The following is a 55393-nucleotide window of genomic DNA, read 5'->3' as shown; positions in this document are numbered from 1 at the left end:
ACCTTGCCCGTTGCCACCCCCAGGCTGGTCGCCATCGACTCGAGCAACGGTTGAGCGAAATACACCGAGGCCACAGCCAGTGCACAGGTCACGGCAAGCAACAGAGTGAGTGAGCGGGAAAGTGGTGCAGGGCTGAACGCGGTCATGGCAGAAACTCGACAACTGGTTTCATATTGAAACCACTTGCTGGCTTTTTAGCAAATGTGGTTTTAATCTGCAACCAGATCAACGAGTGAGGTTGTCGCCATGCTGGACCCGATTAACGACCAATGCCCCGTGGCACGCGCGCTGCTGGTGCTCGGTGATCGCTGGGCGCTGATGATTCTGCGTGATGCGTTCGATGGCCTGCGCCGCTTCAGCGAGTTGCAGAAGAGCCTCGGCCTCGCGAAGAACATTCTCTCCTCGCGCCTCAAGCTGCTGGTAGAAACCGGCCTGCTGACCCTGCAACCCGCCTCGGATGGCAGCGCGTACAAGGAATATGCACTGACCGACAAGGGCCGCGCGGTGTTTCCCATCGTGATTGGCCTGCGCCAGTGGGGCGAGCAATTTCTATTCGAAGCCGGCGAAACCCGCTCGCAACTGCTCGACAGTGCCCACGGCCAACCTTTGCAGACACTGCAGGTGCAAGCCGGGGATGGCCGCGTGGTGGGGCCGGACGATTGCCTGCGGCAGGTGGTGCGGCATGGGGTGAAGCCAGGTCGCGGGTCAAGCTGACCCGCGCGCGATGCTTAGCCCCTGCCCAACAGCTTGGCCAAACCTTCGACCATCGGCGTTGGTTGAGGGAAGTCGAAGCGTGCCAGCAAGCGCGCGTTGTCGGCGCGGGAGTGGCGGATGTCGCCCGAGCGGGCCTCGCCGTAGCTGATTTCCGGCAGGCTGCCAATGACGTCGCGCAGCGCGGCCAGTAGCTGATTCAGCGAGGTGGCCTGGTTCAGGCCGATGTTCACTGCGCCCTCTTCCACCTGCGGTTGCTCGAGGGCCTGGACCATGACCTGGACCAGATCACCAACATAGAGGAAGTCGCGGGTCTGCTCGCCGTCGCCAAATACCTTGATCGGCAAGCCTTGGGTAGCGCGCTCGCTGAAGATGCTGATCACTCCGGAATACGGCGAGGACGGATCCTGGCGCGGGCCGAAGATGTTGAAGAAGCGGAAGATCACCGGCTCCAGGCCATGCTGGCGGCGGTAGAAATCCAGGTACTGCTCGCTGGCGAGTTTGTCCACTGCGTAAGGCGTCAGCGGCGCCTTGGGGGTGTCTTCGGCAATCGACTGGCCTTCGCCGTTGTTGCCGTACACCGCGGCGCTGGACGCAAACAGCACCCGACCCACACCATTCAGGCGCATGGCTTCGCAGACATTCAGCGTGCCGATGAAATTGCTCTGGTGGGTTTTCACCGGGTCATCCACCGAGGCCTGCACCGAGGCCACTGCAGCCAGATGCACAACGGCGCGGCAGCCAGCGGCAGCACGGGCGACCAGAGCGGCGTCGGCGACATCGCCTTCGATCAGCTCCAGACCGGGATGCTGCAACTGCAGGTTGGCGCGCTTGCCGGTGGACAGGTCGTCAAGGACACGCACCGCATAGCCTTTGCCCAGCAAGGCGTCGGACAGGTGCGAGCCGATGAAGCCCGCGCCGCCGGTGATCAGAATAGGGGCGTCAGCCATGTCGGTAGAATCGGTCCAGTAAAGGCGCCAGGCCCGAGCGCCAGGCGCGCGGCTTGATGCCGAAGGTATGAAGGATCTTCTTGCAGGCCAACACCGCGTTCTGCGGCTCTTCGCTGGCGTCCGGCCGCGCGGCGTGAGCCTGGGCGGTGGGTGCCTGCACTGCGAGCTGGCGCCATTGCTGTGCTTCGGCAAGGATCGCCTGGCCCAGCGCCAGCGGCGTGGTCGCCTCGTTGCCAGCGTAGTGATAGGTGCCCCACAGCGGCGCGGCGCAGTCGAGTTGCTTGAGCACCGAGAGGATGACCCGGGCAGCATCGTCCACTGGCGTCGGATTGCCGCGGCGATCGTCCGCCAGGAGCAATTCCTGCGGCTGCTCGGCGCGGGTCAGGAAGCGCCCGAGGGTGCCATCGATGCTCTCGTCCAGCACCCAGCCAAAGCGCAGCAGCACATGCTGCGGGCAAGTTGCGCGCACGCTCTGCTCGACCCGCCACAGCGCCTGGCCGCGGCTGCCCAGGGGCACCGGCTCGTCCTTTTCGCTGTAGGCAGTGGCCCGCGAGCCATCGAACACGCGATAGCTGGAAGGTTGCACGAGGATCATTTCGTGGTGCTGGCACAGCTCGGCCAAGCGCTCGACTGCGCGCTCTTGCTGGGCGAGGCGCTGTTCGCTGACCGCCTCGGCCTGGAACCAGTCGAAGTAATAGGCGAGGTTGATCACCACGTTGGGGCGTTGTTCGTCCAGTAGCAGGGTCAGGCTGGCCGGATCCCAGCCGTTGTCCGGCGGACGCGGCGCCAGGAATCCGATGTCTTCCTCGGCCCCGAGACGAATCAGCGCTTGCCCGAGGGCATTGCCACCACCCAACAGCATCAGGCGCATACGCATAGGGTAAAAAAGTCCGCTCAGATCGTTGGAAGAAAAAAGCATTTTGCGGTTTCCGACAGGGGAAGTCCAACGCCTGCTGGATTGCGACGTTGCTCGGCACTGCGGTAGCGCACTTTGCGAGGCTGTTATCGACCTATACTGAGCGCGCCATCCCCTGCTCAGCGTGAAGGTCTACATGCCCACCGAATCCATCGCTGCACACCGTTCGACCTGGCAGTACGACGAGGCAGCGCCCGGCGCAGAGCGGTTCATCGAACAGTCATTCGACGGCTATCGCCAGCAGGGACGCCTGCTGGTGCCCGATGTTGCACACGCCCCGCCCGCCTTTATCGTCGGTGGCGCACGCTCGGACTTCACCCGTCTCAACCCGCTGCTATATCGCCTGCAGGCGCAGGGCATCGGCTCGCTTAGCGGTAACCTGTCCGGCCACAGCCTGGCCAGCCAACCAGGCGCCGCCGCGCCGTCGCTGCACACCAACCTGCACGAGGCATTGAGCTTTCATCAGCATATCGCCGAACAGTGCCATACCCTGATCGGCCATAGCCTTGGCGCAGCCATTGCGCTGAAGATGGCCGCGCAGTTGCCAAGCATTTCCAAACTGGTGCTGATCTGCCCGGCGGTTTACCCGGACGCGGCGCACCAGGCGCCGTTTGGCCCGGCGTTCACCGCAGCGATTCGCCAGCCGTTCGCCTTTCTGCAATGTGACAGCTATGAATTCTTGCGCACCTTTACCGGCCAGGTATTGCTGGTGATCGGTGAGTATGACGGGCTTAATTCGCGTGCTTATGGCCAAGGCGCGGGGACCTCGGCGGGGACGCGCTGGGTGTCTGGGGTGCAGCGCTACAGCCCGATCCCGGAAGAAGTCACCCATACCCTGCTGCGCTCAGTGCCGGCGCCACATGTCGAGTGCCTGCTGCTGACCGACTGCGACCACGGCATCGCCGCTCACCTACGGGACAATCCGCAGGTCGCCGACCAGGTGGCAGAGGTGACCGCAGCGTTCATTCGCGGTTGAGGCGGCCTACTCGATCTCGAACAGGCCGTTGCTCAGCGGGCCGACGCTGAGGCGCTCGCGCACGTCATCGTCGATGCGCGGATCATCCGGGCGGTACAGCTTGACCTGCCGGTAGGCATTGATGCGGTTGATCTCCTCGCCAAGAAACTCCCAGACCACGCGGGTACAGGCCGGGTTGCGCCGGTCGCCGCTGGAGACTCCGGTCTTGAGCCCGTTCAAGCGGGTAATGCGGCTCTTGAAGCTGGGGATGAGGATGGTCTGGCTCATCTCGTTGAGGGTCAGTGATTCGTAGTCGATCAGGAACATGCGGTCCTGCAGCTGGAACGCCGCGCCGAGGTAGCGGCAGCGCACTTCGGCATGCAGGTCGGTGGCGCTGCTGCGCTCCTGGCGTTCCTGGCGCTCGAACAGAAAGCTGCCGCGCTCCTCTCGCAAGTGCACCAGCGACACCAGAATGGCCCCCGGCACCGACATGCAGTTGGAGTACTCGAAGTAATAGCCGCAGTAGCGCGAGAGGTTGCCCGCATGCGCGTGCAAGGGCTTGAACAGCTCGCTGATCGGGTCGTTCAGCGGCCCATTCTGCTCCGACGGAATGCGCGCGCCGATTAAACGCGCGAACTGCTCGGGCGGCAAATTCAGCTCGTAATCCTCGACACCGAAGAAATCGCCGATGCGCTTGAGGTTGTAGGCCGTCGGACGGCTCTGCCCGCTCAAATACTTGTTGAATTGGGCGCGGTTGATCGACAGCTGCCGGCAAACCTCGGAGATAGAGCGGTAGTGGCTACAGGCCAATTTCAGGTTGCTAGCGAAATGATCGCTCATGTACGAGGTCCAGCTGATGCGAGTGATGCAATCATAGCATCAAGTCGCGCCAACTGAGAGCAACCCGCGAAATTGTAACGACTCTTGTCATAGCCAACCATGCGCCCAACGAAAAGCGGCGCGTCGTTGCCGCCGCTGGTCATTCCACGCGAAGAATAAGAATCGAGGTCATTTGCCATGCTCGAAGTACTCAACGATTTCCTTTCGGGGAAGCTGCTCATCGTCCTTATCGTCGGACTTGGTAGCTACTTCACCATCCGCTCGCGGTTCGTCCAGTTCCGTCACTTCGGCCACATGTTCGGTGTGTTCAAAGAATCCCTGCGTGGCCAGGCTGGCCAGCTGAGCTCGTTCCAGGCACTGATGCTGAGCCTGGCCGGCCGCGTTGGCGCTGGTAACATCGCCGGTGTCGGCATCGCTGTGACCCTCGGCGGCCCAGGCGCTGTGTTCTGGATGTGGGTGACCGCGCTGGTTGGCATGTCCAGCAGCTTCTTCGAATGTACCCTGGCCCAGGTGTACAAGCGCGCCGATGGCGATGGCCTGTACCGTGGCGGCCCGGCGTACTACATCTTGCATGGCTTGAAATTCAAGCGCATGGCGGTGGTGTTCTCGCTGCTGTTGCTGGTGACCTACGGCTTCGCCTTCAACGGCCTGCAGTCGTACACCGTGACCCACTCGCTGCAAAATGCCTTCGGCTTCCCGCCGCAGCAGACCGGTATTGCCCTGGCAGTGCTGCTGGCGATCGTCTTCCTCGGTGGTATCAAGCGTATTGCCTCGGTGTCCGACCTGCTGGTACCGGTCAAGACTCTGGCCTACATCGGCGTCACCCTGTATGTGATCGGCAGCCAGATCGAGCACGTCCCAGCGATGCTGGAAACCATCTTCAAAAGCGCCTTCGGCCTTGACCCTGCGTTCGGCGGCCTGCTCGGCAGCGCGATCGTGATGGGCGTCAAGCGTGGCGTGTTCGCCAACGAAGCGGGCCTGGGCAGTGCGCCCAACGTTGCTGCCGTGGCTGCGGTCAAGCACCCTGGCGCACAAGGCGTGGTGCAGGCGTTCAGCGTGTTCCTCGACACCTTCGTGATCTGCACCTGCACCGCACTGCTGATCCTGCTGTCGGGCTTCTACACCCCAGGCTTCGAAGGTGACGGCATCGTCCTGACCCAGAACTCGCTGGCCGCTGTAGTCGGTGACTGGGGTCGTCTGTTCGTCAGCGTCGCGCTGTCGCTGTTCGTCTTCACCTGCATCCTCTACAACTACTACCTGGGCGAAACCAGCCTGCAGTTCCTGACCCGCAAGCGTTCGGTGCTGATGGGCTACCGCGGCCTGGTCCTGGCGCTTATCGTATGGGGTTCGGCGCAAGACCTGTCGACCGTGTTCGCCTTCGCCGACATCACCATGACCTGTCTGGCCTTCGTCAACCTGATCGCCCTGACACTGCTGTTCAACATCGGCCTGCGGGTAATGCGTGACTACGATGTGCAGCGCAAGGCTGGCATCAAGCAGCCAGTGTTCGATTCGAGCAAGTTCCCTGACCTGGACCTGGACCGCAACGCCTGGCCAGTGCCGGCAGCCGCTGAAACAACCGCTGACAACACCGTCGGTCAGGTTCAGACCCAGCGCTGATATCCTCCCCTGCCAGCCGCCCCGTTCGCGGGCGGCTGCTTCTCTCTCCGCTCATCGTTACGGAATGCGCCATGCGTGCAGTCAAGAATCTTCTCGTCCTCTATACCGGTGGCACCATCGGCATGCTCGAAACACCCCAGGGCCTGGCCCCGGCGGGCGGCTTCGACTTGCGCATGCGCGAGCATCTGGCGCAACTTGACGATGCTCCGCAGATACAGTGGACACTGCGTGAAATGAACCCGCTGCTGGACAGCGCCAACATGCAGCAAGCCAACTGGCTGGCCATGCGTGACGCGATTGTCGAAGCGGTGGAACGCGACGGCCACGACGGCGTGCTGGTGCTGCACGGTACCGATACGCTGGCCTACACCGGCGCAGCCTTGTCGTTCGTGCTTCTCGGCTTGCCGGTGCCGGTGCTGCTGACCGGTTCGATGTTGCCTGCCGGCGCGCCAGACAGCGACGCCTGGGACAACCTGATCGGCGCCCTGCGCCTGCTCGAAAGCGGCACCGAGGACGGCGTGCAGCTGTACTTCCACGAGCAGCTGCTGCACGGCTGCCGCGCCTCCAAGCTGCGCAGCGAGGCATTCGACGCCTTTGCCGCCCTGCCCCGTCATCGCGACAGCGAGCGCGCGCCAGCCATCCCGGCTGTGCTCGACTATCGTCAGGCGCGCCAGCCGGTAAAGCTGGCGGTATTGCCGGTGTTCCCCGGCCTGCAGGCAGAACACCTGCGCGGCCTGCTCGACAGCGGCGTGCAAGGGTTGGTGCTGGAGTGCTACGGCAGCGGCACCGGGCCGTCCGACGACCAGGCCCTGCTGGATGTGCTGCATGACGCCCACCAAGGCGGCGTGGTGATCGTTGCGATCAGCCAGTGCCCGGTCGGCTCGGTGGTATTTGACACCTATGCCGCCGGTAGCCGGCTGCGTGACACTGGCCTGATCAGCGGCGGCGGCATGACCCGCGAAGCGGCGCTGGGCAAGTTGTTTGGCTTGCTTGGGGCGGGGCTGGATGCGCAGGCGACGGAGCATTGGTTTGCGCTGGATCTGTGTGGTGAGCGGGCTTGAAAGCCTGTTGACCTGACCCATACATCGGCAGCTTTGAGTAGTGCCGATGTATTCCAGAGTGCGCCAGCCTCTAAAAACTCAGGACGCTTTGCTTGTAATATGGAAGTGGTCGCCATTTACATGGCGCAATTGCACGGTCACCTTGTCAGCTTCACCCTCCCAGTCCAAATCGTAGTGATCCAGCAAGAATGCGTCCTCGGAGATGCTTGCACTCGCATGCTGCCTACCTCCCATTACCAGGCACAGCCCTCCTAACACCCCTATGACGCCTACATAAGGCCGAATGCTCATCAACAGCGTCTTCTCCCCATACCAAATATGAGCAGACGGTGATGGTGCGAATGCTAACGTCGAGAACACCACCACGACAGCGATCAACCCAATGATCATCAGCAAAACTCCGCAGAACCGCCCCATTATCTTGGCCGCGACCGCCGCCTGATAGGCTTCGGAAAAACCGGGTATCACGTAGTCTTCCTTGTCGCTTCTCAACACGATCAATTGTTTAGCTTGGCTTGATTTACCTGTTTGCATGAGTCGTCCCCTTAAAAAGGAATACTAAGCAATTATGAGCGTGGAAAATCTCACGATCAAAAGATTCAGAAGCTTCCTACACGATTTTATTATTTTTCGCCTCAATCATTACTCAACCATTACCATTGCAACATCTAAAGACTGAAATCCTCGTCGACACTAGAAGAGCTGTTCCGCAGGGGCGGTGACAGCGGGTGACAAAACTGCTGACTTCGGTGACTTTATTCAGCTTGACAGGAAAACCGAACAGATGAAAACATTTGACCGCGCTGCCACTTACCGCCCGCGACGGTTGCACTACTTATTTTAGCGGAAATAGCACTAACACCATCACCCCTTCGCAGCCAACTACTTGGCCAATTGAAACAATCCTTGAAAGCCAACTTATTGTTAGCCATTAGGCTCTCCTTCACCCGACCGGAGAGATTGAACACTCCAATTGAAAGGCATCTCATATAGATTGCAGAAGTGCCATACATCATCGCATGCGCATCAGGACGGAGTATTTGATTTCCCGCTTATAGGACATTGACCATGCAACTATTACATCAGGTGATTGCAAGTAATGCGCGTCAGCAACCCTACAAATCGGCGATTATTCTGGATGGTCAAGCCACTTCATATCAGGCACTGCAAAAACAGGTAGATAAAACAGCGTCGGTCCTGCGAACGCTGGGCATCGCCCCAGGCGACCGTGTAGGCCTATACGCGCCGATCTCAATTGACGTGATCGGCAGCTATCTGGGCCTACTGCAAATCGGAGCGATCACCGCTGCGACGCATCACACCCTCGGTCGCACCAAGCTGATTCATCAACTCAGACATTCTGGCGCCAGGGTGCTCATCACTGACTGTACTGATGACCTGCCTAGCTTGATCGATGATGCTGGCCTTGAGCTCGTTTTGCTCACCGCCCCACTTCGGGGGACGATACCTGGTGTGGTTCAACTCGCCGATGCCATTGCAGCGCACTGCGATGAGTCGAGTACGATGTTCTCACAACAGACTAATGACCCTGAATGCCCCACGTCGATATTCTTCACCTCGGGCTCAACCCTTAACCCGAAAGGTGTGCTCGTCAATCACCGCATCATGCTGGCAGCCTGCAGCAGAGTCACCGCATATCTGCGGAACACCCCTGACGACCGTATCCTTAGTTACTCGACATTGGCCTCAGACTACGGCGTCTACAATGTGTTAATGCCGCTATATGCTGGAGCCACCAGTGTCATCGAGAGTCGGCCTGCTGCCAGCGCAGAAGACGTACTTTCGCTAGTCGAGCGTAAGGCGGTCACCGCAATGCACATATTTCCGCCTGTGCTCTTCCTACTTGCTAATGCAAGTCCGAGATGGCAGGCGCGGGTATCCAGCTTGCGGTATATCTCTAGCAGCGGGCAGGCTCTACATAGCCGCCACATCCAGCGGATTCGCCAAGCGCTGCCTCAGGTGCAAATATTTTCCAATTACGGGCTCACTGAGTGTAAGCGCGTGAGTTATCTGTCTCCCGATGAAATTGACCTTCGCCCAACTTCCGTTGGCAAGCCTCTGCCCGGTGTCAGCATCTACCTGGTGGACGAGCAGGACCGTGTTATCGATCATGCCGGCCAGGTTGGTGAGCTGCTGGTGACAAGCGACTACCTGATGCTTGAGTACTGGAACATGCCTGAAGCGAATGCCAAAGCCTTTGTCCACAATGCCTTCGGTCACTCACGCCTGTTCCGAACTGGTGACCTGTTCAAGAAGGACACCGAGGGCAACCTCTACTACATCGCTCGGAAGGACGATGTATTTGCGCGCAATATTTGGAGTGTAAATCCAAGAGAGGTTGAGCAATGCCTGGCCTCGCACCCTGCAGTCACAGCAGTGTTGGTGGTACCAATCACTGACGAATCGGCCGGGCATGTGCCAAAGGCATATATCGTGCTTGATATTGATCATCAGCAAACGAACGGGCAGGAGCTAATCGATTACTGCAAGGAGCACCTGGACTGGCACATGGTCCCGACCCAGTGCGTATTTCTCGAGGCTCTCCCAAAAACAGATTCTGGCAAGTTTAACGCCAGAGGACTGATCTGACAGTAGGGGCCATGCCATGAAAACGACACTCCAGCCAATAGATGCCAACACTCTCGACCGTGACCTGCAACACAGCGCGATGATCAAGCTCGAAGGGCACTTCCACAGTCTAGCCACAGGTGCGAGTCAAGTGCCTCTCCAGTCCCTGGACAGTCACCTGCGCTCCGAGATCCAAGACGCTCAGGTCCTTGACTACCATGACCGCTTAATCGCTGGTGCGGGACCATTATTCTCTCATTTCCTAGCGAGCGTGCCATACATCCTCGAGGAACTCGCCAGAGTTGGCGTGGCTCTGACCCGCTTGGCTCACGCTAATAGGAATGACACCTGCCAGACCTTTAGTCTGTTTGAAGTGGACGCCTTTGATGGGAGCAATGGCCGTGCTCTTACCGGCCATTCGCACGGACTGATCCGCAGTTTGACGTGCTCTCCAAACCAGGCCAATCAATTCGCCTTTGACCAGTATGCGGACCCAGCGCTTTCGCTGTTCCTCCCACAGTCAGTGTTCAAGCTTACACCCGCTCTTCTGCAGTCCCCCGAACTTGAACAATTCAGAGAGGGGTTCGACTTCATTTACGAGATGGCCGCATTCCAGTTCTACACCCGCGACCGAGCCCGGCAGATCTCCCATATCAAGCAGTTTTTGAAGCCGGGCGGGCTGGTGTTTTTCCTAGAAAAGCTTAATCACCCCGATCCAAGTGAATACCTGCGGAGGGAACGGATCAAAGATGAGGAATTCAAGACTCGATACTTTAGCGAAGAGGAGATCCACTGGAAACGTCAACAGATGCTCGAGCACATGCAGAACGGGCAGGTCACATTAGACGAGCTGGTAGGCGCACTTTCCTCTCGTTTTAAAACCGTGCAGCTTCTCTGGAGCAGCAGTAATTTCTGCGAACTTGTTGCTTCGGACGATCCAGAGCAGATCAAGCAGTTTGTGGATCTACTGGGCCCTGTAGTTCAGCCCTCGGAGTTTTGCTTTGAAGCTACACGTATTGGCTCCATGGCTCCGTCATCAAGCGGTGGCAAGGAGCCAAGCGATGCTTGATCCTGCCGAGCACGATTTGCAGCTCAACCAACTATCTTCGCTAGGTCATCGAGCAGCCCACTATCTGCCTATGTGGCGCGATCGGGCCGCCGTAGCGGAAAAAAAACGCCGACTGAGTCGCGACACGTTCAACGATTTATTCACCGAAGGCTGGCTAGATCTACTATCGCCACGCGCGCCGTTCACATCTACCGGTAACTGGCCGATTTTGGTAGAAAACGCGCGTACTGCTGCTCGGGCGTGTCCGTCCACAGGCTGGATGCTGGCGTTAGTGGGAGGTCATAGCTCCATTGCACGACGGCTCTCCTCTGCCTGCATAAATCAGCTGTACCACGATGGTCCACGGCAGCTGTTCGCTTCGGCCTCGACCAGTGTCGATAGTCTGCTGTCTTTTGAACCCGAAGGTGTGCGGGTTGACGGCCGATGGCGCTTCAGTTCAGGCATCGAGGATGCTACCTGGTTAATGCTCAACGCCCCTTGTCCTACGCACCCGGGCAATGCCGACACCCCGCGTTTTCTAGTACTGATCGCTGTCAGCGAAGTTGAAACAATTACGAGTTGGGATAGTTGCGGTATGGCGGCAACGGGATCTCACGATGTGCTCCCTCGCGGGTTGCTGGTGCCTCATGATCGCGTCTTCGCGCTGCATGAGATGCTCGCCCAGAATCCAAATGCGCTTGCCTGCGACTACATCGATAGAGTGCCCCTAACTCCCTACCTCACAACCTCAATCATTGGCCCGATACTGGGTTGTGCCGAGGGCGCCCTTGCCGAGTTCGTAAGTGCTTTCGGCGGCTCGTTACCGGCAAATGATTCTCGGGTAGCCGAACAGGCCGCCCACTCAGCGGCGCAGCTACATAGCGCGCAGCTTTTGTACGATTCGTTAATCACTCGGCTGCACGAGGCGGGTGCCAATGACCGGGCCCTAGACACGCAACAACTATCACAGCTCAAGCGCGATCGCGCCTATTTGGCAAGCCAGTGCGTGCAGGCTGTACATCGTCTAGTGGAAAAGCTCGGTGCGTCGTTCTTGGTGGCAAGCAACCCGCTTCAGCGCCACTGGCGTGATATCCAAGCGATGGCCGCGCACCGAGACGTGGCCTGGAGCGAAGCGATGCAAGTAAGCGGCGAAGCCCTTCTCCAGCCCTCCACTAACGATGCCCCCTAAGAACTGTTTTTTCAAATCAGCTATCTCAAAAAGGTTTCACATGTTCGTTCGAAACAAATCCGATGTAGAGAAAACCCCTTACTACGTTGAATGGGGGGCCGGGACCAGTCACCGTCTACTCACTGAACGCGACGCCATGGGCTTTACTTTGTGCCACACCGTTGTCCGCGCGGGCACAGAGTCACTCTTGCATTATCGAAATCACCTAGAGGCATGCTACTGCATCGCGGGAGAAGGTGAAGTCGAAGACATGCATGGCAACGTATTTCCGATCCGACCTGGTGACATCTATGTGCTCGACCAACATGATCGGCATTTTCTGCGCGGAGGCAAGGAACAGGACCTGATTCTAGTCAGTGTCTTCAACCCTCCTCTGCGTGGTGATGAGCGACATAATCTCAATGACAGCTTGGGATCCGCTTACTGATGTTTTTTCTGACCGCTATACCACGTCGCCTCCTCAAGGGAGTCACTTGTGCGTAAAGAGTACCTCGCGTTTTTTTTCTCTCTTTTTCTATCGAGGCTGGCGGATCAAATCCTGTTGTTTATCGTGCCGCTGGTGGTGTTCCAGACCACCAACAGCGCCTCTTGGGCAGGATTAGCGTTTTTCGTCGAATCGCTGCCACGATTCCTCGCTTTCCCGTTGTGCGGCGCCCTGTGTGACAAATACTTGCCGATTAAGATCCTACGTATCAGCCAGGCCTGTCGGGCATTGCTCTGTGTACTAGCTATGGCGCTATACGGAGTCTTTGGAGGCATCGGCTGGGTCGTAGTGCTTTCTGCACTGTGCGGCGTGCTAACCACGCAAGGCATCATGGCACGCGAAGTGCTGATGCCGAATATCTTCCAGCATTACAGCTACACCAAGACTTTGTCCTACTCCCAGATCGCCGATCAAACAGGACTGGTACTCGGGCCTCTGGCAGCGGCGCTGATGCTCGAAGTATGGCCTTGGCATTGGGTAGTAATTTGGATAGCCGGATTATTCCTATTGGCTGACCTGAGCACGCTGGCTTGGCAGCGTCTTAGCCGCAGTAGCCCAAAGGTGTTCGAGCAGGATCAAGATATCTTGCTGCAGCCTTTAAAGATCGCTTTTGGCCATATCTGTAGCCTGCCGGAATTGCAAAAGATCATCACACTGGCGATAGGAGTAAACCTGATTGTCGGCGTGACATTGGCTACCTCGGCAGCCATGGTCATTGGCCAGTACAGTGCTGGCAAGGATAACTATGCTGCATTGCAAGCGGCCGGGGCGGTGACAACAATCGCGATTCTGTTCCTTCTTGCTCGTACAGCATTGCCTCTAAGAATCTTAGGAGGTGTCGGATATTCAATGATCGCAACTGGGGCGTTCATTAGCGCCCTTAGCCCAAACCTGCTCTGCTATGTGCTGGGTTTTTTGTTGATCGTCGGCTTCGACAAAATGTTCAACGTCTACATGCGCAGCATCCGGCAGCGGGTGATACCGCCTAAAGACTTCGGGAAGACGGTAGGCATGATCACGCTGCTGAATAACATTTCCCAGCCTCTAGCAGGTTTAGTTGTGGCTTTGTTCGCTTCGTCCCTTGGCGTACAGAAGGTGGTCCTGATTCTGGCCGTGGTAACTTCTCTTCTTGGGGCATTTGCTATGTGGAGGTTCGCAAAGGCGGCCCGCCCTTTACCGCCCCCCCATTCTTAATGGCTGACCAAGAAAGCGGAACATAAAAACGTGCCTTAGCGTTTAATTGTTTGGCATAAAAAACCCCGAAGCCGCTAAGCCCGGGGTTTCTAAGAAAATCTACACTAAGTGCTGAACCGAATTAAAACGGAATATCGTCATCAAAGCTGTCGAAGTCAGCAGCCGGCTGTGGCGCAGGCTGTTGCGGCGCCGGGCGCTGCTGGGACTGCTGCGGGCGTGGTGCCTGCTGACGCGGTGCCTGCTGCTGTGGCTGCTGCTGATTGTACTGCTGTGGCTGACCACCGCCCTGGTTGTAGTTGTTACCACCACCCTGGTTGTACTGATCACCGCCGCCTTGTTGGTTCTGCGGACGGCCGCCGAGCAGCTGCATGGTGCCTTGCATGTCGACGATGATTTCAGTGGTGTAGCGCTTGATGCCGTCTTTTTCCCACTCGCGGGTCTGCAGCTTGCCCTCGATGTAAACCTGGGAACCCTTGCGCAGGTATTCACCGGCGATTTCGGCAACCTTGCCGAACATCGACACACGGTGCCACTCGGTACGCTCGACCTTCTGACCGGACTGCTTGTCGGTCCACTGCTCGCTGGTGGCCAGGCTCAGGTTGGTCACGGCGTTACCGTTGGGCAGGTAGCGGACTTCGGGATCCTGACCACAGGTACCGACCAGAATGACTTTGTTAACCCCACGGGCCATAACGTTCTCCTAGGCTTCGCACGCCGATGAGGCTGGATTTACCAGACGCTCGAGGGTCGCACGGTCCAAAATTTTCGTATCCAGTTTGATATAGATGGCGGCTTCTTCTGCCACCACCACGGCGTCGGTCACACCCGGCACGGCCATCAGGCGTTCGGTCAACCCGGATTCCCGGACCGCCTCAGGCGTCAGTGGCATGCGCAGGCTGGTCACATAGGGCGGCTCGTTCATGCTCAAGGCGACGACCAACCACACAGCACACAGCAGCGCACAACCGACGAACACCATGCCCAGACCACCATGCTGGAACAACCAGCCACCGATGATTCCTCCCAGCGCGGCACCGAGGAACTGGCTGGTGGAATAAACCCCCATGGCCGTTCCCTTGCCGCCGGCGGGCGACACCTTGCTGACCAGCGAAGGCAAGGATGCCTCCAGCAGGTTGAAGGCAGTAAAGAATATCACGGTGCCGATCACCAGTCCGTGCAAGTTGTCAGCCCACTGCCAGAAGAACACCTCGACCAGCAGCAGAACGCTCACCGCGCCGAGCAACACACGCTTCATCTTGCGCTTTTTTTCGCCGTAGATAATGAACGGCACCATTGCAAAAAATGAGACGAACAACGCGGTCAGGTATACCCACCAGTGTTCTTCCTTGGGCAGGCCGCCGCGCTCGACAAAGGCCAAGGGCAGCGCAATGAAGCTGGCCATGAGGATCGCATGCAGGACGAAAATACCCACGTCCAGGCGCAGAAGGTCCGGATGGCGCAGGGTTGGGCCGATGGCCTTGCGCGCCACCCCCGACTCGCGGTGCTGCAGAGTGCTGTGCGCACGCGGCACGAGGAAGGCCACCAGCAGGATGCCGACCAGGGCAAGTCCTGCAGTCGCGAGGAACAATCCCGACAAACCAAAGGCCCGCGTCAACAATGGCCCCACAACCATTGCCACGGCAAACGACAAACCGATGCTCATGCCGATCATGGCCATGGCCTTGGTCCGGTGCTGTTCTCGGGTCAGGTCGGAGAGCAGCGCCATGACCGCTGCCGAGATCGCCCCGGCGCCCTGCAGAATGCGCCCGGCGATAACACCCCAGATCGAGTCGGCCTGGGCTGCCAGCACACTGCCGAGGGCGAAAATGATCAGCCCAAGGTAGATCACCGGGCGCCGGCCGATGCGGTCGGAGATCATCCCGAACGGGATCTGCAGCACCGCCTGAGTCAGGCCGTAGGCACCGATGGCAAGGCCGATCAGCGCAGGCGTGGCGCCGGCCAGGTCCATGCCGTAGGTGGCAAGTACCGGCAGCACCATGAACATGCCCAGCATACGAAAGGCAAAGACCAGGGCCAGGCCACCGGCGGCGCGAGTCTCGCTACCACTCATGCGCTCGTTGTGGGTGTCGTGCATGGATAAACCTCGTGTGAACCGGCGGCGATTCTATCAGTCCCACGCCTTGACGGCATATACGCGACGCTTTGCCGCGTAATGGCAGCGCGCCGTATACTTCTATGTTTATGCCCGCCAAGCGAGGCCGCAGTGGACAAGATTCTGATTCGTGGGGCACGTACCCATAACCTGAAGAACATCGACCTGACCCTGCCCCGGGACAAGTTGATCGTGATCACCGGTTTGTCCGGTTCCGGCAAGTCATCGCTGGCTTTCGACACCCTCTACGCTGAGGGTCAACGCCGTTATGTCGAGTCGTTGTCGGCTTACGCCCGGCAATTCCTGTCGATGATGGAAAAGCCCGACGTCGACACCATCGAGGGGCTTTCTCCGGCAATCTCGATCGAGCAGAAATCGACCTCGCACAACCCGCGCTCGACGGTCGGCACTATTACCGAAATCTACGACTACCTGCGTCTGCTGTATGCACGGGTAGGTACCCCGCGCTGCCCGGACCATGACATCCCGCTGGAAGCGCAAACGGTCAGCCAGATGGTCGACCTGGTGCTCGATCAACCTGAAGGCAGCAAGCTGATGCTGCTGGCGCCGGTCATCCGCGAGCGCAAGGGCGAGCACCTGGCGGTGTTCGACGAGCTGCGCGCGCAGGGCTTTGTGCGTGTGCGGGTCAACGGCAAGCTGTACGAGATGGACGAGCTGCCGACCCTCGAGAAACAGAAAAAACACAGCATCGATGTCGTGGTCGACCGCTTCAAGGTCCGTAGCGACCTGCAGCAGCGCCTGGCCGAGTCGTTCGAGACCGCGCTGAAACTGGCTGACGGGATTGCCCTGGTAGCGCCGATGGACGACGAGCCAGGCGAAGAAATCATCTTCTCTGCGCGCTTCGCCTGCCCGGTCTGCGGCCATGCGATCAGCGAGCTGGAACCCAAGTTGTTCTCCTTCAACAACCCGGCTGGCGCGTGCCCGACCTGCGATGGCCTGGGCGTGAAGCAGTACTTCGACACCAAGCGCCTGGTCAACACCGAGCTGACCCTGGCCGAGGGCGCGATCCGTGGCTGGGACCGGCGCAACGTGTACTACTTCCAGATGCTTGGCTCGCTTGCCGCGCATTTTGGCTTCAGCCTGGAACAACCGTTCGCTGAACTGGCAGCAGAGGATCAAAAGATCATTCTGCAGGGCAGCGGTAAGCAGAACGTCGACTTCAAATACCTGAATGACCGTGGCGATATCGTCAAGCGCTCGCACCCGTTTGAAGGCATCGTGCCGAATCTGGAGCGACGTTACCGCGAGACCGAGTCGGCCACGGTACGTGAAGAGCTGGCCAAGTTCCTCGGTACGCAGCCATGCCCGGACTGTCGTGGCACCCGCCTGCGCCGTGAGTCGCGGCATGTATGGGTTGGCGAGAAAACCCTGCCGGCGGTGACCAACCTGCCGATTGGCGATGCCAGTACCTACTTCAGCGAGCTGACCCTGACCGGTCGCCGCGGCGAGATCGCTTCGAAGATTCTCAAGGAGATTTGCGAGCGTCTGCAGTTTCTGGTCAACGTCGGCCTTGATTACCTGACCCTGGATCGCAGTGCCGACACCCTCTCTGGCGGCGAGGCGCAGCGTATTCGCCTGGCCAGCCAAATTGGCGCGGGCCTGGTCGGCGTCATGTATATCCTCGACGAGCCTTCGATTGGCTTGCATCAGCGCGATAACGACCGCTTGCTCGGCACGCTCAATCACTTGCGCGATCTGGGCAACACGGTGATCGTGGTGGAGCACGACGAGGACGCCATTCGCCTGGCTGACTACGTTGTCGACATCGGCCCGGGCGCTGGTGTACACGGTGGCCAGATCGTTGCCGAAGGCACGCCACAGGAGGTCATGGACCACCCTGATTCACTGACCGGTGCCTACTTGTCCGGGCGCAAGAAGATCGCTGTGCCGGCCAAGCGCACCCCCCGTGACAAGAAGCTGTCGCTCAAGCTCAAAGGCGCGCGTGGCAACAACCTGCAGAACGTCGATCTGGAAATCCCGATCGGCTTGCTGACTTGCGTGACCGGTGTCTCCGGGTCGGGCAAGTCGACGTTGATCAACAACACGCTATTCCCACTGGCGGCGACTGCGCTGAACGGCGCTACCAGCCATGAGGCCGCCGCACACAGCAGCATGGACGGCCTGCAGCATCTGGACAAAGTGGTCGACATCGACCAGAGCCCGATTGGCCGCACCCCACGCTCCAACCCGGCGACCTATACCGGCATCTTCACGCCGGTGCGCGAGCTGTTTGCAGGGGTGCCCGAGTCGCGTGCGCGCGGTTATGGTCCGGGACGGTTCTCGTTCAACGTCAAGGGCGGCCGCTGCGAAGCGTGTCAGGGCGATGGCCTGATCAAGGTCGAGATGCACTTCCTGCCGGACATCTACGTGCCCTGCGACGTGTGCAAGAGCAAGCGCTACAACCGCGAGACGCTGGAGATCAAGTACAAAGGAAAGAACATCCACGAGGTGCTGGAAATGACCATCGAGGATGCCCGCGCATTCTTCGATGCAGTGCCGGCGCTGGCGCGCAAGCTGCAGACGCTGGTGGATGTCGGCCTGTCGTACATCAAGCTTGGTCAGTCGGCCACGACCCTCTCCGGGGGCGAGGCGCAGCGGGTCAAGCTGTCACGCGAGCTGTCCAAGCGCGATACCGGCAAGACGCTGTACATCCTCGATGAACCGACTACCGGCCTGCACTTCGCCGATATCCAGCAGTTGCTCGATGTACTGCACCGCTTGCGCGATCACGGCAACACCGTAGTGGTGATCGAGCACAATCTGGACGTGATCAAGACCGCCGACTGGCTGGTCGACCTCGGCCCGGAGGGCGGCTCCAAGGGCGGCCAGATCATCGCGGTGGGTACGCCTGAAGAGGTGACCAAGATGAAGCAGTCGTATACCGGCCACTACCTCAAGCCGTTGCTGGAGCGTGACCGGGCGTAAGCCTACAAAAAAAGCCCCCGGTAGCGCGCTACCGGGGGCTTTTTTACAACCGTGCAGCCCTTACGGCAAGCTGATTACATCTGCGATTGCAGGTAGTTCTGCAGGCCGATGACCTTGATCAGACCCTGCTGCTTTTCCAGCCAATAAGTGTGATCTTCTTCGGTATCTGCCAACTGCTGACGCAGGATGTCGCGGCTGATGTAATCCTTGTGCGTTTCGCACAACTCAATGCCTTTGCACAACGCTGCGCGCACCTTGTACTCGAGGCGCAAGTCGGCTGCGAGCATTTCCGGCACAGTGGTGCCCACGTCCAGATCATCCGGACGCATGCGCGGGGTGCCTTCCAGCATGAGAATGCGGCGCATCAGGGCGTCGGCGTGTTGCGCCTCTTCTTCCATTTCATGGTTGATGCGCTCGTAGAGCTTGGACAAGCCCCAGTCTTCGTACATGCGCGAATGAATGAAATACTGATCACGTGCTGCCAGCTCGCCGGTGAGCAACGTGTTGAGGTAATCGATTACGTCCGGGTGACCTTGCATCGCCCTGGTTCTCCATGTGAAAGCGCTATGTGCATAGTGTGAACCAGGACTGCTGCAAGGTCACTGAAAAACGCGCAATAACATGCAAAAAAACGCCTAAACAGTAGTGATATTCATTGAAAAACCGCCCAAATGAGGGCGGTTCTACTTATCATTCCGAGTCAGGCGAGATTCAGCCCCAACGCCTTCGCAACTCCTTCGCCGTAGGCTGGATCTGCCTTGGAGAAGTGCTGCAACTGGCGCATCACCACAACTGCGCTGACACCCGCCATGGTGCCGGCAATGTTGTTGATCAGCAGTGTTTGCTGCTCAGGGCTCATCAAGCGGAACAAGGCGCCGGCGTGGCTGTAGTAATCGCCGTCCTCACGGTGGTCGTGACGATCGGCTGCGCCGTTCAGGGCAAGCGCCGGCTCGGCATGCTGCGGCGACTGCTTGGGCGCGTCGCTGTAGCTGTTCGGCTCGTAGTTGGGCGCACTGCCATAGCTACCGAAAGCCATCGCGCCATCGCGCTGATAGCTGTTCACCGGGCTGCGAGCGGCGTTGACCGGCAGATGCTGGTGATTGGTGCCTACGCGGTAGCGGTGCGCATCGGCGTAGGCAAACACACGCCCCTGCAGCATCCGGTCTGGCGACAGGCCGACACCTGGAACCATGTTGCTCGGGCCGAAGGTGGCTTGCTCGACTTCGGCAAAGTAGTTGAGCGGGTTGCGGTTGAGCTCAAGTACGCCAACCTCGATCAACGGGAATTCCTTCTGCGACCAGGTCTTGGTCACATCGAAAGGATTCTCCGCCCGATTGGCTGCCTGCTCCCCGCTCATGACCTGAATGCACACAGTCCAGCGAGGATAGTCACCGCGTTCAATCGCCTCGAACAGGTCACGCTGGGCGTAATCAGGGTCAGTACCCGCCAGACGCGCTGCTTCGGCCGGTGCCAGGTTCTTGATGCCCTGCTGAGTCTTGTAGTGCCATTTGACCCAGGTGCGCTCACCGCTCGCGCTGATCAGGCTGTAGGTATGGCTGCCGAAGCCGTGCATGTGACGGTAGCCGTCCGGGATACCCCGATCAGAGAACAGGATCGTGACCTGGTGCAGCGCCTCAGGCGAATGCGACCAGAAGTCCCACATCATCTGGGCGTTCTTCAGGTTGCTCTGCGGATGGCGCTTCTGCGTGTGGATGAAGTCAGGAAACTTCAGCGGGTCGCGGATGAAAAACACCGGGGTGTTGTTGCCCACGATGTCCCAATTGCCTTCCTCGGTGTAGAACTTGAGCGCGAAGCCACGCGGGTCACGCTCGGTGTCAGCCGAGCCGCGCTCGCCACCTACGGTGGAGAACCGCAAAAAGGTCTCGGTTTGCTTGCCAACCTTGTCGAACAGTTTGGCGCAGGTGTAGCGGGTGATATCGCGGGATACGGTGAAGGTACCGTAGGCGCCAGAGCCCTTGGCGTGCACACGGCGCTCAGGGATGTTCTCGCGGTTGAAGTGGGCGAGTTTTTCCAGCAGGTGGAAGTCGTCGAGCAGCAGCGGGCCGCGAGGGCCGGCCGAACGGGAATTCTGGTTGTCAGCTACAGGTGCACCGCTGGCGGTGGTAAGAATCTTGCTCATGGGCTCTCCTTGACGGTCTTGATCTGCCGTTTGTCGGCTTGCGGACAGTATCGGGGAGCGGCATGACAAGAGCTAATTCATTGATCGAGTAGCGGCGATAGGAATTAACAATAATTACAGACACAAAAAACCGGGCACTAGGCCCGGTTTTTTGTAGCAGACAGAACGTCTTACTCGGCAGCTTCTACAGCACCACCGACTGGACGATCAACCAGCTCGACGTACGCCATAGGCGCGTTGTCGCCAGCGCGGAAACCGCACTTCAGGATACGCAGGTAGCCGCCCTGACGGGTGGCGTAGCGCTTGCCCAGATCGTTGAAGAGCTTGCCAACAGCGGATTTCGAACGGGTACGGTCGAAAGCCAGACGACGGTTGGCTACGCTATCTTCCTTGGCCAGGGTGATCAGCGGCTCGGCAACGCGGCGCAGTTCCTTGGCTTTTGGCAGAGTAGTTTTGATCAGCTCGTGCTCGATCAACGACACTGCCATGTTCTGGAACATAGCCTTGCGGTGAGAGCTGGTACGGCTCAGGTGACGTCCACTTTTACGATGACGCATGATTCATTCCTTACCAAACACTACGTTCGGTGATTACGACGATCAGGCAGTCGCCTTGTCGTCCTTCTTAAGACTTGCAGGCGGCCAGTTGTCGAGGCGCATGCCGAGGGACAGACCACGGGAAGCCAAAACGTCCTTGATTTCAGTCAGGGACTTCTTGCCCAGGTTAGGAGTTTTCAACAGCTCTACTTCGGTGCGCTGAATCAGGTCGCCGATGTAGTAGATGTTCTCCGCCTTGAGGCAGTTGGCAGACCGTACGGTCAGTTCCAGGTCGTCAACCGGACGCAGCAGGATCGGATCGATCTCGTCTTCCTGCTCGACCACTACCGGCTCACTGTCACCTTTGAGATCCACGAACGCGGCCAGCTGCTGTTGCAGGATGGTCGCGGCACGACGGATTGCCTCTTCTGGGTCCAGAGTACCGTTGGTTTCCAGATCAATGACCAGCTTGTCCAGGTTGGTACGCTGCTCAACACGGGCGTTTTCGACCACATAGGCGATACGACGCACCGGGCTGAACGAAGCGTCCAGCTGAAGACGGCCAATGCTGCGGCTTTCATCTTCGTCAGTCTGACGAGAGTCGGCCGGCTCGTAACCGCGACCACGAGCTACAGTGAGCTTCATGTTCAGGGCGCCGTTGGACGCCAGGTTCGCGATTACGTGATCGGGGTTGACGATCTCGACATCGTGATCCAGCTGAATATCGGCAGCGGTAACCACCCCCGAACCCTTTTTCGACAAGGTCAGCGTAACTTCGTCACGACCGTGCAGTTTGATAGCCAGGCCTTTCAGGTTCAACAGGATTTCAATTACGTCTTCCTGTACACCTTCGATCGCGGAGTACTCATGGAGTACGCCATCGATCTCGGCCTCGACTACTGCACAGCCAGGCATGGAGGACAACAGGATGCGGCGCAGCGCGTTGCCCAGGGTATGGCCGAAACCACGCTCGAGAGGCTCGAGCGTAATCTTGGCGCGGGTCGGACTGACTACCTGCACATCAATGTGGCGGGGAGTCAGGAACTCATTTACCGAAATCTGCATGGATGCACCTATTTTCTAGCCCTTACTTGGAGTAGAGCTCGACAATCAGGTTTTCGTTGATGTCGGCAGACAGGTCGCTGCGAGCAGGAACGTTCTTGAAAACGCCCGACTTTTTAGCAGCATCCACGTCTACCCACTCAACGCGGCCGCGCTGAGAGCACAGTTCAAGGGCTTGAACAATGCGCAGCTGGTTCAGCGATTTCTCACGAACCGAGACCACGTCACCCGGACGAACTTGGTAAGATGGAATGTTTACAGTCTTACCGTTGACGCTGATCGCTTTGTGCGAAACCAGCTGACGCGACTCGGAACGAGTCGAGCCGAAGCCCATACGGTAAACGACGTTATCCAGACGGCACTCGAGCAGTTGCAGCAGGTTCTCACCAGTTGCGCCTTTTTTCGAGGCTGCAGCTTGGTAGTAACCGCGGAACTGACGCTCCAGAACACCGTAGATACGACGGACTTTTTGTTTCTCGCGCAGCTGGGTACCGTAGTCGGACTGACGGCCACGGCGCTGGCCGTGGATACCTGGGGCTGCTTCGATGTTGCACTTCGATTCCAGAGCGCGAACGCCGCTCTTCAGGAAAAGGTCAGTGCCTTCACGGCGAGACAGTTTGCATTTTGGACCAATGTAACGTGCCATTTATCTGTCTCCTGATTACACGCGACGCTTCTTCGGCGGACGGCACCCGTTATGCGGGATTGGCGTCACGTCGGTGATGCTGGCGATCTTGTAGCCGCAGCTGTTCAAAGCACGAACGGCGGACTCACGACCTGGACCTGGACCCTTGACGTTTACGTCGAGGTTTTTCAGACCGTATTCCAGCGCAGCTTGACCAGCTCGTTCAGCAGCAATCTGAGCTGCAAACGGGGTGGATTTGCGCGAACCACGGAAACCCGAACCACCGGACGTTGCCCAGGACAAAGCATTGCCCTGACGGTCGGTGATGGTCACGATGGTGTTGTTGAAAGACGCGTGGATGTGGGCGATGCCATCAACCACTGTCTTTTTGATTTTTTTACGAGGACGAGCAGCAGGTTTTGCCATGTCTATTTTCCTGTCGATTCGCTGGTGCGATTACTTGCGGATCGGCTTACGCGGGCCCTTACGGGTGCGTGCATTGGTCTTGGTGCGCTGACCGCGAACCGGCAGACCTTTACGATGGCGCAGACCGCGGTAGCAGCCCAGGTCCATCAAGCGTTTGATCTTCATGTTGATGTCACGGCGCAGATCACCTTCAGTGGTGAACTTGGCGACTTCGCTACGCAGCGTTTCAATCTGCTCGTCGCTCAGATCCTTGATCTTTGCGGCTGGGTTAACCCCAGTGTCTGCACAAATCTTCTGTGCAGTTGTGCGACCGACACCATAGATGTAGGTCAGCGAGATAACAGTGTGCTTGTTATCTGGAATGTTGACGCCTGCAATACGGGCCATTCAGTGGGACTCCAATTGACAGCTACCTACGCCCCGGAAGCCAAGAAATAGGGCGCGAGATAATATCGCTGTAGAAACAATTAATCAACCCAGCAGCGCACTAGCTGCTGGGCTTGTAGCGCGGATCACACTCAGCCTTGGCGCTGCTTGTGACGCGGTTCCGCGCTGCAAATTACTCGCACGATACCTTCGCGGCGAATAATCTTGCAGTTACGGCACAGCTTTTTCACCGATGCACGAACTTTCATGACCAACTCCTCGAACCTTAGGGGCCTGTCAGCGCAGCAAGCTGCTGCCGCCATAGCCTTTCAGGTTGGCTTTCTTCATCAGGGATTCGTACTGGTGCGAAACGAGGTGGGATTGTACTTGGGACATGAAGTCCATCACAACCACTACCACGATCAACAACGACGTCCCGCCGAGATAGAACGGCACGTTTGCAGCCACCACAAGGAACTGGGGCAGAAGGCATACGGCCATCATGTAAAGAGCACCGAACATGGTCAGACGAGTCAGAACGCCATCAATGTAGCGCGCCGACTGCTCACCAGGACGGATACCCGGAATAAAGGCACCGGACTTCTTCAGGTTTTCCGCTACGTCTTTCGGGTTGAACATCAACGCTGTGTAGAAGAAGCAGAAGAAAATGATCCCTGCACTAAACAGCAAAATGTTCAACGGCTGACCAGGAGCGATCGACTGCGAGATGTCTTGCAGCCAGCCCATACCTTCAGACTGACCGAACCAGGCACCCAGCGAAGCCGGGAACAGCAGAATGCTGCTGGCGAAAATAGCCGGGATTACCCCTGCCATGTTCACCTTGAGCGGCAAGTGGCTGGTCTGCGCAGCAAAGACCTTGCGGCCCTGCTGACGCTTGGCGTAGTGAACGGCGATTCGACGCTGACCACGCTCAATGAACACCACAAAACCGATAATCGCTACTGCCAGCAAACCGATAGCGACCAGGGCGAAAATGTTGATATCGCCTGTGCGCGCAGACTCGAAAGACTGCCCGATTGCTCTCGGAAGACCGGCAACGATACCCGCGAAAATCAACATCGAGATACCGTTGCCCACACCGCGCTCGGTAATCTGCTCACCCAGCCACATCATGAACATTGCGCCTGCCACGAAGGTGGAGACGGCAACCACATGGAAGCCAAGGCTTGCAGAGAACGCCACGCCCTGGTTGGCCAAGCCAATGGACATGCCAATCGCTTGAACCAATGCCAGGATTACAGTGAGGTAGCGGGTGTACTGGCTGATCTTGCGACGGCCAGCTTCACCTTCCTTCTTCAACTGCTCCAGCTGTGGGCTGACAGCGGTCATGAGCTGCATGATGATCGATGCCGAGATGTACGGCATGATCCCCAGTGCAAAGATGCTCATGCGCTCAAGCGCACCACCGGAAAACATGTTGAACAAGCTAAGAATGGTCCCCTCATTCTGTCGAAACAGATCCGCCAGACGGTCCGGGTTGATGCCAGGCACCGGGATATGCGCACCTATTCGATAGACGATGATCGCCATGAACAGAAAGCGCAGACGAGCCCAGAGTTCCGACATCCCGCCCTTACCGAGCGAAGAGAGAGCACCTTGCTTAGCCATTTATTCCTCGAATTTGCCGCCAGCTGCTTCGATAGCCGCACGCGCACCTTTGGTGGCTGCGATGCCCTTGATGGTAACTGCGCGAGTGACTTCGCCAGACAGCATGATTTTCACACGCTGTACGTTCTGGTTGATCACGTTGGCATCCTTCAAGGATTGCACGGTGACAACATCGCCTTCCACTTTGGCCAGCTCGGACAGACGCACTTCTGCGCGGTCCATGGCTTTCAGCGAAACGAAGCCGAATTTCGGCAGACGACGGTGCAGCGGCTGTTGACCGCCTTCGAAGCCCGGAGCGATGGTGCCACCGGAACGGGAGGTCTGACCTTTGTGGCCGCGGCCACCAGTCTTACCCAAACCGCTACCGATACCACGACCCGGACGATGCTTCTCGCGACGGGAACCCGGCGCTGGACTCAGATCATTGAGTTTCATCGATTAACCCTCGACGCGCAGCATGTAGTAAGCCTTGTTGATCATCCCGCGATTCTCGGGAGTATCAAGTACTTCTACGGTGTGACCAATGCGACGCAGACCCAGGCCTTTAACACACAGTTTGTGGTTAGGCAGACGGCCGGCGGTGCTTTTGATCAGCGTGACTTTAACGGTGGCAGCCATTAGAAGATCTCCTCAACGCTCTTGCCGCGCTTGGCAGCAATGGATTCAGGAGATTGCATGGCCTTCAGACCCTTGAAGGTGGCGTAAACCACGTTCACTGGGTTGGTCGAACCGTAGCACTTGGCCAGAACGTTCTGGACACCAGCAACTTCCAGGACAGCACGCATAGCGCCGCCAGCGATGATACCGGTACCTTCGGAGGCAGGCTGCATGTAAACCTTCGAGGCGCCGTGGGCGGCCTTGGTGGCGTACTGCAGAGTGGTGCCTTTCAGGTCAACCTGAATCATGTTGCGACGGGCAGCTTCCATGGCTTTCTGGATCGCGGCTGGTACTTCGCGCGATTTGCCACGGCCGAAGCCTACACGGCCCTTACCATCACCAACCACGGTCAACGCGGTGAAGGTGAAGATACGGCCGCCTTTGACGGTCTTGGCTACGCGGTTAACTTGAACCAGCTTCTCGATGTAGCCTTCGTCGCGCTTTTGATCGTTATTTGCCATAACTTAGAACTCCAGCCCGCCTTCACGAGCAGCATCAGCCAGCGCTTTGACGCGGCCATGGTACTTGAAGCCGGAACGGTCAAAGGCAACTTGAGATACACCGGCGGCTTTCGCGCGCTCAGCTACCAGCTTGCCAACCTTAGTGGCCGCGTCGATGTTGCCGGTGGCGCCATCACGCAGGTCTTTGTCCAAGGTAGAGGCGCTTGCCAGAACCTTGCTGCCGTCGGCCGAGATGACTTGGGCATAAATGTGCTGCGAGGAGCGGAACACGCACAAACGCACGGCTTCGAGCTCGTGCATTTTCAGGCGTGCTTTGCGAGCGCGACGCAGTCGAGTAACTTTTTTGTCGGTCATTTGCTAGGCCCTACTTCTTCTTGGCTTCTTTACGACGGACGACTTCGTCCGCGTAACGCACACCTTTGCCTTTGTACGGCTCTGGTGGACGGAAGTCGCGGATTTCAGCGGCCACCTGACCTACCAGCTGCTTGTCGATGCCCTTGATCAGGATATCGGTCTGGCTAGGCGTTTCAGCGGTGATGCCGGCTGGAAGCTCGTAGTCTACTGGGTGAGAGAAGCCCAGAGCCAGGTTCAGGACGGTGCCTTTGGCCTGAGCCTTGTAACCAACACCGACCAGCTGGAGCTTGCGCTCGAAGCCTTGGCTTACGCCTTGGACCATGTTGTTCACCAGAGCGCGGGTAGTACCGGCCATGGCGCGAGCTTGCTGGTCACCATTGCGAGCGACAAAACGCAGCTCACCAGACTCTTCGGTAACTTCAACAGACGAATGAACGTTCAGTTCGAGAGTGCCCTTGGCACCCTTCACCGAAAGCTGTTGGCCGGCGAATTTGACTTCGACACCGGACGGCAGCTTTACGGGGTTCTTAGCGACGCGAGACATGCTTATCCCCCCTTAGAACACTGTGCACAGAACTTCGCCACCAACACCGGCGGCACGTGCAGCACGATCCGTCATCACACCTTTGTTGGTGGAGACGATAGACACGCCCAGACCGCCACGAACTTTCGGCAGATCTGTAACGGCCTTGTACTGACGCAGGCCTGGTCGGCTGGCGCGCTTCAGCTCTTCGATGACCGGACGGCCTTCGAAGTACTTCAGCTCGATCGACAGGGAGGGTTTGACTTCGCTGCTTACCTGGTAACCAGCGATGTAACCTTCGTCCTTCAGAACTTGGGCAACCGCAACCTTCAGAGTCGAAGAAGGCATGCTTACGACGGACTTTTCAGCCATCTGGGCATTACGGATGCGAGTTAGCATGTCCGCTAACGGGTCCTGCATACTCATGGGCTAGATGCTCCTGATACAAGAATTATTAGCCTCTCGGCTATCACAACCACCCAAGCACCCAGGACAAAAGACCCGGGCTCGGGTGAGCCGATCATTCTAGACACAACCTAGAAACGAAACAAGCCCCATATAGGGGCTTGTTTAGAAGCGAGGTCACCGGCGGTCGGAAGATTGCTCCCCTTCCGCCAGAACCCTGGTGCTTACCAGCTGGCTTTAACCAGACCTGGTACGTCACCACGCATTGCAGCTTGACGCAGCATGTTACGGCCCAGACCAAACTTACGGTATACACCGTGAGGACGGCCGGTCAGGCGGCAACGGTTGCGCAGACGAGCGGCGCTGGCGTCACGCGGCTGCTTTTGCAGTGCGACGACGGCGGCATAACGCTCTTCTGGCGATGCGTTCAGGTTGACGATGGTCGCTTTCAGCTCGGCACGCTTTTTGGCGTACTTGGCTACCGTGAGCTGACGCTTCAGCTCGCGGTTTTTCATGCTCTTCTTGGCCATTTTCCTACTCCAATCAGTTGCGGAACGGGAATTTGAATGCACGCAGCAGAGCGCGGCCTTCGTCATCCGAACGAGCAGTGGTGGTCAGGGTAATGTCCAGACCGCGCAGAGCATCGATCTTGTCGTAGTCGATTTCCGGGAAGATGATCTGCTCTTTCACGCCCATGCTGTAGTTGCCACGACCATCGAAGGACTTGGCATTCAGGCCGCGGAAGTCGCGAACCCGAGGCAGGGAGATCGCCAGCAGGCGGTCCAGGAACTCGTACATACGGTCACGGCGCAGAGTAACTTTAACGCCGATCGGCCAACCTTCACGAACCTTGAAACCCGCAATCGACTTGCGAGCGAAAGTCACGACCGGCTTTTGACCGGTGATCTTTTCCAGGTCGGCTACAGCGTTTTCGATGACTTTTTTGTCACCGACAGCTTCGCCCAGACCCATGTTCAGGGTGATCTTGGTTACGCGTGGAACTTCCATCACGTTCGCGAGCTTAAGTTCTTCCTTAAGCTTGGGAGCGATTTCGTTCCGGTAAATCTCTTTGAGTCGTGCCATTGTCTTCTACCTAGCAGTGTTCAAGCATCAACCGCTTTCTGGGTCGACTTGAAGACACGAATTTTCTTGCCGTCTTCAACCTTGAAGCCAACGCGGTCAGCCTTGTTGGTTTCACCATTGAAAATGGCAACGTTGGAAGCGTGCAGAGGCGCTTCTTTCTCGACGATACCGCCCTGTACGCCCGCCATCGGGTTAGGCTTGGTATGGCGCTTGACCAGGTTTACACCACCGATGACCAGACGGTCGTCAGCGAGAACCTTCAGCACCTTACCGCGCTTACCTTTGTCTTTGCCGGCGATCACGATGATCTCGTCGTCACGACGAATCTTTTGCATGTCGGATCTCCTTAGAGCACTTCAGGGGCGAGCGAGACGATCTTCATGAACTTCTCGTTGCGAAGTTCACGGGTCACTGGCCCGAAGATGCGAGTGCCGATCGGCTCTTGCTTGTTGTTCAGCAGAACAGCAGCGTTACCGTCGAAACGAATGATGGAACCGTCAGCGCGACGTACACCATGACGGGTACGTACGACTACGGCGGTCATCACCTGGCCTTTTTTGACCTTACCGCGCGGAATTGCTTCCTTGACGGTTACTTTGATGATGTCACCGATGCCGGCGTAACGACGGTGGGAACCGCCGAGCACCTTGATGCACATGACGCGACGAGCGCCGCTGTTATCGGCCACATCGAGCATGGATTGAGTCTGAATCATAAAATTTCTCCGACCCCTAGCCCTTAGACTTCAACAGCGCGTTCGAGGACTTCAACCAGTGCCCAAGACTTGGTCTTGGCCAGCGGACGAGTTTCGCTAATGGAAACTTTGTCGCCGATTTTGCACTGATTGGTTTCGTCGTGCGCGTGCAGCTTAGTCGAACGCTTAACGTATTTACCGTAGATCGGGTGCTTTACGCGACGCTCGATCAGAACGGTGATGGTCTTGTCCATTTTGTCGCTGACGACACGGCCAGTCAGCGTACGGACGGTTTTTTCAGCTTCAGCCATGATCACTTACCTGCCTGCTGGTTGAGCACAGTTTTCACGCGAGCGATGTCACGCTTAACTTGCGAGAGCAGGTGCGACTGCCCCAACTGGCCAGTTGCTTTCTGCATACGCAGATTGAACTGGTCGCGCAGCAGGCCGAGCAGTTGCTCGTTCAGCTGCTGTGCCGATTTTTCACGAAGTTCATTCGCTTTCATCACATCACCGTCCGCTTAACAAAGGAGGTGGCGAGTGGCAGCTTTGCAGCAGCCAAGGCGAATGCTTCGCGCGCCAGCTCTTCAGAAACACCCTCGATCTCATACAGGACTTTGCCTGGCTGGATCTGGGCAACCCAGTATTCCACGGAACCCTTACCTTTACCCATCCGCACTTCAAGAGGCTTCTTGGTAACCGGCTTGTCCGGGAACACACGGATCCAGATCTTGCCGCCACGCTTAACGTGACGAGTCAAAGCACGACGTGCAGACTCGATCTGGCGAGCGGTGAGGCGACCGCGGGCGACAGCTTTCAAGGCGAATTCGCCGAAGCTGACCTTGCTACCGCGCAGTGCCAGACCACGGTTGTGGCCGGTCATCTGCTTGCGGAATTTTGTACGCTTAGGTTGCAACATTTGGCGTACCCCTTACTTAGCAGCTTTTTTACGAGGCGCTGGTGCTTGTGGTTTCAGCTCTTCTTGGCGACCACCAATTACTTCGCCTTTGAAGATCCAAACCTTCACACCGATCACACCATAAGTGGTGTGAGCTTCGTAGGTGTTGTAGTCGATATCAGCACGCAGGGTGTGCAACGGCACACGACCTTCGCGATACCACTCGGTACGAGCAATCTCGGCACCGCCGAGACGACCGCTCACCTGGATCTTGATGCCCTTGGCACCAATACGCATGGCGTTCTGCACGGCGCGCTTCATAGCACGACGGAACATTACGCGGCGCTCCAGCTGCTGAGCTACGCTTTGCGCAACCAGCATGGCGTCGAGTTCCGGCTTGCGGATCTCTTCGATGTTGATGTGCACAGGCACACCCATCTGCTTGGTCAGGTCCTGACGCAGCTTCTCAACATCTTCACCTTTCTTCCCGATAACGATACCTGGACGAGCGGTGTGGATGGTGATGCGTGCAGTTTGGGCCGGACGATGGATATCGATACGGCTTACGGACGCGCTTTTTAATTTGTCTTGGAGGTACTCACGAGTTTTCAGATCCTTCAACAGGTAATCTGCGTAAGTCGCGCCATCTGCATACCAGACGGACGTGTGCTCCTTGACGATTCCCAGGCGAATGCCAGTGGGATGTACTTTCTGACCCATCTGATCGACTCCGTTACTTGTCCGCAACCTTGACAGTGATATGGCAAGACCGCTTGACGATGCGATCAGCGCGGCCTTTGGCACGCGGCATGATGCGCTTCAGCGAACGCCCTTCGTTGACGAAAACGGTGGAGACCTTCAGGTCATCAACGTCTGCGCCTTCGTTGTGTTCGGCGTTGGCAACGGCCGACTCGAGGACTTTCTTCATGATTTCAGCGGCTTTTTTGCTGCTGAAGGCCAACAGGTTGAGCGCTTCGCCCACCTTCTTCCCGCGGATCTGGTCGGCGACCAAGCGGGCTTTCTGGGCGGAGATTCGAGCGCCCGACAACTTAGCGGCTACTTCCATTTCCTACCCCTTAACGCTTGGCTTTCTTGTCAGCCACGTGCCCACGATAAGTGCGGGTACCGGCAAACTCGCCCAGTTTATGACCGACCATGTCTTCGTTCACGAGAACTGGGACATGTTGACGACCGTTATGAACCGCGATGGTCAGACCGACCATTTGTGGCAGGATCATCGAACGACGCGACCAGGTTTTCACCGGTTTGCGATCATTCTTTTCCGCCGCCACTTCGATCTTCTTCAGTAGGTGAAGATCGATAAAAGGACCTTTTTTCAGAGAACGTGGCACTGTCGTATCCCTCTATTTACTTGCGACGACGGACGATCATTTTGTCGGTACGCTTATTACCACGAGTCTTCGCACCCTTGGTTGGGAAGCCCCATGGCGATACCGGATGACGACCACCGGAGGTACGACCTTCACCACCACCATGCGGGTGGTCAACCGGGTTCATGGCAACACCACGAACGGTTGGGCGAACGCCACGCCAGCGTTTGGCACCAGCTTTACCCAGCGAACGCAGGCTGTGCTCGGAGTTCGAGACTTCGCCCAGGGTCGCACGGCACTCAGCCAGGACTTTACGCATTTCACCAGAGCGCAGACGCAGGGTCACGTAGACACCTTCGCGAGCGATCAGCTGAGCCGAAGCACCAGCGGAACGAGCGATCTGTGCACCTTTACCCGGCTTCAGTTCGATGCCGTGAATGGTGCTACCTACTGGGATGTTGCGCAGCTGCAGGGAGTTACCGGCCTTGATTGGGGCCAGCGAACCTGCGATCAGCTGATCGCCAGCACTCACGCCTTTAGGGGCGATGATGTAGCGACGCTCACCGTCTGCGTAGCACAGCAGGGCGATGTGAGCAGTACGGTTTGGATCGTATTCGATACGCTCGACAGTGGCTGGAATGCCATCTTTGTCATTGCGACGGAAGTCGACCATACGGTAATGCTGCTTATGACCACCACCAATGTGACGCGTGGTAATACGGCCATTGTTGTTACGACCACCAGACTTCGATTTCTTCTCGAGCAGCGGTGCGTGAGGAGCGCCTTTATGCAGCTCCTTGTTGACCACCTTGACCACGAAACGGCGGCCAGGGGAAGTCGGTTTGCATTTAACGATTGCCATGATGCACCCCTTCCTTACTCAGCACTGCTGCTGAAATCGAGATCTTGGCCTGGCTGAAGGGAGACGATCGCCTTCTTCCAGTCATTACGCTTGCCCAGACCACGTGCGGTACGCTTGGTTTTACCCAATACGTTAACAGTCGACACGTTTTCGACTTTTACGCCGAACAGGCCTTCGACAGCTTTCTTGATTTCCAGCTTGGTTGCATCGGTAGCAACCTTGAATACGAACTGGCCTTTCTTCTCAGCCAGAACGGTAGCCTTCTCGGAAACGTGCGGGCCAAGGAGGACTTTAAATACGCGTTCCTGGTTCATCCCAGCAGCTCCTCGAATTTCTTCACGGCCGACACAGTGATCAACACTTTGTCATAGGCGATCAGACTGACCGGATCGGAACCCTGTACGTCACGAACGTCGACGTGCGGCAGGTTGCGAGCAGCCAGGTACAGGTTCTGATCAACGGCGTCCGATACGATCAGGACGTCAGTCAGGCCCATGCCATTCAGCTTGTTCAGCAGATCTTTGGTCTTTGGCGCTTCAACAGCGAAGTCCTGGACAACGACCAGACGGTCGGTACGCACCAGCTCAGCGAGGATGGAACGCATTGCTGCGCGGTACATCTTCTTGTTGAGCTTCTGCGAGTGGTCCTGTGGACGAGCTGCGAAGGTGGTGCCACCGCCGCGCCAGATCGGGCTACGAATGGTACCAGCACGAGCACGACCAGTGCCCTTCTGACGCCATGGGCGCTTACCGCCACCGGATACGTCGGAACGGGTCTTCTGCTGCTTGGTGCCCTGACGGCCGCCGGCCATGTAGGCCACGACTGCTTGGTGAACCAGCGTCTCGTTGAATTCGCCACCGAAGGTCAGTTCGGAAACTTCGATCGCCTGAGCGTCATTTACGTTAAGTTGCATGTCAGTTTCCCCTTAACCGCGAGCCTTGACAGCTGGACGTACAACCACGTCGCCGCCAGTAGCGCCAGGAACGGCACCCTTGATCAGCAGCAGGTTGCGTTCAGCGTCGACGCGAACTACTTCCAGGGACTGCACAGTAACGCGCTCGGCGCCCATGTGACCGGACATTTTCTTGCCCTTGAACACACGACCAGGAGTCTGGCACTGGCCGATGGAACCCGGAACACGGTGCGATACGGAGTTACCGTGGGTGTTATCTTGGCCACGGAAATTCCAGCGCTTGATGGTACCGGCGAAGCCTTTACCTTTCGACTGACCGGTGACGTCTACCAGCTGGCCTGCAGTAAAGAGTTCAGCTTTGATCAGATCGCCAGCCTGGAAATCGCCTTCTTCAAGACGGAACTCCCAAACACCGCGACCAGCGGCAACGTTCGCCTTTGCGAAGTGACCTGCTTGAGCAGCAGTCACACGCGAAGCACGACGCTCGCCTACAGTGATTTGCACTGCACGGTAGCCATCAGTTTCTTCGGTTTTGAACTGGGTGACGCGATTCGGCTCGATCTCAACGACCGTGACCGGAATGGAGACACCTTCTTCGGTGAAAATACGGGTCATACCGCATTTACGACCGACTACACCAATAGTCATGTTGTGAACCTCATGAGTGTACGGGGCTTTCACCCGCTATGGCCGCCCATTTCAGAGCGTTACACGGTTAAGACCGAAGTCTTAGCCGAGGCTGATCTGTACTTCCACACCTGCCGCAAGGTCCAGCTTCATCAGCGCATCAACGGTTTTATCCGTTGGCTGGACGATGTCCAGAACGCGCTTATGAGTGCGGATCTCGTACTGGTCACGCGCGTCTTTGTTGACGTGCGGGGAGACCAGAACGGTGAAACGCTCTTTGCGAGTAGGCAGTGGAATCGGACCACGCACTTGTGCACCAGTACGTTTCGCGGTTTCCACGATTTCCTGGGTGGATTGGTCGATCAGGCGATGGTCGAAAGCCTTCAACCTGATACGGATTTGCTGATTTTGCATTGGATTTCAGACTCCAGGCTGTTCCCAACGGACGCACTACGCCCGCTAAAAGGAGGCGTGATTCTATAGACGGCCTCATTTTGTGTCAACCCAATAAAAAAGGCCCCCGCTGAGCGGAGGCCTTTTTCAACCGATCGAGTGATTACTCGATGATTTTGGCTACGACGCCGGCGCCGACGGTACGACCGCCTTCACGGATAGCGAAGCGCAGACCGTCTTCCATTGCGATGGTCTTGATCAGAGTGACTTCCATCTGGATGTTGTCACCTGGCATTACCATCTCAACGCCTTCCGGCAGCTGGCAGTTACCGGTCACGTCAGTAGTACGGAAGTAGAACTGAGGACGGTAGCCTTTGAAGAACGGAGTGTGACGACCGCCTTCTTCTTTCGACAGAACGTAAACTTCTGCAGTGAACTTGGTGTGCGGCTTGACCGAACCTGGCTTGACCAGAACCTGGCCACGCTCAACGTCGTCACGCTTGGTACCACGCAGCAGAACGCCACAGTTCTCGCCAGCACGACCTTCGTCGAGCAGTTTGCGGAACATTTCAACACCGGTGCAGGTGGTGGTGGTGGTGTCACGCAGACCAACGATTTCCAGTGCGTCTTGAACACGGACGATGCCACGCTCGATACGACCGGTAACAACGGTACCACGACCCGAGATCGAGAATACGTCTTCGATTGGCATCAGGAACGGCTTGTCGATAGCGCGCTCTGGCTCTGGGATGTAGCTGTCCAGAGTTTCTACCAGTTTCTTGACGGCAGTGGTGCCCATCTCGTTGTCGTCTTTGCCTTCCAGAGCCATACGAGCCGAACCGATGATGATCGGAGTGTCGTCGCCTGGGAAGTCATAGGTGGACAGCAGGTCGCGAACTTCCATCTCGACCAGTTCCAGCAGCTCAGCGTCGTCTACCAGGTCAGCCTTGTTCAGGAAGACCACGATGTACGGAACGCCAACCTGACGGGACAGCAGGATGTGCTCACGGGTTTGTGGCATCGGACCATCGGCGGCCGAGCAAACCAGGATAGCGCCGTCCATCTGCGCAGCACCGGTGATCATGTTCTTCACATAGTCAGCGTGACCTGGGCAGTCGACGTGAGCGTAGTGACGGATCTTCGAGTTGTACTCGACGTGCGCGGTGTTGATGGTGATACCACGCGCTTTCTCTTCTGGAGCCGAGTCGATCTTGTCGAAGTCAACAACAGCCGAACCGAAAACTTCGGAGCAGACGCGAGTCAGAGCAGCAGTCAGAGTGGTTTTACCGTGGTCGACGTGACCGATGGTGCCAACGTTGACGTGCGGAAGGGAACGATCAAATTTTTCTTTAGCCACGACAGTGAACTCCTAGCCTAAAGGGGCTGAATCAGCCTTGTTTTTTAACGAGAGCTTCGACGATGTTCGACGGAGCTTCGGCGTATTTGGAGAATTCCATGGAGTAGCTCGCGCGACCCTGAGACATGGAACGAACGTCGGTCGCATAACCGAACATTTCCCCGAGCGGCACTTCAGCACGGATAACCCTGCCGGAGACCGAATCATCCATACCCTGGATAAGACCACGACGACGGTTCAGGTCACCCATCACGTCACCCATGTAGTCCTCAGGGGTTACAACCTCAACCTTCATGATCGGCTCGAGAACCTGACCACCGCCCTTTTGGGCCAGCTGTTTGGTTGCCATCGAAGCTGCAACCTTGAACGCCATCTCGTTGGAGTCGACGTCATGGTACGAACCGTCGAATACCGTGGCCTTGAGGCCGATCAGAGGATAACCGGCAACAACGCCGTTCTTCATCTGCTCTTCGATACCCTTCTGGATCGGAGCGATGAATTCCTTAGGAATTACACCACCAACCACTTCGTTGCTGAACACCAGACCCTCGGTGATGTTGCCTTTGTCGTCCACGTCCGGCTCCGAGAAACGGATCCAGCAGTGACCGAACTGACCACGACCACCCGACTGACGAACGAATTTGCCTTCGATTTCGACGTTGGACTTGGTGATACGCTCGCGATACGAAACCTGCGGCTTACCGATGTTGGCTTCGACGTTGAACTCGCGCTTCATGCGGTCAACGAGGATGTCCAGGTGAAGCTCACCCATACCCGAGATGATGGTCTGGCCGGTTTCTTCATCGGTCTTGACGCGGAACGACGGGTCTTCCTGAGCGAGCTTGCCCAGTGCGATACCCATCTTTTCCTGGTCCTGCTTGGTTTTCGGCTCAACAGCAACCGAAATTACAGGCTCCGGGAAGTCCATACGCTCGAGGATGATCGGCTTGTCGGCGTTGCACAGGGTGTCACCAGTGGTGACGTCCTTCATGCCGATCAGAGCAGCGATGTCGCCTGCGCGTACTTCTTTGATCTCTTCACGCTGGTTGGCGTGCATCTGCACCATACGACCAACGCGCTCTTTCTTGCCCTTGACCGAGTTGATCACGGAGTCGCCCGAGGTCAGGAAGCCCGAGTAGACGCGCACGAAAGTCAGAGTACCAACGAACGGGTCGGTGGCAATCTTGAACGCCAGAGCCGAGAACGGTTCTTCGTCGGAAGCGTGACGCTCGTCGTAGTCGGCGTCGACCAGCTCTTCTTTCGACTTCTCGATCAGATCAGGGTGAATACCTTTGATCGCCGGGATTTCGGTAGGAGCAGGCAGGAAGTCGATCACGGCGTCGAGAACCAGGGGAACACCCTTGTTCTTGAACGACGAACCGCAGACCGCCGGGACGATTTCGCTGGCCAGGGTGCGCGCGCGCAGACCGGCTTTGATTTCGTCGATGGTCAGCTCTTCGCCTTCCAGGTACTTGTTCATCAGCTCTTCGCTGGACTCGGCAGCCGCTTCAACCATGTTGGAGCGCCACTCTTGAGCCAACTCGAGCATGTCCGCAGGAATTTCTTCCTCGCGCGGCGAAGTACCCTTGTCGTCGTCGTTCCAGTAGACAGCTTTCATCTTGATCAGATCGATCTGACCCTGGAAGTTGTCTTCCGAACCGATTGCCAGCTGGATCGGAACCGGGGTGTGACCCAGGCGGTTCTTGATCTGGCCGATAACGCGCAGGAAGTCAGCGCCTGCACGGTCCATCTTGTTCACGTAGACAACACGTGGAACGCCGTACTTGTTGGCTTGACGCCATACGGTTTCGGACTGTGGCTCAACGCCGGAAGTACCGCAGAACACAACGACCGCGCCGTCGAGTACACGCAGCGAACGCTCAACTTCAATGGTGAAGTCAACGTGGCCAGGGGTATCGATGACGTTTACGCGGTAGTTGTCGTACTGACCGGTAGAACCCTTCCAGAAGGTGGTAACGGCAGCGGAGGTAATGGTAATACCCCGCTCCTGCTCCTGCACCATCCAGTCGGTGGTCGCGGCGCCGTCATGCACCTCGCCCATCTTGTGGCTCAGGCCTGTGTAGAACAGGATCCGCTCGGTAGTGGTAGTTTTGCCCGCATCGACGTGCGCGCAAATACCAATGTTGCGGTAGCGGTTAATTGCTGTAGTACGAGCCATAAAGCCCTCGCAAAATGATTGATGCTTGAATTAGAAGCGGTAGTGCGAGAATGCTTTGTTGGCTTCAGCCATACGGTGCACGTCTTCACGCTTCTTGACTGCAGCACCTTTGCCTTCAGCAGCATCCAGCAGCTCGCCAGCCAAGCGCAGAGCCATGGACTTCTCGCCGCGCTTGCGGGCGTAGTCTACGAGCCAGCGCATTGCCAGAGCGTTACGACGGGATGGACGAACTTCGACCGGAACCTGGTAAGTGGCACCGCCGACACGGCGGGACTTTACTTCGACCAGCGGAGCGATGGCGTCGAGAGCTTTCTCGAAGATTTCCAGGGGATCGCTGTTCTTGCGTTCTTTGACCTTGTCCAGCGCACCGTAAACGATACGCTCGGCAACGGCCTTCTTGCCGCTTTCCATCACGTGGTTCATGAACTTCGCGAGGATTTGCGATCCGTATTTTGGATCGTCCAGAATCTCACGTTTTGCTGCTACACGACGTCTTGGCATGATAAGCCCTCAAACGGTCTTCAGGTTAGCCCGGGACCTGGGTCTACGACCCCCGCCCGACCTTACTCTTATCGACTGAAAAAATTGATTATGTGCAAACGGCCGATTACTTCGGACGCTTGGTACCGTACTTCGAACGACCTTGGTTACGACCTTTGACGCCGGAGGTATCCAGGGAGCCGCGAACGGTGTGGTAACGAACACCTGGCAAGTCTTTTACACGGCCGCCACGGATCAGGACGACGCTGTGCTCTTGCAGGTTGTGGCCTTCACCGCCGATGTACGAGGAAACCTCGAAACCGTTGGTCAGACGCACACGGCATACTTTACGCAGTGCCGAGTTAGGTTTTTTCGGCGTGGTGGTGTACACACGGGTGCACACGCCACGACGTTGCGGGCAGTTCTGCAGCGCAGGTACGTCGGATTTCTCGACGGTACGCTTACGCGGCTGACGTACCAGCTGGTTGATAGTTGCCATCTACTAGCTCCACTGATTGTCTTGCGACGCTATTGTCTTGCAAGAAAGCCTAAAATTGACGAGACGGAGCCTCACCAAATTTAAGGGTACAAAAGTCTAAAGAGGTTCTTGCACCCAGTCAAGACAAGGCCCCGACCCTCCCCGCCCGGTGATCGGTAACATTGCATGTCACCAAGCACCGCGGAGAGGGGCCGGGGCCCCGCCCTGTTACTTAATTACCGCTGGAATTCAACGCTTCGGTCAGTGCGGCTTCCACCTCACTGGCACTTACGCGCAGCGGTTTGTCGGCATCACGGCGACGCTTGCGCTCGCTGTGGTAAGCCAGACCGGTACCGGCCGGGATCAGGCGGCCGACGACCACGTTCTCTTTCAGGCCGCGCAGGTAATCGCGCTTGCCGGTTACCGCCGCTTCGGTCAGTACACGGGTGGTTTCCTGGAAGGAAGCCGCCGAGATGAACGATTCGGTGGACAGCGAGGCCTTGGTGATACCCAGCAGCACACGGGTGAACTTGGAGATGAACTTGTCATCGGCTGCGAGACGCTCGTTCTCGACCAGCACGTGAGTCAGTTCCATCTGGTCGCCCTTGATGAAGCTGGAATCGCCCGACTCGGCAATCTCGACCTTACGCAGCATCTGACGCAGGATGGTCTCGATGTGCTTGTCGTTGATCTTAACGCCTTGCAGACGGTAAACGTCCTGGATCTCGTTGACGATGTACTTCGCCAGCGCGCTGACACCCAGCAGACGCAGGATATCATGCGGATCGCTTGGACCGTCGGAGATAACTTCGCCGCGGTTAACCTGTTCGCCTTCGAAGACGTTCAGGTGGCGCCACTTCGGAATCAGCTCTTCGTATGGATCGCTACCGTCGGTCGGAGTGATGACCAGACGACGCTTGCCTTTGGTCTCTTTACCGAACGCGATGGTACCGCTGACTTCCGCCAGGATCGACGCTTCTTTCGGACGACGTGCTTCGAACAAGTCGGCAACACGTGGCAGACCACCGGTGATGTCACGGGTCTTCGACGTTTCTTGCGGGATCCGCGCGATAACGTCACCAACACCGATCTGGGCACCGTCAGCTACACCTACCAAGGCGTTGGCCGGCAGGAAGTACTGAGCAGGTACGTCGGTACCTGGCAGCATCAAATCCTTGCCATTGGCGTCGACCATCTTGATGGCCGGACGGATTTCCTTGCCAGCGGCAGGGCGATCCTTGGCGTCCAGGACTTCAATGTTGGTCAAACCAGTCAACTCGTCAGTCTGACGCTTGATGGTGATGTTTTCTTCCATGCCCACGAAGGTCACGGTACCTTTCAGCTCGGTAACGATCGGGTGGGTGTGCGGGTCCCACTTGGCGACGATTGCGCCTGCGTCGACCTTGTCACCTTCCTTGACCGAAATCACGGCGCCGTAAGGCAGCTTGTAGCGCTCACGCTCACGACCGAATTCGTCGGCAATGGCCAGCTCGCCGGAACGCGATACAGCAACCAGGTTGCCGTCAGCACGCTCTACCTGCTTGAGGTTATGCAGACGAACCATACCGCCGTTCTTCACTTGGACGCTGTCGGCAGCCGAGGTCCGGCTGGCAGCACCACCGATGTGGAACGTACGCATGGTCAGCTGGGTACCCGGCTCACCGATGGACTGGGCAGCGATTACGCCGACCGCTTCACCGATGTTCACCTGGTGACCGCGAGCCAGGTCACGACCGTAGCACTTGGCGCAGATACCGAAGCGAGTTTCACAGCTGATCGGCGAACGCACGATAACTTCGTCGATGCTGTTGAGCTCGATGAACTCGACCCACTTCTCGTCGACCAGGGTACCGGCCGGAACGATGACATCGTCGGTGCCAGGCTTGAACACGTCACGGGCGATTACTCGACCCAGTACGCGCTCACCCAATGGCTCAACCACGTCACCGCCTTCGATGTGCGGAGTCATCAGCAAGCCGTGATCAGTGCCGCAATCGATCTCGGTAACCACCAGATCTTGCGCCACGTCGACCAATCGACGAGTCAGGTAACCCGAGTTCGCAGTCTTCAAGGCGGTATCCGCAAGACCCTTACGAGCACCGTGCGTCGAGATGAAGTACTGCAGAACGCTCAGGCCTTCACGGAAGTTCGCGGTGATCGGCGTCTCGATGATCGAGCCGTCCGGCTTGGCCATCAGACCACGCATACCGGCCAACTGACGAATCTGAGCTGCCGAACCCCGAGCACCGGAGTCAGCCATCATGTACATCGAGTTGAAGGACTCTTGGTCGACTTCGTCGCCATTGCGGTCGATGACTTTCTCTTTCGAGAGGTTGGCCATCATCGCCTTGGAGACTTCGTCGTTCGCCTTGGACCACAAGTCGATGACCTTGTTGTACTTCTCGCCCTGGGTTACCAGGCCGGAGGCGTACTGGCTCTCGATTTCCTTCACTTCTTCGGTGGCAGCACCGATGATGCGGGCTTTTTCGTCCGGGATAACGAAGTCGTTAACACCGATCGAAACGCCGGAAATGGTCGAGTAGGCAAAGCCGGTGTACATCAGCTGGTCAGCGAAGATAACGGTCTCTTTCAGACCAACCACGCGGTAGCACTGGTTGATCAGCTTGGAGATCGCCTTTTTCTTCATTGGCTGGTTGACCACGTCGTACGACAGACCTGGTGGCACAACCTGGAACAGCAGTGCACGGCCGACAGTGGTGTCGACGATACGGGTGTTCTTGACGCTGCCGCCATCACGGTCGTTCACGGTTTCGTTGATACGAACCTTGATCTTGGCGTGCAGGGCAGCTTCGCCGGCGCGGAATACCCGGTCGACTTCCTGCAGGTCAGCGAAGATGCGACCTTCGCCCTTGGCGTTGATGGCTTCACGGGTCATGTAGTACAGACCCAGTACGACGTCCTGCGACGGAACGATGATTGGCTCACCGTTGGCTGGCGACAGAATGTTGTTGGTGGACATCATCAGCGCGCGCGCTTCGAGCTGGGCTTCCAGCGTCAGCGGCACGTGCACGGCCATCTGGTCACCGTCGAAGTCGGCGTTGTACGCAGCGCAGACCAGCGGGTGCAGCTGGATAGCCTTACCTTCGATCAGTACCGGTTCAAACGCCTGGATGCCGAGACGGTGAAGGGTCGGTGCACGGTTGAGCAGTACGGGGTGTTCGCGGATCACCTCGGCGAGCACGTCCCAGACCTCTGGCAGCTCGCGCTCGACCATCTTCTTGGCAGCCTTGATGGTGGTCGCCAGACCACGCATTTCCAGCTTGCCGAAAATGAACGGTTTGAACAGCTCGAGAGCCATCTTCTTCGGCAGACCGCACTGGTGCAGACGCAGGGTCGGGCCTACGGTAATTACCGAACGGCCAGAGTAGTCCACGCGCTTGCCGAGCAAGTTCTGACGGAAGCGACCTTGCTTACCTTTGATCATGTCAGCCAGCGACTTCAGCGGACGCTTGTTCGAGCCAGTGATGGCGCGACCGCGACGGCCGTTGTCGAGCAGGGCGTCGACCGCTTCCTGCAGCATGCGCTTTTCGTTGCGCACGATGATATCCGGAGCCGACAGATCAAGCAGACGCTTGAGACGGTTGTTCCGGTTGATCACGCGGCGGTACAGGTCGTTCAGGTCGGAGGTCGCGAAGCGGCCACCATCCAGTGGTACCAGCGGACGCAGGTCCGGCGGCAATACTGGCAGAACGGTCAGGACCATCCACTCAGGCAGGTTGCCCGAGCCCTGGAAAGCTTCCATCAGCTTCAGGCGCTTGGACAGCTTCTTGATCTTGGTTTCCGAGTTGGTTTGCGGAATTTCTTCGCGCAGGCGGCCAATCTCGTGCTCCAGGTCGATAGCGTGCAGCAGCTCGCGAACAGCCTCGGCACCCATGCGGGCGTCGAAGTCATCACCGAACTCTTCCAGCGCTTCGAAGTACTGCTCGTCGTTGAGCAGCTGACCCTTCTCCAGGGTGGTCATGCCCGGGTCGATAACGACGTAGCTCTCGAAGTAGAGAACGCGCTCGATATCACGCAGGGTCATGTCCATCAGCAGGCCGATACGGGACGGCAGCGACTTCAGGAACCAGATGTGGGCGACCGGCGAGGCCAGTTCGATGTGCGCCATGCGCTCACGACGAACCTTGGCCAGGGCGACTTCAACGCCGCACTTCTCGCAGATCACACCACGGTGTTTCAGGCGCTTGTACTTACCGCACAGGCACTCGTAGTCCTTGACTGGGCCAAAGATCTTGGCGCAGAACAGGCCGTCACGCTCAGGTTTGAACGTACGGTAGTTGATGGTTTCCGGTTTTTTAACTTCACCGAACGACCACGAACGGATCATCTCAGGCGACGCGAGGCCGATGCGAATGGCATCGAACTCTTCGACTTGACCCTGGTTTTTCAGCAAATTCAGTAGGTCTTTCAAGGCCTTTCCTCCTGGCGGAGCAAGGAGCGGGCTGTTACAGCCCCGCTCCCATTCGCGTCACGTGTTATTCGGTTTCCAGATCGATATCGATACCGAGCGAACGGATCTCTTTGATCAACACGTTGAAGGACTCGGGCATGCCCGGCTCCATACGGTGATCGCCATCCACGATGTTTTTGTACATCTTGGTACGGCCGTTCACGTCGTCCGACTTCACTGTGAGCATTTCTTGCAGAGTGTACGCCGCGCCGTATGCTTCCAGCGCCCAGACTTCCATCTCCCCGAAACGCTGACCACCGAACTGCGCCTTACCACCCAGCGGCTGCTGGGTAACCAGGCTGTACGAACCAGTGGAACGCGCGTGCATCTTGTCGTCCACCAAGTGGTTCAGCTTGAGCATGTACATGTAACCAACGGTCACCGGGCGCTCGAACTTGTTGCCGGTACGGCCGTCGAACAGCACCATCTGGCCGCTTTCTGGCATGTCAGCCAGTTTCAGCATGGCCTTGATTTCGCTTTCCTTGGCACCGTCGAAGACCGGAGTAGCCATAGGCACGCCTTTCTTCAGGTTGTGCGCCAGAGCAAGGATCTCAGCGTCGGTGAAGTCTTCCAGGCTTTCCTGACGACCGCCGATCTCGTTGTAGATCTCGGTGAGGAAGCTGCGCAGCTCAGTGGCTTTGCGCTGCTCTTCGATCATCCGGTCGATCTTCTCGCCCAGACCTTTGGCCGCGAGGCCGAGGTGGGTTTCGAGGATCTGCCCGACGTTCATACGCGATGGTACGCCCAGCGGGTTCAGTACGACGTCTACCGGAGTACCGTTGGCGTCGTGCGGCATGTCTTCGACCGGCATGATCACCGAGACCACACCTTTGTTACCGTGACGGCCGGCCATCTTGTCGCCCGGCTGAATGCGGCGGCGGATAGCCAGGTAGACCTTGACGATCTTCAGTACGCCCGGTGCCAGGTCATCGCCCTGCTGCAGCTTGCGCTTCTTGTCTTCGAACTTGTCGTCGAGCAGACGGCGACGATCGACGATGTAGGCCTGGGCCTTCTCGAGCTGATCGTTCAGCGCGTCTTCAGCCATGCGCAGTTTGAACCACTGGCCGTGCTCCAGACCGTCGAGGACTTCATCGCTGACCACGGTGCCTTTTTTCAGGCCCGCGCCACCGTCGACAACCTGGCCGTTCAGCGCCGAACGCAGACGCTCGAAGGTTGCGCCTTCAACGATGCGGAACTCTTCGTTCAGATCCTTGCGGATCTCGTCCAGCTGGGTCTTCTCGATGGACAGGGCGCGGCTATCGCGCTCAACGCCGTCACGAGTGAAGACCTGCACGTCGATGACAGTACCTTTGGTGCCGGTTGGCACGCGCAGGGAGGTGTCTTTAACGTCGCTGGCTTTTTCACCGAAGATTGCACGCAGCAGTTTTTCTTCCGGAGTCAGTTGGGTCTCGCCTTTCGGAGTGACCTTGCCGACCAGGATATCGCCAGCGCCGACCTCAGCACCCACGTAAACGATACCGGCTTCGTCCAGTTTGTTCAGTGCAGCTTCACCCACGTTCGGGATGTCTGCAGTGATTTCCTCAGGCCCAAGCTTGGTGTCACGCGCCACACAGGTCAGTTCCTGAATGTGGATAGTGGTGAAGCGATCTTCCTGAACCACGCGCTCCGACAGACAGATGGAGTCTTCGAAGTTGAAGCCGTTCCACGCCATGAACGCGATGCGCATGTTCTGACCCAGAGCCAGCTCACCCATATCGGTGGACGGACCGTCAGCCATGATGTCATGACGCTTGACCACATCACCCTTGCTGACCAGCGGACGCTGGTTAATGCAGGTGTTCTGGTTCGAGCGGGTGTACTTGGTCAGGTTGTAGATGTCGACACCGGCTTCACCGGTTTCAACTTCGTCATCTGCAACGCGAACCACGATACGGCTGGCATCGACCGAGTCGATAACGCCGCCACGGCGAGCCACGACGCAGACGCCGGAGTCACGGGCAACGTTGCGCTCCATGCCGGTACCTACCAGCGGCTTGTCGGCGCGCAGGGTTGGTACAGCCTGACGCTGCATGTTCGAACCCATCAACGCACGGTTGGCGTCGTCGTGCTCGAGGAACGGAATCAGCGACGCTGCAACCGAAACTACCTGCTTCGGCGAAACATCCATCAGGGTGACGTCTTCCGGCGCCTTGACGGTGAATTCGTTCAGGTGACGTACTGCTACCAGTTCGTCGATCAGACGCTTGTCTTCGCTCATGGTGGCCGAAGCCTGGGCGATGACGTGGTCAGCTTCTTCGATCGCCGACAGGAACACGATGTCGTCGGAAACCACACCCTCTTTCACCACGCGGTACGGGCTCTCGAGGAAGCCGTACTGGTTGGTGCGGGCATACGCCGCCAGGGAGTTGATCAGACCGATGTTCGGACCTTCAGGGGTCTCGATCGGGCACACACGGCCGTAGTGGGTCGGGTGTACGTCACGGACTTCAAAGCCAGCGCGCTCACGGGTCAGACCGCCAGGGCCGAGTGCAGAGACACGACGCTTGTGGGTAATTTCCGAGAGCGGGTTGTTCTGGTCCATGAACTGCGAGAGCTGGCTGGAACCGAAGAACTCTTTCACCGCCGCCGCAACCGGCTTGGCGTTGATCAGGTCTTGCGGCATCAGGCCTTCGCTTTCTGCCATCGACAGACGCTCTTTGACCGCACGCTCAACGCGCACCAGGCCAACCCGGAACTGGTTCTCGGCCATCTCGCCAACACAACGCACACGGCGGTTGCCGAGGTGGTCGATGTCGTCGACGATGCCTTTACCGTTACGGATGTCGACCAGCGTCTTCAGTACGTCAACGATGTCTTCCTTGCTCAACACGCCCGAACCTTCGATCTCGGAGCGACCGATACGACGGTTGAACTTCATACGGCCAACAGCGGACAGATCGTACCGCTCGGCGCTGAAGAACAGGTTGTTGAACAGGGTCTCGGCGGCATCCTTGGTTGGCGGCTCGCCTGGACGCATCATCCGGTAGATCTCGACCAGCGCTTCCAGTTGGTTGCTGGTGGTGTCGATCTTCAGGGTGTCCGAAATGAACGGACCGCAGTCGATGTCGTTGGTGTACAGCGTCTCGAGGCGAACAACCTGAGCCTTGGCGATCTTGATCAGCAGCTCGGTGGTCAGCTCGGTGTTGCACTCAGCCAGGATCTCGCCGGTAGCCGGATGCACGATTGCCTTGGCAGTGGTGCGACCCAGTACGTACTCCATCGGCACGTCCAGCTGCTTGACGCCAGCCTTCTCGAGCTGATTGATGTGGCGTGCAGTGATACGACGGCCTTGCTCGACGATGACTTTGCCATTTTCGTCATGGATGTCCATGACCGCAACTTCACCGCGCAGGCGCTGAGGTACCAGCTCCAGGCTCAGGCTTTCACCGGTAACGTGGAACACGTTGGTGCTGTAGAAGGCGTTCAGAACCTCTTCGGTGCTGTAGCCCAGCGCGCGCAGCAGTACCGAGGCCGGCAGTTTGCGGCGACGGTCGATACGCACGAACACGCAGTCTTTCGGGTCGAACTCGAAGTCCAACCAGGAGCCGCGGTAAGGAATGATACGAGCCGAGTACAGCAGTTTGCCCGAGCTGTGCGTCTTGCCACGGTCGTGGTCGAAGAACACACCCGGCGAACGGTGCAGCTGGGAAACGATCACACGCTCGGTACCGTTGATAACGAAGGTACCGTTCTCAGTCATCAGGGGAATTTCACCCATGTAGACTTCTTGCTCTTTGATGTCCTTGATCGCTTTGTTCGACGACTCTTTGTCGAAGATGATCAGACGGACCTTGACCCGCAGCGGTACGGCGAAGGTCACTCCGCGCAGGACGCATTCCTTGACGTCGAAAGCCGGTTCGCCCAGACGATAGCCAACGTACTCCAGGGCAGCGTTGCCGGAGTAGCTGATGATCGGGAAGACCGACTTGAAGGCAGCATGCAGACCGACGTCGCGGAACTGATCCTTGGATGCTCCCGCTTGCAGGAATTCGCGATACGAATCCAGCTGGATGGCCAGGAGGTAAGGCACATCCATCACGTCCGGCAACTTGCTAAAGTCCTTGCGGATACGTTTTTTCTCAGTGTATGAGTAAGCCATCAGCGTTCCCCAGCTTGGTCACCTGCTTGTTTGGCGTCTCCCGGCGGGAGCAACCAGAAAATCGTGCAAACCCCATGGTTTGCTCCACCCTCTAGGTGGCTACAGCACGTTATCGGGGCCGACCTGGTCGGCCGCCAATAACGGAAAAAGGCCGGTGGCAAAAGCCACCAGCCGTCAGCCTTAGCTCAACGCTCCGGCTGGAGTCGCAAAGTCGAAATTACTTCAGTTCGACTTTAGCGCCTGCTTCTTCCAGCTTCTTCTTAGCGTCTTCAGCGGCTTCTTTCGAAACGCCTTCAGCTACAACCTGAGGAGCGCCATCGACTTTCTCTTTGGCTTCTTTCAGGCCGAGACCGGTCAGTTCACGAACTGCCTTGATCACGTTTACTTTCTTCTCGCCAGCTTCCAGCAGAACGACGTTGAATTCGGTCTGCTCTTCAACAACGGCGGCAGCAGCAGCTGGGCCAGCAGCGGCAACAGCGGCGGTCACGCCGAAGGTTTCTTCCATTGCTTTGATCAGTTCAACAACTTCCAGAACGGTTTTCTGGCCGATTGCTTCGATGATTTGTTCGTTAGTCAGGGACATTGACTTAAATCCTGTATTGGGGTGAAGGCCTACGCAGCCATCAAATTAAACGTATGATTTTGAAAGCGCTTCGTTGCCTTAGGCAGCGGTAGCTTCTTTCTGGTCGCGAATGGCTGCCAGGGTACGAGCCAGCTTGCTGGTAGCGCCTTGGATAACGCTCATCAGCCTTGCGATGGCTTCGTCGCGGGTCGGCAGGGTAGCCAACACGTCGATTTCGTTCGCTGCAATGAACTTGCCGTCAAACGCAGCTGCCTTGATCTCGAACTTGTCCTGACCCTTGGCGAACTCTTTGAACAGACGAGCAGCAGCGCCCGGGTGTTCGTTGGAGAAAGCGATCAGGGTCGGGCCTGTGAAGGCGTCGTTGAGGACACTGAAGTCAGTATCAGCAACAGCGCGCTTGAGCAGGGTGTTACGTACAACACGTACGTATACGCCAGCTTCACGAGCCTCTTTACGGAGTCCGGTCATTGCGCCTACAGTCACACCACGGGCATCAGCCACGACAGCGGACAGAGCGACTTTGGCAGCCTCGTTGACTTCAGCGACGATGGCCTTCTTGTCTTCGAGTTTAATTGCCACGGGTAAAACTCCTGCTTGTTACCGTTTCATCTGGCCGAAGCCGGATGTCGTTTTGGTGTCTGATTCGGTAAGGAACCGGGAGCACCATCTGCGTAGGCTGGGTGTTTAAGGCTTGCGCCGCCTACGGTCTTGGATAGCCCCCGCCAGGCAGGGACCCCAATTTTTGCAGCTGGCGTGCCTGAGCACGCCGGCTTTGTCTTACGCGTCCAGCGAGCTCTGGTCGATGACCAGACCTGGGCCCATAGTGGTGCTCAGGGTAACGCGCTTGACGTAGATACCTTTCGAGGAAGCCGGCTTGATACGCTTCAGATCAGCGATCAGGGCTTCAACGTTTTCCTTCAGCTTGCCGGCTTCGAAGCCAACCTTGCCAACGGAGGTGTGGATGATACCGTTTTTGTCGGTGCGGTAGCGAACCTGACCAGCTTTGGCGTTTTTAACCGCGGTAGCTACGTCTGGAGTCACGGTACCAACCTTCGGGTTAGGCATCAGGCCACGAGGACCGAGAACCTGGCCGAGTTGACCAACAACGCGCATGGCATCCGGGGATGCGATGACTACGTCGTAGTTCAGATCGCCGGCTTTCATTTCGGCAGCCAGATCGTCCATGCCTACACGGTCAGCGCCGGCAGCCAGAGCGGCTTCAGCAGCAGGACCCTGGGTGAACACGGCAACGCGTACGGTCTTGCCAGTGCCGTGCGGCAGCACAGTAGCGCTACGAACGACCTGGTCGGATTTACGCGGGTCAACACCGAGGTTGACGGCAACGTCGAAGGATTCGCTGAACTTCACGGTGGAGAGTTCGGCCAGCAGCACTGCTGCGTCTTCGAAGTTGTAGACTTTGCCAGCTTCGATTTTCGAAGCAATAGCCTTTTGGCGCTTGGTCAGCTTAGCCATTACACACCCTCCACGTTGAGGCCCATGCTGCGAGCAGAACCGGCGATGGTACGCACGGCTGCATCCAGGTCAGCGGCAGTCAGATCAGCCTCTTTGGTCTTGGCGATCTCTTCCAGCTGAGCACGGGTCACAGTACCCACCTTGACGGTGTTAGGACGCGCGGAGCCGCTGGTCAGGCCAGCTGCTTTTTTCAGCAGAACCGAAGCAGGGGTGCTTTTGGTTTCGAAGGTGAAGCTACGGTCACTGTAAACAGTGATGATCACAGGAGTCGGCAGGCCGGCTTCTTGACCCTGAGTACGGGCGTTGAAGGCCTTGCAGAATTCCATGATGTTCACACCGTGTTGACCCAGTGCTGGACCAACGGGTGGGCTAGGGTTGGCCTGGCCGGCCTTTACTTGCAGCTTGATGTAAGCCTGAATCTTCTTAGCCATGAGCTACTCCAATATCGGGTACGAACGCCTGAAGGCTCCCCGGATTACGTGCGTTTTATCCCAGTGACGACAAAACCCCGCAGCACATAGGGCTGCGGGGTATGGGATGCGTCGTTCGCCTAGACCTTCTCGACCTGGCCGAACTCGAGCTCCACCGGAGTGGAACGACCGAAAATGAGCACCGCCACCTGGAGCCGGCTCTTCTCGTAGTTAACTTCTTCAACGGTACCGTTGAAATCAGCAAAGGGACCGTCAACAACACGAACCACTTCACCTGGCTCAAAGAGCGTTTTTGGCTTCGGCTTGTCGCTGCCGTCGGCAACGCGACGCAGAATAGCCTCAGCTTCTTTATCGGTGATCGGTGCAGGCTTGTCTGCAGTACCACCAATGAAGCCCATTACACGAGGGGTATCCTTGACAAGGTGCCAAGTACCTTCGTTCATTTCCATCTGGACCAATACATAGCCAGGGAAGAACTTACGCTCGCTCTTGCGCTTCTGGCCATTACGCATTTCGACGACTTCTTCGGTCGGAACCAGAATTTCGCCGAAACCGTCTTCCATGCCAGCCAGCTTGACACGCTCAGTCAAAGAGCGCATCACATGCTTCTCGTAACCCGAGTAAGCATGCACAACGTACCAACGCTTAGCCACGGGACACCCTTAGCCAACAATCAAGGAAACCGCCCAGCCGAGCAGGGAGTCGAGACCCCACAGCAGCAGCGCCATAACCAATACAACGACCACAACGATAAGCGTGGTTTGCATGGTTTCTTGGCGGGTCGGCCACACGACTTTACGGATCTCGGTACGAGCTTCCTTCGCCAACGCAAAGAACGACTTGCCCTTTGCAGTCTGCAAGGCAACGAAGCCAGCAGCAGCAGCCAGAGCTAGAAGTGCGAGTACGCGGTACAGAATCGGAGAGGCGGAGTAATACTGATTACCCACGACACCAACGACTACCAGTGCAACAACAGCGAGCCACTTGAAAAGATCAAAACGCGAATCTTGGGCTTCAGTTTTGGGAGTCATCGAGGAGGATCCTGTGAGAAGAAAGCCAATCACACCGAGGTGAATGGCAGGTCAGGAGGGAATCGAACCCCCAACCTACGGTTTTGGAGACCGTCGCTCTGCCAATTGAGCTACTGACCTTTAACACTGTACCAGGCCGGCCATTATGCCGACCTGATCTTATGAAATCAACTACTTATTCAATAATTTTTGCTACGACGCCGGCACCGACGGTACGACCGCCTTCACGGATAGCGAAGCGCAGACCGTCTTCCATTGCGATGGTCTTGATCAGAGTGACTTCCATCTGGATGTTGTCACCTGGCATTACCATCTCAACGCCTTCCGGCAGCTGGCAGTTACCGGTCACATCAGTAGTACGGAAGTAGAACTGAGGACGGTAGCCTTTGAAGAACGGAGTGTGACGACCGCCTTCTTCTTTCGACAGAACGTAAACTTCTGCAGTGAACTTGGTGTGCGGCTTGACCGAACCTGGCTTGACCAGAACCTGGCCACGCTCAACGTCGTCACGCTTGGTACCACGCAGCAGAACGCCACAGTTCTCGCCAGCACGACCTTCGTCGAGCAGTTTGCGGAACATTTCAACACCGGTGCAGGTGGTGGTGGTGGTGTCACGCAGACCAACGATTTCCAGTGCGTCTTGAACACGGACGATGCCACGCTCGATACGACCGGTAACAACGGTACCACGACCCGAGATCGAGAATACGTCTTCGATTGGCATCAGGAACGGCTTGTCGATAGCGCGCTCTGGCTCTGGGATGTAGCTGTCCAGAGTTTCTACCAGTTTCTTGACGGCAGTGGTGCCCATCTCGTTGTCGTCTTTGCCTTCCAGAGCCATACGAGCCGAACCGATGATGATCGGAGTGTCGTCGCCTGGGAAGTCATAGGTGGACAGCAGGTCGCGAACTTCCATCTCGACCAGTTCCAGCAGCTCAGCGTCGTCTACCAGGTCAGCCTTGTTCAGGAAGACCACGATGTACGGAACGCCAACCTGACGGGACAGCAGGATGTGCTCACGGGTTTGTGGCATCGGACCATCGGCGGCCGAGCAAACCAGGATAGCGCCGTCCATCTGCGCAGCACCGGTGATCATGTTCTTCACATAGTCAGCGTGACCTGGGCAGTCGACGTGAGCATAGTGACGGATCTTCGAGTTGTACTCGACGTGCGCGGTGTTGATGGTGATACCACGCGCTTTCTCTTCTGGAGCACTGTCGATCTTATCGAAGTCGACGACCGCCGAACCGAAAACCTCGGAGCAGACGCGAGTCAGAGCTGCGGTCAGAGTGGTTTTACCATGGTCAACGTGGCCGATAGTGCCAACGTTTACGTGTGGTAGGGAACGATCAAACTTTTCCTTAGCCATCGAACAGTCCTCCGCAGAAGAAAATAGTCACTACTACCGATAAAACAAAGGCAGATATTTTCATATCTGCCTTGTTATATGGAGCTCTTGAGCGGACTTGAACCGCTGACCTCACCCTTACCAAGGGTGTGCTCTACCAACTGAGCTACAAGAGCGAAACAATGTGCAATAACAGCAAACTTGGAGCGGGTAGCGGGAATCGAACCCGCATCATCAGCTTGGAAGGCTGAGGTTCTACCACTAAACTATACCCGCGGAGCTTGCGGCTCTCGCTAAAATGGTGGAGGGGGAAGGATTCGAACCTTCGAAGTCGAAGACGGCAGATTTACAGTCTGCTCCCTTTGGCCGCTCGGGAACCCCTCCTGAGCGTGGGCGGCATTTTCAGCTTTTGCCGTCCTGCTGTCAAGCTTTTTTTCAATTAAATCTTGAAGTTAGCTGCTTTGACAACAGCTTCCGGTCCTACCACCTGAGTGGTGTTCCCTGCGAAGCGGGCGCCATTCTATCAAGCTATTCAGCAGTTGCAATACCCCCGCAGAAAATAATTTTACGTTTTAAGTCTTTGAAATCCTTGGAAAGACTCTCGACCATTGATTGGTCCAGCAAACGCTCGCTTTCAACTGCAACCTTTAGCCACTGGCCGTCAGCTCCCGGCAGTTGGCCAGCCACGAGCTGCGTGTCAATGTCCAAGCTCAGCAGCCGCTGGCGCAGCGTATCGATCTGCTCCTTGCTGGGCAGGCCACCCACTACCAGGCATTCATCGCGGCGGCGCGCCGGCGCCGCGGCACCTGTTTCGCGCAGCAAGCGGATCTCCTGCTGATTACCTTTATAAAGAGAGAGCGGCGCGACCTCTTTGACTCTCAACGGCGCCTCCTGCTGATGCCACACGTAAAAAACGACGTTAAGCACCAACAGCAACAGAAACAACCAACGCATAGGCACCTCAATCCAGTGGACAAGCCATGGCCAAGCCGACAAATACCAGATCCGGCACGATTCGCGCCTGCGGAGCCGCATCGCGAACAAGCGGCGCATCACCACCCGTGAGGAATACGGTAAAGCTGTCGCCCCACAACGCCCGCGCCTGCTCGATCTGGGTTCGAGCAAACCCTTGCAGCATGAGCACGCAACCGCGTTCGACCGCTTCGACCGTAGAACGGCCGGGGGCGAGCGTGTTCAGCGCCCGCTCCGCCGAGGCATCGTCATAACGAATGCGCCGGGTATGCGTGCGCAACTGGCTACGCATCAGCGGCATCCCTGGGCAGATGTAGCCACCAAGATGCTCGCCATCTGCAGCAACGAAGTCAGCCTTCGCTGCGGTCCCGAGATCGATCACTAGGCATGCGCCTTTGGCCAGATGATAAGCACCCAACACGGCCAACCAGCGATCCATGCCCAGCCGCTGGTAATCTTCATAGCCATTGCGCACACCGGCCATGGCCTGCGCTGGCAAGGCTACCTGGGCATCTATGGCAAACTCGGCAAACAGAACGGCGCGCAACGCCGCGGTTTCTTCCTCACTGCGCACGCTGACGATTCGGCAGCCTTGCAGGTGCAACGAAGGTAAGCCCAGAACAGCGAAAAGCAGGGCCTGATCCGAGTCGACAATCCCACCGCCAACAATAGTGGCGTCACTGGCATGAATGACGCGCCACTTGATAAAGCTGTTACCGCAATCGAGCTCAAGAATCATCACGCAACCTCAGGCTGAGCTCACCACCGCTGAAGCTCTTTTCCACACCGTCAACCTCAAGCCGCAATCCACCCTGCCCATCTACCCCACGGACGATGCCATGGGTATGGCTCGTACCAGCGATCAGCGCGACTTTGCGCCCCTGCCAGACATGCGCCTGCTCCCATTCTTCCTGGAACGCGGCAAAGCCATAACGACGATGGCGAGCCAACTCATGCTGCAGCTGCACATTGAGTCGCGCAACAAGCAGATTGCGATCGATCGGCGCGCCGGCTTCACGCTTCATTGACGTCCATTGCTGATCGACCTGGTCGTTGGTCTGCATGTTGACGTTGATCCCGACACCTATCACCACATGGCAGACATCGGCCGGGTCGCCCACCAGCTCAAGCAGGATGCCAGCGATCTTTTGCTCGGCAACCAGCACGTCATTGGGCCATTTCAGGCCAGCCTGCTCTACACCAAACCCGTGCAAGGTGCGCATGACAGCCAACCCTACGACCAGGCTCAGGCCTTCGAGCTGACGCATGCCGCCTTCGATCCGGAGCACCAGGCTGTAATACAGGTTTTCGGCAAATGGGCTCACCCACTGCCGGCCGCGCCTGCCCCGACCAGCACTTTGCCGCTCGGCCAGCACCACAAAGGGGGCGGCCTGGCCCTGCCCTACTGCTCTAAGGGCCTCGGCATTGGTCGAGTCGATAGCGTCATGGATGTACAGCGGCCACAGTTCACCTTCGGATTGCGCAGCGATGACGCCGGCATCAAGCAGTGCCAACGGCGCTGCCAACTGGTAGCCGCGACCGCGCACCTTGTGGATAGACAGATTCAATTCGGATTCCAGATGCTGCAGCTGCTTCCAGACGGCGCTGCGGCTCACTCCGAGAGCTTCCCCTAGAGCCTGCCCGGAATGAAACCGGCCATCCTTGAGGAGATTCAACAACTTCAGCATGCCAGTCTCGACTTTGAATAAGGCTGGAATGATAGCCATGGCCTGCTGGCTTGCATAGGAAAACGCGACCCAGGGCCTAGCTATAGAGCGAAATGTTCGCGGCGCCCTGAGAGTGCCAGGCAGTCAGATGGAGAGCTAGTGCCGCTTTGCGACCCCAGATATCCGGCTCCCGGAAAAGACAAAACCCCTACCTGCTCGCGCAA

Annotated in this window: 63 protein-coding genes and 4 tRNA genes (1 of these 67 cut by a window edge); 10 read left to right on the top strand and 57 right to left on the bottom strand. The window is 57.6% G+C overall.

The window, feature by feature from the left end; genetic code table 11:
* Positions 1-146, bottom strand: the 5' end (the start) of a protein-coding gene (locus FW789_RS20700; protein ID WP_186701609.1) for an MFS transporter. It extends 1048 nt beyond the left edge of the window; the window shows 146 of its 1194 coding nt (coding positions 1-146); the start codon lies at positions 144-146; the stop codon falls past the left edge of the window.
* Positions 147-246: 100 nt separating this feature from the next.
* Here FW789_RS20700 and FW789_RS20695 point away from each other — a divergent pair, with 100 nt between their 5' ends.
* Positions 247-714, top strand: coding sequence for a winged helix-turn-helix transcriptional regulator (locus FW789_RS20695; protein WP_103435148.1), 468 nt, complete (start codon positions 247-249; stop codon positions 712-714).
* 14 nt (positions 715-728) lie between these two features.
* Here FW789_RS20695 and FW789_RS20690 read toward each other — a convergent pair whose 3' ends face one another.
* Both FW789_RS20690 and FW789_RS20685 read right to left on the bottom strand, forming a co-directional pair.
* On the bottom strand, positions 729-1661 hold the full coding sequence (locus FW789_RS20690; protein ID WP_186701608.1) for an NAD-dependent epimerase/dehydratase family protein: 933 nt from the start codon (positions 1659-1661) through the stop codon (positions 729-731).
* The gene (locus FW789_RS20685) at positions 1654-2538 is read right to left on the bottom strand and encodes a sugar nucleotide-binding protein (RefSeq protein WP_186701607.1); all 885 of its coding nucleotides are present in this window, start codon (positions 2536-2538) and stop codon (positions 1654-1656) included. Before FW789_RS20685 ends, FW789_RS20690 begins: the two co-directional genes overlap by 8 nt.
* 175 nt (positions 2539-2713) lie before the next feature.
* Here FW789_RS20685 and FW789_RS20680 point away from each other — a divergent pair, with 175 nt between their 5' ends.
* Positions 2714-3553, top strand: coding sequence for an alpha/beta hydrolase (locus FW789_RS20680; RefSeq protein WP_186701606.1), 840 nt, complete (start codon positions 2714-2716; stop codon positions 3551-3553).
* Positions 3554-3559: 6 nt separating this feature from the next.
* On the opposite strand, the gene FW789_RS20675 is transcribed toward FW789_RS20680, so the two are convergent.
* Complete coding sequence (locus FW789_RS20675; protein WP_103435151.1) at positions 3560-4372, bottom strand: helix-turn-helix domain-containing protein; 813 nt, start codon at positions 4370-4372, stop codon at positions 3560-3562.
* A gap of 177 nt (positions 4373-4549) precedes the next feature.
* On the opposite strand from FW789_RS20675, the gene FW789_RS20670 reads away from it, so the two are divergent.
* Positions 4550-5992 (top strand): alanine/glycine:cation symporter family protein, encoded by a 1443-nt coding sequence (locus FW789_RS20670; protein WP_181089829.1) that lies wholly within the window; start codon positions 4550-4552, stop codon positions 5990-5992.
* 71 nt (positions 5993-6063) lie between these two features.
* Complete coding sequence (locus FW789_RS20665; protein ID WP_186701605.1) at positions 6064-7053, top strand: asparaginase; 990 nt, start codon at positions 6064-6066, stop codon at positions 7051-7053.
* Between the two features lie 78 nt (positions 7054-7131).
* Here the strand turns inward: FW789_RS20665 and FW789_RS20660 are convergent, their stop codons facing one another.
* Complete coding sequence (locus FW789_RS20660; RefSeq protein WP_186701604.1) at positions 7132-7587, bottom strand: hypothetical protein; 456 nt, start codon at positions 7585-7587, stop codon at positions 7132-7134.
* 534 nt (positions 7588-8121) lie between these two features.
* On the opposite strand from FW789_RS20660, the gene FW789_RS20655 reads away from it, so the two are divergent.
* Genes FW789_RS20655 through FW789_RS20635 form a run of 5 tightly spaced genes read left to right on the top strand, consistent with a single transcriptional unit; the run spans position 8122 to position 13557 of the window.
* Positions 8122-9663 carry a class I adenylate-forming enzyme family protein gene (locus tag FW789_RS20655; RefSeq protein WP_446431960.1) on the top strand — a complete coding sequence of 514 codons (1542 nt, stop codon included), beginning with the start codon at positions 8122-8124 and terminating at the stop codon, positions 9661-9663.
* 16 nt (positions 9664-9679) lie between these two features.
* Complete coding sequence (locus FW789_RS20650) at positions 9680-10711, top strand: class I SAM-dependent methyltransferase (RefSeq protein ID WP_186701602.1); 1032 nt, start codon at positions 9680-9682, stop codon at positions 10709-10711.
* Entirely contained in the window at positions 10704-11879 is a 1176-nt protein-coding gene (locus FW789_RS20645) for a hypothetical protein (protein WP_186701601.1), read from the top strand. Before FW789_RS20650 ends, FW789_RS20645 begins: the two co-directional genes overlap by 8 nt.
* Positions 11880-11919: 40 nt before the next feature.
* A complete protein-coding gene (locus FW789_RS20640) occupies positions 11920-12306 on the top strand; it encodes an ectoine synthase (protein ID WP_186701600.1) in 387 nt (128 codons plus the stop codon).
* A gap of 48 nt (positions 12307-12354) precedes the next feature.
* Entirely contained in the window at positions 12355-13557 is a 1203-nt protein-coding gene (locus FW789_RS20635; protein ID WP_186701599.1) for an MFS transporter, read from the top strand.
* A gap of 121 nt (positions 13558-13678) precedes the next feature.
* Here FW789_RS20635 and FW789_RS20630 read toward each other — a convergent pair whose 3' ends face one another.
* Both FW789_RS20630 and FW789_RS20625 read right to left on the bottom strand, forming a co-directional pair.
* Positions 13679-14248, bottom strand: a complete 570-nt coding sequence (locus tag FW789_RS20630) for a single-stranded DNA-binding protein (RefSeq protein WP_103435158.1) — start codon at positions 14246-14248, stop codon at positions 13679-13681.
* A 9-nt stretch (positions 14249-14257) separates the two neighbouring features.
* Positions 14258-15652, bottom strand: coding sequence for an MFS transporter (locus FW789_RS20625; protein ID WP_446431959.1), 1395 nt, complete (start codon positions 15650-15652; stop codon positions 14258-14260).
* A gap of 129 nt (positions 15653-15781) precedes the next feature.
* Here FW789_RS20625 and uvrA point away from each other — a divergent pair, with 129 nt between their 5' ends.
* Positions 15782-18616 (top strand): excinuclease ABC subunit UvrA, encoded by a 2835-nt coding sequence (uvrA, locus tag FW789_RS20620; RefSeq protein ID WP_181003753.1) that lies wholly within the window; start codon positions 15782-15784, stop codon positions 18614-18616.
* A gap of 74 nt (positions 18617-18690) precedes the next feature.
* On the opposite strand, the gene bfr is transcribed toward uvrA, so the two are convergent.
* The 50 genes from bfr to birA all read right to left on the bottom strand — a co-directional run bounded on the left by bfr (position 18691) and on the right by birA (position 55190).
* A complete protein-coding gene (bfr, locus tag FW789_RS20615; protein ID WP_101322333.1) occupies positions 18691-19155 on the bottom strand; it encodes a bacterioferritin in 465 nt (154 codons plus the stop codon).
* Between the two features lie 161 nt (positions 19156-19316).
* The gene (locus tag FW789_RS20610; protein WP_446431958.1) at positions 19317-20756 is read right to left on the bottom strand and encodes a catalase; all 1440 of its coding nucleotides are present in this window, start codon (positions 20754-20756) and stop codon (positions 19317-19319) included.
* Positions 20757-20926: 170 nt separating this feature from the next.
* Positions 20927-21313 (bottom strand): 50S ribosomal protein L17, encoded by a 387-nt coding sequence (gene rplQ, locus FW789_RS20605; RefSeq protein WP_003255451.1) that lies wholly within the window; start codon positions 21311-21313, stop codon positions 20927-20929.
* Positions 21314-21355: 42 nt separating this feature from the next.
* Positions 21356-22357: a DNA-directed RNA polymerase subunit alpha gene (locus tag FW789_RS20600; RefSeq protein ID WP_003255452.1), complete on the bottom strand. Its 1002-nt coding sequence runs from the start codon at positions 22355-22357 to the stop codon at positions 21356-21358.
* 22 nt (positions 22358-22379) lie between these two features.
* Positions 22380-23000, bottom strand: coding sequence for a 30S ribosomal protein S4 (gene rpsD, locus FW789_RS20595; protein WP_101322335.1), 621 nt, complete (start codon positions 22998-23000; stop codon positions 22380-22382).
* A 15-nt stretch (positions 23001-23015) separates the two neighbouring features.
* Positions 23016-23405, bottom strand: a complete 390-nt coding sequence (gene rpsK / locus FW789_RS20590) for a 30S ribosomal protein S11 (RefSeq protein ID WP_012270237.1) — start codon at positions 23403-23405, stop codon at positions 23016-23018.
* Between the two features lie 30 nt (positions 23406-23435).
* The gene (rpsM, locus tag FW789_RS20585; RefSeq protein ID WP_101322336.1) at positions 23436-23792 is read right to left on the bottom strand and encodes a 30S ribosomal protein S13; all 357 of its coding nucleotides are present in this window, start codon (positions 23790-23792) and stop codon (positions 23436-23438) included.
* Between the two features lie 131 nt (positions 23793-23923).
* On the bottom strand, positions 23924-24040 hold the full coding sequence (gene rpmJ / locus FW789_RS20580) for a 50S ribosomal protein L36 (RefSeq protein ID WP_011531897.1): 117 nt from the start codon (positions 24038-24040) through the stop codon (positions 23924-23926).
* Positions 24041-24068: 28 nt separating this feature from the next.
* The gene (gene secY, locus FW789_RS20575) at positions 24069-25400 is read right to left on the bottom strand and encodes a preprotein translocase subunit SecY (RefSeq protein ID WP_101322337.1); all 1332 of its coding nucleotides are present in this window, start codon (positions 25398-25400) and stop codon (positions 24069-24071) included.
* A complete protein-coding gene (gene rplO / locus FW789_RS20570) occupies positions 25401-25835 on the bottom strand; it encodes a 50S ribosomal protein L15 (RefSeq protein ID WP_010220318.1) in 435 nt (144 codons plus the stop codon).
* Between the two features lie 3 nt (positions 25836-25838).
* Positions 25839-26018: a 50S ribosomal protein L30 gene (rpmD, locus tag FW789_RS20565; protein WP_101322338.1), complete on the bottom strand. Its 180-nt coding sequence runs from the start codon at positions 26016-26018 to the stop codon at positions 25839-25841.
* The gene (gene rpsE / locus FW789_RS20560; RefSeq protein WP_003255465.1) at positions 26018-26518 is read right to left on the bottom strand and encodes a 30S ribosomal protein S5; all 501 of its coding nucleotides are present in this window, start codon (positions 26516-26518) and stop codon (positions 26018-26020) included. The genes rpmD and rpsE overlap by 1 nt, the downstream gene beginning before the upstream one ends.
* Before the next feature lie 3 nt (positions 26519-26521).
* The gene (gene rplR / locus FW789_RS20555; RefSeq protein ID WP_029614571.1) at positions 26522-26872 is read right to left on the bottom strand and encodes a 50S ribosomal protein L18; all 351 of its coding nucleotides are present in this window, start codon (positions 26870-26872) and stop codon (positions 26522-26524) included.
* A gap of 10 nt (positions 26873-26882) precedes the next feature.
* Positions 26883-27416 carry a 50S ribosomal protein L6 gene (rplF, locus tag FW789_RS20550; RefSeq protein ID WP_003255469.1) on the bottom strand — a complete coding sequence of 178 codons (534 nt, stop codon included), beginning with the start codon at positions 27414-27416 and terminating at the stop codon, positions 26883-26885.
* 12 nt (positions 27417-27428) lie between these two features.
* Positions 27429-27821 carry a 30S ribosomal protein S8 gene (gene rpsH / locus FW789_RS20545; protein ID WP_101322339.1) on the bottom strand — a complete coding sequence of 131 codons (393 nt, stop codon included), beginning with the start codon at positions 27819-27821 and terminating at the stop codon, positions 27429-27431.
* 203 nt (positions 27822-28024) lie between these two features.
* Positions 28025-28330, bottom strand: a complete 306-nt coding sequence (gene rpsN / locus FW789_RS20540) for a 30S ribosomal protein S14 (protein WP_101322340.1) — start codon at positions 28328-28330, stop codon at positions 28025-28027.
* 13 nt (positions 28331-28343) lie between these two features.
* Positions 28344-28883, bottom strand: a complete 540-nt coding sequence (gene rplE / locus FW789_RS20535; RefSeq protein WP_101322341.1) for a 50S ribosomal protein L5 — start codon at positions 28881-28883, stop codon at positions 28344-28346.
* A 20-nt stretch (positions 28884-28903) separates the two neighbouring features.
* Positions 28904-29218: a 50S ribosomal protein L24 gene (gene rplX, locus FW789_RS20530; RefSeq protein ID WP_003255476.1), complete on the bottom strand. Its 315-nt coding sequence runs from the start codon at positions 29216-29218 to the stop codon at positions 28904-28906.
* A gap of 11 nt (positions 29219-29229) precedes the next feature.
* Positions 29230-29598, bottom strand: coding sequence for a 50S ribosomal protein L14 (gene rplN, locus FW789_RS20525; protein ID WP_011063774.1), 369 nt, complete (start codon positions 29596-29598; stop codon positions 29230-29232).
* A gap of 23 nt (positions 29599-29621) precedes the next feature.
* Positions 29622-29888, bottom strand: coding sequence for a 30S ribosomal protein S17 (rpsQ, locus tag FW789_RS20520; RefSeq protein ID WP_101322342.1), 267 nt, complete (start codon positions 29886-29888; stop codon positions 29622-29624).
* 2 nt (positions 29889-29890) lie between these two features.
* The gene (gene rpmC / locus FW789_RS20515; RefSeq protein ID WP_002555481.1) at positions 29891-30082 is read right to left on the bottom strand and encodes a 50S ribosomal protein L29; all 192 of its coding nucleotides are present in this window, start codon (positions 30080-30082) and stop codon (positions 29891-29893) included.
* Positions 30082-30495 carry a 50S ribosomal protein L16 gene (rplP, locus tag FW789_RS20510; RefSeq protein ID WP_009397508.1) on the bottom strand — a complete coding sequence of 138 codons (414 nt, stop codon included), beginning with the start codon at positions 30493-30495 and terminating at the stop codon, positions 30082-30084. The genes rpmC and rplP overlap by 1 nt, the downstream gene beginning before the upstream one ends.
* A 12-nt stretch (positions 30496-30507) precedes the next feature.
* Complete coding sequence (rpsC, locus tag FW789_RS20505; RefSeq protein ID WP_003255481.1) at positions 30508-31194, bottom strand: 30S ribosomal protein S3; 687 nt, start codon at positions 31192-31194, stop codon at positions 30508-30510.
* A gap of 13 nt (positions 31195-31207) precedes the next feature.
* Complete coding sequence (gene rplV / locus FW789_RS20500) at positions 31208-31540, bottom strand: 50S ribosomal protein L22 (protein WP_003103908.1); 333 nt, start codon at positions 31538-31540, stop codon at positions 31208-31210.
* 10 nt (positions 31541-31550) lie between these two features.
* The gene (gene rpsS / locus FW789_RS20495) at positions 31551-31826 is read right to left on the bottom strand and encodes a 30S ribosomal protein S19 (RefSeq protein ID WP_002555486.1); all 276 of its coding nucleotides are present in this window, start codon (positions 31824-31826) and stop codon (positions 31551-31553) included.
* A 16-nt stretch (positions 31827-31842) separates the two neighbouring features.
* Positions 31843-32667: a 50S ribosomal protein L2 gene (rplB, locus tag FW789_RS20490; protein ID WP_103435163.1), complete on the bottom strand. Its 825-nt coding sequence runs from the start codon at positions 32665-32667 to the stop codon at positions 31843-31845.
* A gap of 14 nt (positions 32668-32681) precedes the next feature.
* Positions 32682-32981, bottom strand: coding sequence for a 50S ribosomal protein L23 (gene rplW, locus FW789_RS20485; protein ID WP_010220306.1), 300 nt, complete (start codon positions 32979-32981; stop codon positions 32682-32684).
* Complete coding sequence (gene rplD / locus FW789_RS20480; RefSeq protein ID WP_101322344.1) at positions 32978-33580, bottom strand: 50S ribosomal protein L4; 603 nt, start codon at positions 33578-33580, stop codon at positions 32978-32980. The genes rplW and rplD overlap by 4 nt, the downstream gene beginning before the upstream one ends.
* Before the next feature lie 12 nt (positions 33581-33592).
* Positions 33593-34228: a 50S ribosomal protein L3 gene (rplC, locus tag FW789_RS20475; protein ID WP_101322345.1), complete on the bottom strand. Its 636-nt coding sequence runs from the start codon at positions 34226-34228 to the stop codon at positions 33593-33595.
* A gap of 81 nt (positions 34229-34309) precedes the next feature.
* The gene (gene rpsJ, locus FW789_RS20470) at positions 34310-34621 is read right to left on the bottom strand and encodes a 30S ribosomal protein S10 (RefSeq protein WP_003186070.1); all 312 of its coding nucleotides are present in this window, start codon (positions 34619-34621) and stop codon (positions 34310-34312) included.
* 142 nt (positions 34622-34763) lie between these two features.
* Positions 34764-35957, bottom strand: a complete 1194-nt coding sequence (gene tuf / locus FW789_RS20465) for an elongation factor Tu (RefSeq protein WP_101322346.1) — start codon at positions 35955-35957, stop codon at positions 34764-34766.
* A 31-nt stretch (positions 35958-35988) separates the two neighbouring features.
* Complete coding sequence (gene fusA / locus FW789_RS20460; protein ID WP_103435164.1) at positions 35989-38136, bottom strand: elongation factor G; 2148 nt, start codon at positions 38134-38136, stop codon at positions 35989-35991.
* A 30-nt stretch (positions 38137-38166) separates the two neighbouring features.
* Positions 38167-38637: a 30S ribosomal protein S7 gene (gene rpsG / locus FW789_RS20455; RefSeq protein ID WP_008089143.1), complete on the bottom strand. Its 471-nt coding sequence runs from the start codon at positions 38635-38637 to the stop codon at positions 38167-38169.
* Positions 38638-38743: 106 nt separating this feature from the next.
* Positions 38744-39115: a 30S ribosomal protein S12 gene (gene rpsL / locus FW789_RS20450; RefSeq protein ID WP_003257088.1), complete on the bottom strand. Its 372-nt coding sequence runs from the start codon at positions 39113-39115 to the stop codon at positions 38744-38746.
* Positions 39116-39326: 211 nt separating this feature from the next.
* Positions 39327-43526, bottom strand: a complete 4200-nt coding sequence (rpoC, locus tag FW789_RS20445) for a DNA-directed RNA polymerase subunit beta' (protein ID WP_103435165.1) — start codon at positions 43524-43526, stop codon at positions 39327-39329.
* 64 nt (positions 43527-43590) lie between these two features.
* The gene (rpoB, locus tag FW789_RS20440; protein WP_103435166.1) at positions 43591-47664 is read right to left on the bottom strand and encodes a DNA-directed RNA polymerase subunit beta; all 4074 of its coding nucleotides are present in this window, start codon (positions 47662-47664) and stop codon (positions 43591-43593) included.
* A gap of 217 nt (positions 47665-47881) precedes the next feature.
* The gene (gene rplL / locus FW789_RS20435) at positions 47882-48247 is read right to left on the bottom strand and encodes a 50S ribosomal protein L7/L12 (RefSeq protein ID WP_033703494.1); all 366 of its coding nucleotides are present in this window, start codon (positions 48245-48247) and stop codon (positions 47882-47884) included.
* A 78-nt stretch (positions 48248-48325) separates the two neighbouring features.
* Positions 48326-48826 (bottom strand): 50S ribosomal protein L10, encoded by a 501-nt coding sequence (gene rplJ, locus FW789_RS20430; protein ID WP_103435167.1) that lies wholly within the window; start codon positions 48824-48826, stop codon positions 48326-48328.
* A 198-nt stretch (positions 48827-49024) separates the two neighbouring features.
* Complete coding sequence (gene rplA, locus FW789_RS20425; protein ID WP_101322351.1) at positions 49025-49720, bottom strand: 50S ribosomal protein L1; 696 nt, start codon at positions 49718-49720, stop codon at positions 49025-49027.
* Positions 49720-50151, bottom strand: a complete 432-nt coding sequence (gene rplK, locus FW789_RS20420; protein ID WP_103435168.1) for a 50S ribosomal protein L11 — start codon at positions 50149-50151, stop codon at positions 49720-49722. Before rplK ends, rplA begins: the two co-directional genes overlap by 1 nt.
* 119 nt (positions 50152-50270) lie before the next feature.
* Positions 50271-50804 (bottom strand): transcription termination/antitermination protein NusG, encoded by a 534-nt coding sequence (gene nusG, locus FW789_RS20415; protein WP_101322353.1) that lies wholly within the window; start codon positions 50802-50804, stop codon positions 50271-50273.
* 9 nt (positions 50805-50813) lie between these two features.
* Positions 50814-51182, bottom strand: coding sequence for a preprotein translocase subunit SecE (secE, locus tag FW789_RS20410; RefSeq protein WP_101322354.1), 369 nt, complete (start codon positions 51180-51182; stop codon positions 50814-50816).
* A 44-nt stretch (positions 51183-51226) separates the two neighbouring features.
* Positions 51227-51302, bottom strand: a tRNA-Trp gene (locus FW789_RS20405).
* Positions 51303-51357: 55 nt separating this feature from the next.
* The gene (gene tuf, locus FW789_RS20400; RefSeq protein ID WP_101322346.1) at positions 51358-52551 is read right to left on the bottom strand and encodes an elongation factor Tu; all 1194 of its coding nucleotides are present in this window, start codon (positions 52549-52551) and stop codon (positions 51358-51360) included.
* Positions 52552-52630: 79 nt separating this feature from the next.
* Positions 52631-52706 (bottom strand) — tRNA-Thr (locus tag FW789_RS20395).
* A gap of 26 nt (positions 52707-52732) precedes the next feature.
* Positions 52733-52806: transfer RNA gene (locus FW789_RS20390), tRNA-Gly, on the bottom strand.
* 23 nt (positions 52807-52829) lie between these two features.
* Positions 52830-52914, bottom strand: a tRNA-Tyr gene (locus FW789_RS20385).
* 144 nt (positions 52915-53058) lie between these two features.
* Entirely contained in the window at positions 53059-53484 is a 426-nt protein-coding gene (locus FW789_RS20380) for a hypothetical protein (RefSeq protein ID WP_411562499.1), read from the bottom strand.
* 7 nt (positions 53485-53491) lie between these two features.
* The gene (locus tag FW789_RS20375; protein WP_186701595.1) at positions 53492-54241 is read right to left on the bottom strand and encodes a pantothenate kinase; all 750 of its coding nucleotides are present in this window, start codon (positions 54239-54241) and stop codon (positions 53492-53494) included.
* Positions 54231-55190, bottom strand: coding sequence for a bifunctional biotin--[acetyl-CoA-carboxylase] ligase/biotin operon repressor BirA (birA, locus tag FW789_RS20370; protein ID WP_103438662.1), 960 nt, complete (start codon positions 55188-55190; stop codon positions 54231-54233). Before birA ends, FW789_RS20375 begins: the two co-directional genes overlap by 11 nt.
* Positions 55191-55393: the final 203 nt, after the last annotated feature.

Source organism: Pseudomonas sp. 1121_17 (assembly GCF_052850745.1).
The sequence above is the reverse complement of the archived record's forward strand: the minus strand, read 5'-3'. Positions and strand labels throughout refer to the sequence as shown.

Bases quoted from the DNA above. Each gene is read 5' to 3' on its own strand.
- rplF (WP_003255469.1), bottom strand. From the start codon at position 27,416: ATGTCTCGCGTCGCTAAGAACCCCGTAAAGCTGCCGTCCGGTGTCGAA.
- rplC (WP_101322345.1), bottom strand. From the start codon at position 34,228: ATGACTATTGGTGTAGTCGGTCGTAAATGCGGTATGACCCGTATTTTC.
- FW789_RS20600 (WP_003255452.1), bottom strand. From the start codon at position 22,357: ATGCAGATTTCGGTAAATGAGTTCCTGACTCCCCGCCACATTGATGTG.
- rplL (WP_033703494.1), bottom strand. From the start codon at position 48,247: ATGTCCCTGACTAACGAACAAATCATCGAAGCAATCGGCCAGAAAACC.
- rpsK (WP_012270237.1), bottom strand. From the start codon at position 23,405: ATGGCAAAACCTGCTGCTCGTCCTCGTAAAAAAATCAAAAAGACAGTG.
- FW789_RS20640 (WP_186701600.1), top strand. From the start codon at position 11,920: ATGTTCGTTCGAAACAAATCCGATGTAGAGAAAACCCCTTACTACGTT.
- FW789_RS20660 (WP_186701604.1), bottom strand. From the start codon at position 7,587: ATGCAAACAGGTAAATCAAGCCAAGCTAAACAATTGATCGTGTTGAGA.
- FW789_RS20380 (WP_411562499.1), bottom strand. From the start codon at position 53,484: ATGCGTTGGTTGTTTCTGTTGCTGTTGGTGCTTAACGTCGTTTTTTAC.
- birA (WP_103438662.1), bottom strand. From the start codon at position 55,190: ATGCTGAAGTTGTTGAATCTCCTCAAGGATGGCCGGTTTCATTCCGGG.
- rpmC (WP_002555481.1), bottom strand. From the start codon at position 30,082: ATGAAAGCGAATGAACTTCGTGAAAAATCGGCACAGCAGCTGAACGAG.
- FW789_RS20630 (WP_103435158.1), bottom strand. From the start codon at position 14,248: ATGGCCCGTGGGGTTAACAAAGTCATTCTGGTCGGTACCTGTGGTCAG.
- rplP (WP_009397508.1), bottom strand. From the start codon at position 30,495: ATGTTGCAACCTAAGCGTACAAAATTCCGCAAGCAGATGACCGGCCAC.
- bfr (WP_101322333.1), bottom strand. From the start codon at position 19,155: ATGCAAGGTCACCCGGACGTAATCGATTACCTCAACACGTTGCTCACC.
- tuf (WP_101322346.1), bottom strand. From the start codon at position 52,551: ATGGCTAAGGAAAAGTTTGATCGTTCCCTACCACACGTAAACGTTGGC.
- rplW (WP_010220306.1), bottom strand. From the start codon at position 32,981: ATGAACCAGGAACGCGTATTTAAAGTCCTCCTTGGCCCGCACGTTTCC.
- rplK (WP_103435168.1), bottom strand. From the start codon at position 50,151: ATGGCTAAGAAGATTCAGGCTTACATCAAGCTGCAAGTAAAGGCCGGC.
- rpsM (WP_101322336.1), bottom strand. From the start codon at position 23,792: ATGGCCCGTATTGCAGGCGTCAACATTCCAGATAACAAGCACACTGTT.
- rplA (WP_101322351.1), bottom strand. From the start codon at position 49,720: ATGGCTAAGCTGACCAAGCGCCAAAAGGCTATTGCTTCGAAAATCGAA.
- FW789_RS20375 (WP_186701595.1), bottom strand. From the start codon at position 54,241: ATGATTCTTGAGCTCGATTGCGGTAACAGCTTTATCAAGTGGCGCGTC.
- rpsN (WP_101322340.1), bottom strand. From the start codon at position 28,330: ATGGCCAAGAAGAGCATGAAAAACCGCGAGCTGAAGCGTCAGCTCACG.
- rpsE (WP_003255465.1), bottom strand. From the start codon at position 26,518: ATGGCAAATAACGATCAAAAGCGCGACGAAGGCTACATCGAGAAGCTG.
- FW789_RS20685 (WP_186701607.1), bottom strand. From the start codon at position 2,538: ATGCGTATGCGCCTGATGCTGTTGGGTGGTGGCAATGCCCTCGGGCAA.
- rpmJ (WP_011531897.1), bottom strand. From the start codon at position 24,040: ATGAAAGTTCGTGCATCGGTGAAAAAGCTGTGCCGTAACTGCAAGATT.
- FW789_RS20655 (WP_446431960.1), top strand. From the start codon at position 8,122: ATGCAACTATTACATCAGGTGATTGCAAGTAATGCGCGTCAGCAACCC.
- FW789_RS20675 (WP_103435151.1), bottom strand. From the start codon at position 4,372: ATGAGCGATCATTTCGCTAGCAACCTGAAATTGGCCTGTAGCCACTAC.
- rpoB (WP_103435166.1), bottom strand. From the start codon at position 47,664: ATGGCTTACTCATACACTGAGAAAAAACGTATCCGCAAGGACTTTAGC.
- rplQ (WP_003255451.1), bottom strand. From the start codon at position 21,313: ATGCGTCATCGTAAAAGTGGACGTCACCTGAGCCGTACCAGCTCTCAC.
- rpmD (WP_101322338.1), bottom strand. From the start codon at position 26,018: ATGGCTGCCACCGTTAAAGTCACGCTGATCAAAAGCACCGCCGGCCGT.
- rpsG (WP_008089143.1), bottom strand. From the start codon at position 38,637: ATGCCAAGACGTCGTGTAGCAGCAAAACGTGAGATTCTGGACGATCCA.
- rplB (WP_103435163.1), bottom strand. From the start codon at position 32,667: ATGGCAATCGTTAAATGCAAACCGACTTCCCCTGGCCGCCGTTTCGTG.
- FW789_RS20625 (WP_446431959.1), bottom strand. From the start codon at position 15,652: ATGCACGACACCCACAACGAGCGCATGAGTGGTAGCGAGACTCGCGCC.
- FW789_RS20610 (WP_446431958.1), bottom strand. From the start codon at position 20,756: ATGAGCAAGATTCTTACCACCGCCAGCGGTGCACCTGTAGCTGACAAC.
- secE (WP_101322354.1), bottom strand. From the start codon at position 51,182: ATGACTCCCAAAACTGAAGCCCAAGATTCGCGTTTTGATCTTTTCAAG.
- FW789_RS20650 (WP_186701602.1), top strand. From the start codon at position 9,680: ATGAAAACGACACTCCAGCCAATAGATGCCAACACTCTCGACCGTGAC.
- rplE (WP_101322341.1), bottom strand. From the start codon at position 28,883: ATGGCACGACTCAAAGAGATTTACCGGAACGAAATCGCTCCCAAGCTT.
- rpsC (WP_003255481.1), bottom strand. From the start codon at position 31,194: ATGGGTCAGAAAGTACATCCCACTGGCATTCGCCTGGGAATCGTCAAG.
- rpsQ (WP_101322342.1), bottom strand. From the start codon at position 29,888: ATGGCTGAAGCTGAAAAAACCGTCCGTACGCTGACTGGCCGTGTCGTC.
- FW789_RS20695 (WP_103435148.1), top strand. From the start codon at position 247: ATGCTGGACCCGATTAACGACCAATGCCCCGTGGCACGCGCGCTGCTG.
- rpsJ (WP_003186070.1), bottom strand. From the start codon at position 34,621: ATGCAAAATCAGCAAATCCGTATCAGGTTGAAGGCTTTCGACCATCGC.
- rplX (WP_003255476.1), bottom strand. From the start codon at position 29,218: ATGCAAAAGATTCGTCGTGACGACGAGATCATCGTGATCGCCGGCAAA.
- FW789_RS20680 (WP_186701606.1), top strand. From the start codon at position 2,714: ATGCCCACCGAATCCATCGCTGCACACCGTTCGACCTGGCAGTACGAC.
- rplO (WP_010220318.1), bottom strand. From the start codon at position 25,835: ATGAAACTCAATGATCTGAGTCCAGCGCCGGGTTCCCGTCGCGAGAAG.
- rpsL (WP_003257088.1), bottom strand. From the start codon at position 39,115: ATGGCAACTATCAACCAGCTGGTACGTCAGCCGCGTAAGCGTACCGTC.
- secY (WP_101322337.1), bottom strand. From the start codon at position 25,400: ATGGCTAAGCAAGGTGCTCTCTCTTCGCTCGGTAAGGGCGGGATGTCG.
- FW789_RS20670 (WP_181089829.1), top strand. From the start codon at position 4,550: ATGCTCGAAGTACTCAACGATTTCCTTTCGGGGAAGCTGCTCATCGTC.
- fusA (WP_103435164.1), bottom strand. From the start codon at position 38,136: ATGGCTCGTACTACAGCAATTAACCGCTACCGCAACATTGGTATTTGC.
- rplV (WP_003103908.1), bottom strand. From the start codon at position 31,540: ATGGAAGTAGCCGCTAAGTTGTCGGGCGCTCGAATCTCCGCCCAGAAA.
- rplD (WP_101322344.1), bottom strand. From the start codon at position 33,580: ATGCAACTTAACGTAAATGACGCTCAGGCGATCGAAGTTTCCGAACTG.
- rplN (WP_011063774.1), bottom strand. From the start codon at position 29,598: ATGATTCAGACTCAATCCATGCTCGATGTGGCCGATAACAGCGGCGCT.
- rpsH (WP_101322339.1), bottom strand. From the start codon at position 27,821: ATGAGTATGCAGGACCCGTTAGCGGACATGCTAACTCGCATCCGTAAT.
- FW789_RS20690 (WP_186701608.1), bottom strand. From the start codon at position 1,661: ATGGCTGACGCCCCTATTCTGATCACCGGCGGCGCGGGCTTCATCGGC.
- FW789_RS20645 (WP_186701601.1), top strand. From the start codon at position 10,704: ATGCTTGATCCTGCCGAGCACGATTTGCAGCTCAACCAACTATCTTCG.
- rplR (WP_029614571.1), bottom strand. From the start codon at position 26,872: ATGACCGACAAAAAAGTTACTCGACTGCGTCGCGCTCGCAAAGCACGC.
- rpsD (WP_101322335.1), bottom strand. From the start codon at position 23,000: ATGGCACGTTACATTGGTCCAAAATGCAAACTGTCTCGCCGTGAAGGC.
- FW789_RS20665 (WP_186701605.1), top strand. From the start codon at position 6,064: ATGCGTGCAGTCAAGAATCTTCTCGTCCTCTATACCGGTGGCACCATC.